The sequence below is a fragment of the Thioclava sp. SK-1 genome (assembly GCF_001705665.1).
Lineage (GTDB): Bacteria > Pseudomonadota > Alphaproteobacteria > Rhodobacterales > Rhodobacteraceae > Thioclava.
In genome coordinates, this window is record NZ_MDHA01000089.1 from 1 (window position 1) to 57,016 (window position 57,016).

The window sequence follows — 57,016 nt, forward strand, 5'->3', positions numbered from 1 at the left end:
AACATGCAGGATCTGGAAATGGCGACGCTCGGCTGGGTCGATTGGTTTAATCACCGGCGCTTGCTCGGCCCTATCGGAAACATACCGCCAGCAGAGGCTGAACAGAACTTCTATGCACAGCGCGACGTGCTCGATATGGTCGCGTGAAATGAAGCTATAGGTCTCCGGTAAACCTGCGGCGATTCACATATCCAGTCTCCTTCAAAGCGAGCATTGCTCACAGAAAACCGGAACGGAAGTGTTGCACGTCCAAGCCGGGCGCGCTACGAAATGGTGCGCCCTTCGTCGAGATGCCAGAGGCGTTCCGTCAATTGCAGGGGCCGATGCTGCGCAAGCCCGGCGGCGATCGCAAGATGGTGGAGATTCTGTCCTTGGTTTTGCATCACGACGAACAGGCCGTTCTGTGCGCTGTGGAAATGGCTCTGGAGGCGGGCGTGCCGACCAAGACCCATGTGCTGAACCTGCTCCACAGGCTGGTGGATGGCACGCCGACTGACCAGCCCGATGTGACGCCGCCTTCGAGCCTCGTCCTGAAGAAGGAGCCGGAGGCCAACGTCGCACGCTATGACGGACTGCGGGGAGGCACACGCCATGCGTCATGATCCCGCCGGGGGCGCAATTGTCATCATGCTACGCAGCCTTAAGATGCCAGGCATGGCGCAGGCAGTGCATGACCTCATGGAACAGGGACCGCCTGCATTTGACGCGACAATCCCGATCCTGTCGCAACTGCTCGAGGCTGAAATGGCCGAATGCGAGGTGCGCTCCATCTCCTATCACATGTAGGCCGCGCGCTTCCCGGCCTACAAGGACCTGTCCGGCTTCGACTTTGCCACCAGCGCGGTCAACGAAGCCCTCGTGCGCCAACTGCATCGGTGCGGGTTCATGGACCCGGCCGAGACCGTGGTCCTGCTCGGCGGACTCGGAACTGGGAAAAGCCATGTTGTGACTGCATTGGGCGTTCAGGGCATTGAGCATCATCGCAAGCGGGTGCGCTTCTTCTCGACCGTCGAACTGGTGAATGCGCTGGAACAAGAAAAGAGCTAGGGAAAGGCTGGAAAGATCGCCGAGGCGCTGGTGAAGACCGAATTGGTGATCCTGGACGAGCTCGGCTACCTGCCGTTCAGCGCCTCGGGCGGTGCGCTGCTGTTCCATTCTCTCAGCAAACTATGCGAGCGCACCAGTGTGGTCATTACCACCAATCTGAGCTTCAGCGAGTGGGCCAGCGTTTTTGGCGACGCCAAGATGACCACTGCCCTCCTCGATCGGCTCACCCACCGCTGCCACATCCTCGAGACCGGAAACGACAGCTACCGCTTCAAAGCCAGCTCCGAGACAGCGAAAAAGAAACGGAAGGATACAGCGCCATTGACCACGTCATGAACCAGAAGACATAACAAACGGGCGGATCAGTTCTCGGTGACAATGCTGGGTCAGTTCTGAGCGGCATCAAACCCCGACAGGGTCAATAATGACGTCGCCCGCGATATTCAAATTAGTTTGAGGTGGCTTTCCAGGCCTAAGATCAATGCATCTCCCTAAGTATATGAAATTTATTGAATAATCAATGATTTGACGAAGACGGCCGGCAAGATTCGGCGCGTAAAGCGCCCAAATACGACCATTGTGCTATTGCTCTGCATGTGCTTCCTCTGCACCAATCATGAAATTGAAACACCTTAGGAGGGACGATCATGGCTTGGGCAAAACCAGTTTTGCGTGAAATCGACTGTGGTATGGAAATCAATATGTATGGCCCGGATTCGGGCGATGAAGGCGGCGTGTTGTTCTAAGACGCCGATCCGCGCGGAGGCAGATATATGACGATCAACGCGCGTATACTGGGGGCGGCGGCCGGTGGTGGCCTCCCCCAATGGAACTGTGGCTGTCGCAACTGTATCGCAGCACGGGCGGGCACTCTTCCGGCGCAATCTCAAAGCTCGGTCGCGGTAAGCGGGAATGGGCGTGATTGGGCAATTTTGAATGCATCACCAGATATTCGCGACCAGATGGCAGCGGCCCCGCAGTTGCATCCCACAGGCCTGCGTGACTTGCCGCTGCGCGCGGTTGTGGTGACCAATGGCGATATTGATCACGTCGCTGGCCTGTTGGTGCTGCGTGAAAGTCAGCCCTTTACGCTGTTTGCCACGGCGGAAATTCACGATGTCCTGGCCGCCAATCCGATCTTTGACGCCCTGCGCCCTGACTGTGTTGCGCGCGCACGGATCACATTGGACCAACCGTTTGAATTGGTTCCCGACCTGATGGCGACATTGTTTGCCGTACCGGGGAAAGTTCCGCTGTATCTGGAAGGTGAGACAGTTAAGACCGATCTGGTGGGCGAGCAGACGGTGGGTGTGGAGCTGCGCACTGCCACATCGCGCGCCTATTACATCCCGGGCTGCGCACATGTGCCCGCAGATCTGGCGCAGCGATTGCGCGGTGCGGATCTGGTGATGTTTGACGGCACGTTGTGGTCTGATGACGAGATGATCCGCGAAGGACTTAGCCAAAAAACGGGGCAACGTATGGGACATATCTCGATCTCGGGGGAGGGCGGCAGTATGAAGGCGCTCCAGGATCTGGATATTACCCAAAAAGTTTTCGTGCATATGAACAATTCCAACCCTGTTCTGGACCCGGCGTCAAACCAAACGCGCGCGGCCAATGAATGTGGCTGGGTGATCGGGCGCGACGGAATGGAGATTTCGACATGACGCAATCACGCGATGCGTTTGAGGCACGGCTGCGCCAAATCGGGGCAGAGCGCTATCACGACAAACATCCGTTTCATGATATGCTGCACAGTGGCAAATGCACCCCTGATCAGGTGCGCGCCTGGGTGCTGAACCGATATTACTATCAACACACAATTCCGATGAAAGACGCGGCATTCATGAGCCGCGTTGAAGAGCCAAGCCTGCGCCGCGCGTGGCGCTCTCGGATCGAAGATCACGATGGGCATGGCGAAAATGAAGGAGGGATTGAACGCTGGCTGCGTTTGGCGGATGCCGTAGGTCTTGACCGTGATTATGTCGCATCGCGCCGTGGCGTCTTGCCGGCGACCAAATTTGCCTGTGATGCCTATACACGTTTCGTGCGCGACAAGACGCTGTTGGAGGCTGTCGCCTCCTCCCTCACCGAACTTTTTGCGCCCAAGATCCATGCGAACCGGATTGAGGGCCTGTTGGCGCATTATGATTTTGCCGATGATCGCGCGTTGTCCTATTTTAAACGCCGGCTGGCAGAGGCACCAAAGGATGTGGCCTTTGGGCTGGCCTGGGTATTGGATTACGCCGACACGCAAGAGAAACAAGATGCGGCGGCGGCGGCATTGGAATTCAAGACCGATGTGCTTTGGGCGCAGCTTGATGCGCTGTATTGCGCCTATGTCGCGCCGGCGCGCATACCGCCGGGCGGCTGGTTGCCCGGAACCTACATGCGGGCGGTGGCGGCATGATTGCCGCAGGCGCAGTGCCGAAAATTCCGCGTGGCGTGCGCTTGCATTGGGATCATATCCGCGATCGCTGGGTGTTGTTGGTTCCCGAAAAGACCATCGCGTTGGATCAAATTGGCCATGCGATTATATCGAAAATCGACAATCATGCCGATTTTGCCACATTGGTCGCCCGGTTGGCGACAAAATATGACGCGCCTGACAGCCAGATTGCACCCGATGTTTCAGGCTTTATTGAAACGCTCGCGGCGCGGCGTATTTTGGAGGTCCTATGAAAATCCCGCCGCCGATGGCGATGTTGGCCGAGCTGACGCACCGTTGCCCATTGTCCTGCCCATACTGTTCTAACCCGCTGGAATTAGAGCAAAGATCGCGTGAATTGTCGACGCGAGACTGGGTTCGCGTGTTTCAAGAGGCCGCGCAAATGGGTGTTTTGCAACTGCATCTGTCGGGTGGGGAACCTGCAAGTCGGCGCGATTTGGTGCAGCTGGTACAGGCGGCGCAACAAGCGGGGCTGTATACCAATCTTATCACCTCTGGGATCGGATTGACCAAGGCACGGCTAGAAGAGCTGGATCGCGCAGGGCTGGACCATGTGCAACTGTCACTTCAGGGGACCGATGCGCAGATGGCTGACAGGATCGGTGGCTATAAAGGTGGGTTTGACCGCAAGATGGAAGTGGCGGGTTGGATTGGGCAGATTGGCTTTCCGCTGACATTGAATTGTGTGCTGCACCGCGAAAATCTGCATCAATTGCCTCGTGCGTTAGATATGGCGCAAGAGATGGGCGCGCGCCGCATCGAGGTCGCGATTGTGCAGTTTTACGGCTGGGCAATGAAGAACCGGGATGCGCTGATGCCCACCCGTGAGCAGGCGCGCGAGGCCGAAGTGATTGTCGCCAAAGCGCGTGAGGTGCTGAAAGGCCAGCTGATGATTGATTTTGTCCCGGCCGATTACCACGATGATTACCCAAAGCGCTGCATGAGCGGCTGGGGCTCGGTTGGGTTGAATGTCACGCCAGAGGGCACGGTTTTGCCGTGTCATGCGGCGCAAACGATCAAACATCTTGAATTTTGGTCGGTCAAAGATCGCGCTTTGTCGGAAGTTTGGTATGACAGCCCTGCGTTCAATGCTTATCGCGGCGATGCGTGGATGAAAGAGCCGTGCCGCTCGTGCGAGCGCAAGCATATCGATCTGGGCGGGTGCCGCTGCCAGGCTTTGGCGATTTCAGGGGATCCTGCGGCGGCCGATCCGGTATGTATCAAATCGGCCGATCATGTGAAGATGATGCAACTGGCCCAAGGGACGCCGGGTGCGGCCCCTGCGCCGTTGCAGTATCGGGCACAACCGGGGAAATCGCCCGTCCGAAGCGACGGATGATTGTTACAATTCCAGCGGCGAATTTTCATCCGCGATCAACGCGGTCAATAGCCCGCGCCGCGTGTTTTCAGTGTGCACGCTGATCGCTTCTCGCGCTGCGGCAGGATCGCGCGCGCGCAGGGCGGTGACAATGCGCGTGTGGTCCTCATGGGTTTCGGGTGTGACATCGCGGATCGTTGCGCCCATGTGGAAAAGCCGCGTGCATTCCTCTAGGTAGCCGCTGATCAGCGTGTGCAGGCGTGGCACCCGTGCGCCCTGTGCAATGGCAGCGTGAAACCGGTTGTTCGCTGCGACAAATTCCAACACAGGTAAGGTACGATCCTGACCATAGGTTTTTTTCGCCAGCGCCTCTAGCGTTTCAAGCTCTTCATCTGTCATCCGCAAAGCGGCGAGTTCAGCTGCCACGGATTCTAATGCTTTGCGCACGGTGAAAATATCGGTGATATCCTTCACGGTGACAGGGGTGATGCGATACCCACGCCGTGGAAAGGCCTCAACCAGACCTTCCAACGTTAGTCGCGCCAAGGCCTCACGTACGGGTGTTTTACTCATGGACAAGCGTGCGGCCAGCTCTTGTTCCCCGATATCGGTGCCGGGGCGCAAGGTGCAGGTGATGATGTCTTCTCGCAATTGCGCATAGGCCTGATCGGTCAGCGACACGGCCTTTGCGCCCCGCTCGGCGGTGGCTTTTGATGTCCGTGTCAATCTGGCTCTCCCATATGCATATGTACGGCGGCTGCGATCCGCTTTAACGCCTGCTCCAACAGCTTAGGCGTGCAACCATAATTGAGCCGTGCCCAGCCTTCCAGCCCCGACCCGAATTCCGTGCCGCCACTTAGGGCGACACGCGCATGGGTCAGGAAAAATTCGGCAGCGGGGCAAGGCAGCCTTAACGCCGAGAAATCAATCCACGCCAGGAACCCGGCCTGTGGCAGCACCAGTCTGGCCCCCGGCACCAGCACCGCAAGGCGTCGGGCCAAGAGATCACGATTGGCCTGTAGAGTGATGCGTATGGTGTCACGCCATTCGGTGCACAGATCATAGGCAGCGCACATACCCGTCAGCCCCAGAATATTCACACTGTCGACCATACCGTGTCTCGCAGCTTCAAACCGGGCTCGCAGCCCGGCATCGGGCACAATGGCAAAAGCGGTCTTCAGCCCCGGCACATTCCATGTTTTCGATGCCGCCATCAACGTGACAGAGCGCGCCGCGATTTGGCTCGACAGCGATGCAATAGGGATATGTTTCCGCCCGTCCAACACCATGCCGCAATGGATTTCATCGGAAATCACCACCATATTGTGACGCAGACACAGCTCGGCACGGTTTTCCAGCTCGGACCGGGTATAGACCCGCCCTGTCGGGTTTTGCGGATTACACAGCAGCAACGCGTCGCTGTCTTTTGCGGCGCGTTCCATAGCATTGGTGTCGCTGATCCAATGATCGCCTCCTGCCTGGACCTGCCAGACACCATGCTGCCTTAGGCCCCAGTGGGACGGGGCTGCACGCAGTGGCGCATATACTGGTAGTTCTTGCATTACCGCACCATCGTGGGGGGTGAATGCCGATAGCGCCATGTTAAAGCCCGGCTCCACGCCGGGCAAAAACACCAGCCACTCTGGATCAATGGTCCAGCCGAAATCGCGCGCCATCGCCCGGACCAAAACATCGCGCTGTTGCGGCGTTGCCCGGCCATAGCCCAGCACCCCATGATCCAGCCGCGCACGGATGGAGTGCGTGATTTGCGGATCGGCGGCGAAATCCATATCTGCAACCCAAAGCGGCAAGACGTCACTGTCATATCGGCGCCATTTGTTGCTATCGCTGCCCTGACGATCGGGTGCAAACAGCGTTGTCATTATAGCCCCCGGATCATGCCGCCATCTACGCGCACCATAGAGCCGGTGACATAGGCCGATTGCTCGGCGCATAGGAAGGTAACGACTGCGCCAAATTCCTCGGGTGTGCCATAGCGGCCGACGGGGATGGTTTTGCGGCTGGCCTCTTGCACGGCATCCAGCGAAGCACCAGATTTATCGGCCTTGTTTCCGTCCAGCTGCGCCAGGCGGTCGGTTGCGATCCGACCTGGTAGCACCATATTCACCGTAACCCCATGTGGCGCGACCTCTTGTGCCAGTGTTTTCGACCAGCCGGCAATGGCCCCGCGTACCCCGTTTGATAACGCAAGATTGGGAATGGGCTGCACGATGCCCGATGACCCGATGGTCACAATCCGGCCCCAGCCTTTGGCAATCATACCGGACAAAGCGGCATCGGTAATCGCAAAGATCGGATTGGCCATGGTGGCAAAGGCGGCCTGCCATGCGGCGGAAGGTTGGTCTTTGGCCGGGCCAGAGGCAGGGCCGCCGCAATTGTTGATCAAGATATCGACCGGATTTTCAGCCAGCCGTTGAATCAATGCAGCAACGCTATCGGCATCGGCCAGATCCAGCGCAAGCCCTTGCATTCCATCTGCAGGGGCTGTGCCCGACCGTGAGGCTGCGATGACATGCGCACCTTCCGCTGCCAATAATGTCGCGCTTGCCGCGCCAAGCCCCCGGCTTGCGCCCAATACCAAAGCGGTTTTACCCTGTAATCCCAGATCCATCAGTTCAATTCCTTCAATCGTTTATTTTGCCGAGCCAGCAGGCGCTCAACCTCGACAATTGCTTCAGGGGCCAGTCCTGTGCCCGGTGCGCGCAAGGCGTCGCAGGCAATGGCACCGCGCTTGGCCAGCACATATTTGCGCACGGCCAATCCGGCGCCGGGCTGTTGTTCATACCGGACCAGGGGCAGATAGGCGTCAAAGATATCCTGGGCCCGGTCCATTTCGCCGGCCCTAGCCAGTCGCACGACATCTGCTAACATCTCGGGAAAGCCGAAACCGGTCATCGCGCCGTCTGCACCGCGCGCCATTTCCTCGGGCAAGAACACCCCTCCATTTCCGCATAAGATTGAGATATGGCGCCGACCCTTTGCCTCGGCTTGGCGTAATGTGGTGATTTTCGGCAAACCCGGCCAATCCTCATGCTTAAGCATGACAACCTGTGGCACGTCGTCAATGATCTGGCCCAACACCTGATCCGAGATATGCACACCCGTGGCCAGCGGAAAATCTTGCAGCACAATTGGCACGCCCGCCCCCAGCGTTTCGGCGGTCTGTGCGAAATATCGGTGGATCTGGGGATCAGTTTTCAGGTTGCCCGGCGTGGTCACCATACATCCCGCAGCGCCTATATCCATGACAGCCGCGCCCAGTTCACCGATCGCAGCGAGGCCCGGCGCAGACACACCTACAACGACCGGCTTTGTCCCGGCGCGCTTTATCACATGGCGCGCCACGGCACGGCTTTCGGCCTGTGTCAGTTTGGGGGCTTCGCCCATCATACCAAGGATAGTCAGCCCATCGGCGCCATTTTCAAAATAGAAATCCACCACTCGGTCTAGACTGTCGAAATCGATTGCGCCAGTTTCGGTGAACGGGGTGACGGAGATGACATAGACACCTTTGGCATCTGTGGTTAGAAGGGTCATTGATCGTGTCCTTGATCGAAAAGCCGCCCTGGCAGACGGCAGAGGATGTTCGCGATGTTCGCGATGTTGGCGTAATTGCTATGTGAAGCGAAAGTGGCTGGGCGTATCATCGTGGCCCCGCATCGTGGCATTTGGGAAGTAGTGCAGATCCAGCGTTGTGATGGCCACAGCCACTGCGGCCTGAACCGGGTCGATCACGGGTAAGCCCAAAGCCTGCTGTAAGGCATCGCGGTGACGCCCCATACCCGCGCAGCCCAAAATGACTGTATCGGCCCCGTCTTGGTCGCGCAGTAAAGCAGCTGTCGCGAGCAATGTTGGCAGGCTTTCGGGCCTATTGCCCTGTGCGACGGTCATACCGATAGCGCGATCGCCGACAAGGCGCGGCAGCAGGTCCAGCCTATGCAGCCGTGCAGCATGGCGCGCAACGGACGAGGGCCCTAAGGAGAGCACACCAAAACGCCGTCCCAGTTGCAGCGCTGTGTAATAGGCAGCTTCGGCAATGCCGATCACCGGACGATTTGGCAACGTCATGCGGGTTTGATCGACGCCTGGGTCAGAAAAACAGGCCACAACCACCGCGTCTGCTTCGCTGGTGTGGATGGCATGAGTGACCATGGGGGCGACCTGTGCAACATCGACGTCAGTTTCGATGCCAACAGGTGCGCCTGGCAGATCCGCGCAGTGGATCTTGTGCCTGGTCAGGCTGCGCTGCTGCTCAAGGGAGGCCGCGATAGACTTTGTGATCGTGTCAGATCTGTTGGGATTTAGAACAAGGATACGGAGCATGCGGGTCTTTCAGGTCGAAACAATCGGTCTGCCACACGATAAGCCGTGCGGAGTCATGGCCCTTGCATTACAAAATGGTCGGGCGCCACCTGCGCATAACTGCGCGCGGGGGGATGAAAATGCGGTGCTTTGATCGGGCTTATAAGCTGGGTCGTTTCGCTGCGTCGGCGGATTAGGCGACGGGCGGGGTCCGGTTCGGGTACAGCCGCCAACAACCGCCGGGTATAGCTGTGTTGGGGGTTGGAAAAGATGCGTTCACGAGGGCCAATTTCGACAATCTCACCGGAAAGCATAACAGCAACCCGGTGGCTGATCCGCTCAACCACCGCCATATCATGGCTGATGAATAAATAAGACAGTCCCAAATCCGCCTGCAATTGCATCAACAAATTCACCACTTGCGCTTTGATCGTCACATCCAAGGCCGACACGCTTTCATCAGCCACAATCAGCCGCGGCTTCAGCCCCAGTGCGCGCGCGATCGAGATACGCTGCCGCTGACCGCCGGAAAATTCATGCGGCCAACGGCGCGCCATATCCGGGCCCAGCCCAACGCGGTCTAGCAGGCGTGCGACCTCTTCATGCGCCTGGTGCGGGCGGATCAGCCTATGGGCGATCATCGGCTCTGCAATGGCGGGACCGATCCGCATTCGTGGGTTCAACGATGAATAGGGATCTTGAAAGATCATTTGCATCGCGCGGCGTTGATGGGTCAGCGCGGCCTTGGACGCAGCGCGTAAATCCTGACCGTCAAAGAAAATCTCGCCGGATATTGGCTCAGTCAGGCGTAAAACCGAACGCCCGGTGGTGGATTTGCCGCAGCCCGACTCCCCCACCAGCGCCAGCGTCTCACCGGGATGCAGATCAAATGAAACATTTTGCACGGCATGCACGCGGGCGTGGATCCGGTTGAACACACCGCTGCGAAGGTCAAACCGCGTCGTCAGGCCGCGAACCCGCAACAGCGGTGCGGCGTCATGTTGCACCGTGTCATGGATGGGTGCGGGGGGTGATGATGGCGCCTCTTGATATGGACGGGGCAGGGGGCTAGCGTGCAAATCGCCCAGACGGGGCGCCGCAGCGAGCAGGCGGCGAGTGTAATCGGTACGGGGGGTCGCAAAAATCTGCTCGGTCGGCCCGTCCTCTAACAATTTGGCGCGATACATCACCACCGTGCGTTCCGCGATTTCGGCGACCACGCCCATATCATGGGTGATGAACAAAACACCCATGCCGTCTTCATCTTGCAGCTCTTTGATCAGCTCCAAAATTTGGGCCTGGATTGTGACATCCAGGGCCGTCGTTGGCTCGTCTGCAATCAGCAGGCGCGGGGCACAGGCCAATGCCGTGGCAATCATGACCCGCTGCAACATACCGCCCGACATTTCATGTGGGTATTCGCATGCGCGGCGTGCGGCGGCAGGGATGCGTACCCGGTCCATCAACTGCACGGCTTGTGTCATCGCCGCGCGGCGCGATAGTCCGCGATGGCGGATCAATGGCTCTGCTATCTGGCGCCCGACACTTAACACTGGGTTCAGCGATGTCATTGGCTCTTGGAAGATCATGGCAATATCATTGCCGCGAATGCGTTCCATTTGGCGGTCGGGCAGGGCCAAAAGATCCCTCCCATCAAATCGGATGATGCCGCTGGCCCGTGCTAGCCCCTCTGGCAGCAACCCCATGATCGACAATGCTGTGATGCTTTTGCCTGATCCAGATTCCCCCACAACAGCCAAAGTCTGACCCGCTTGCACATCGAAGCTGACATCATCAACCACACTGCGCCAGCCTTCGGGCGTGCGGAATTGTGTCGATAGGTTTGAGATGGATAAAAGCGACATGCCGTTTTCCGTTGCAAAGTTATGCAAGGATTTACACTCGATCCATTCTATGGTGTCAAACTATAATATATATTGTGATATATCTATAATCTGACAGAAGCGGAAGACATATATGCCCAAGCTGGACCCACAGACCCGTCGACAGGTGCTTGTCACATCTTATGAGCTGCATGAGATGCTGAATGGACCGAAGCCACCGGTCGTGATCGCAATTCAATCAGTCAATCCCTACACGGGAGTATCATCGCGCACGGGGGCGTGGATACCCGGCGCGGTTGAGGCGGAGGCCTATACGGATTTTGCGGCCCCATCGGCTCCTGAAAGGGGGCAGCGCCCACTGCCGCCCATCGCCCGATTGCAAGCCGCCGCGCGGCGTTGGGGAATCACCCCTGCGCGCACCGTCGTTCTGTATGACGCGGATCGGTTGATGACTGCGGCGCGGGCTTGGTGGGTGCTGCGTTGGGCCGGAATTGCGGATGTCAGAGTACTGGATGGCGGTTTGTCTGCGTGGAAGAATGCGGGGTTTGAAACGTCTCAATGTGTTGGCAAAAAACGTGAAACTGATATCATATTGACGCCCGGACACATGCCTGAATTGGATGCGTCAGCCGCGCTGGACATAGCTACGCGTGGGGTGTTGCTGGATGCGCGTATCCGGCCCAATTATATTGGCGGCGCGCAGGCGGGCGGTGATCCTCAGCGGGGCCATATCCCTGGGGCTATCAGCGCGCCTGCGCCCGATAATTTCACTGATGAGGGGCCGCTGACCACATCGCAAACTTTGGCGGAAATGTATCGTGGCTTGGGTGTAACAGGGGCGCAGTCAGTCGGTGTTTATTGCGGTGCGGGAATGTCGGCGGCTGTCACAGTGTTGGCGTTGGCCGCGATAGGGGTCGACGCTGCGCTGTATCCCGGATCGTGGTCGCAATATATCCATGACCCCAGCAACCCGGTGAGCCGTGGTCCCTTCCCGTAATTTGCGCTGCGCCCGTTGTGCGCCTATTTTTTGTGCGCGGCCTACGCGGGGGTTATTTTTTGCCGTTTTGATATAGATATAACGCCAATAAATATTACCACTGATATATCAATAAATACATATTTATAAAAATAACGCGATTCAGGCGCACATATTTGGGCGGTGGCCCATCCAACAGCGGAGCAAGAAGATGAAATTGACACGTAGATTATTCGGCGCCCTGTGTGCCGCGGCGTTGTCTTTGGGGGTCAGTCCGATAGGCGTTCCTATGGCCTTTGGGCAGGAAGCCTCGACATTGGTGATCGCGGTGCCCGCCGACGCGGCCGGGTTAGAACCCGGCATTAACAAGGCCGAACCGATTGGGTCTGAGGTGATCTTGAATGTCTTCGACACGTTGGTCGCATGGGAATCCCCTGATTTTAAACGGTTGGAGGGGCGTTTGGCCAAAGATTGGAGCATCTCTGACGATGGGCGAACCTTTAGTTTTGCGTTGCGCGATGATGTCACCTTCCATGACGGCACGCCGTTCAATTCCGATGCGGTAAAATTTTCGATTAACCGCACCGTGGCCATGAACCCTTATGTCGAGGCGACATTAGGTCTGGTGAAGGACATCGAAACACCTTCGCCGACGCAGGTCATCTTTACCTTGTCACGCCCTTATCCTGCGTTTTTGTCGATCCTTGCACAGCCGCAATCGGCCATTGTCAGCCCAACAGCCGTAGAAAAATACGGTGATGATTTTGCTAATCATCCGGTGGGCACGGGTCCGTTTAAATTTCGGGCCTATCAGCCAGATACACGGATCGTCCTGGATGCGAACTCAGAGTATTTTCGCGGTGCGCCACAGTTGCACCGGCTGATCTATACGGTGATTCCAGAGGCCTCGACCCGGCGGTTGGAGCTGGAAAACGGCGGTGTGGATATTATCCAGCAGGCTGGCCAGTTATCCGCCGTTCCCTCAGAGGAAATGGCGGCATTCGTCGATAACGCAGATATTCAAATTCTGGAAAGCCCGTCGCAGATCATTCGACAGCTGGAGTTCAACAACTCGCTTCGCGATGGTCCGTTTGCAGATCCGCGGGTGCGCCGTGCAATTGCAATGGCGATTGATTATGATGGGCTGTTAGATGGTGTTTTTGAAGGCACTGCGGAACGGGTTTATGGACCGCTGACCTCTAACAGTTGGGCGTTTGATCCGGCCGTACAGGATCTTGCGCCGAAATATGACCCCGCAGCTGCACGCGCGTTGCTTCAAGAGGCCAGCGTTGATCCAGCGGCGCTGACAGTCAAATTGTACAGTTTCCAAGGTGCGCTGTGGGGTGCGGTTGCCACGTTTGTTCAGGCCAATCTAGCCGATATTGGCGTGCATGTTGATATCGCCCAGACCGAGTTCCCTTCTTATCGCGCGTTGCATGTGGCCGGTGAATGGGAGATGGCGCTTGACGGGCGGCAGCCGTGGTACAATGACCCAGATGCACATATCACCATCGGTTATTTGTCGTCGCTGAAAGACAGTGCAATGACATTCCGGATGCCCAAAAATGACGGGCTGGATGCCAAGATCCTTGCCGCGCAAGGGGAGGCTGACATGGAAACCCGCAAAGCAATGTATTCAGAGATCCAACAAGAGATCGTGGCACAAGTGCCAGCGGCTTATCTGTTCAGTCCAAAACTGATTGTATTCGCCCGTGCGAATATTGATGGTCTGGTCGTCAACAGCGCGCCACCATTAAATGAATATTGGGGCGTGTCGAAGAACTGACTCTTCGCAGCGCATCGGATGTAATGCGCTATTTTGTTAACGGCATCGGCCCTGATCATTATGGCCGATGCAAACAACTTTGACCGGACCAACCGATGTTAGCCTTCTTTGTGCGGCGTTTTCTGTCGCTTCTTCCCACGCTTGCGCTTGTGCTGGTGATCGTGTTTTCCTTGGTCCGGCTGATCCCAGGTGATCCCGCCGTCACCCTATTGGGGCCCGGCGCTACAGATAATCAGATTGCGGCATTGCGCCTGCAGCTGAATTTGGACGCGCCCGCCGTAATGCAGTTTTGGCATTATGTCATTGGGCTTGTGCATGGTGATCTGGGCGTATCGTTGAAATCCGGCCAGCCCGTCCTGAACGAAATTATGCTACGCTTGCCGGCCACTTTGGAAATTGCCGTTGCAGCCGTGTTGGCCGCGATTGTGATTGGCACACCCATCGGGGTTCTATCTGCGACGCGGCCCAATTCGGGCTTTGATCACAGCATTCGGATTTTGTCCCTGACCGGGGTGTCAATGCCGGCTTTTTTGTTGGCGCTGGTCTTGCAGTTGATCTTTGCAACGTGGCTTGGGTGGCTGCCGGTATCGGGGCGAATGTCCAGCTATGTGTTTGTCGATCATGTTACGGGGTTTGCGGTGATCGACGCGTGGCTTTCAGGGGAACCTGGCGCAGTCAGAAGCGCCTTGCTGCATATGGTTTTACCCGTGACGGTTCTGGCCGCATTTCTGGCCGCCACGTTGGGCCGCTTCGTACGGGCCACAATGTTAGAGACGCTGGCCGAAGATTACGTGCGCACAGCGAGGGCAAAGGGCCTGACTCGGCGAGAGGTGGTGTATCGCCATGCGCTGCGCACTTCTTTGTTGCCCGCTATTACTGTGGTCGGTCTGAAATTCGCGGAAATGCTTGGCGGGGCCATTCTGACCGAAACAATCTTTTCCTGGCCCGGGATCGGGAGGTTCATGTTCGAGGCCATTCGCAACCGCGATTACCCGGTGATCCAAGGGGCGACATTGGTGTTCGCACTGTTGTTCATGCTGACCTCATTAATGGTCGATTTGATGTATGCGCTTTTGGACCCGAGGGTCCGCCGCAAGATGAACTAAGACGGGCTGTCACGATGAAAGATCTGATCCATTTTTTGCGCCGAAATACATTGGCGACGGTTGGGGCCGGGCTGCTTGCGGTGCTGCTTGTTGCAGTCATTGTCGGGCCGATGTTCGTGCAATCTCCCACTGCGATTGATATAGGAAATAAGCTTTTGCCGCCTGGCCCGGGGCATTGGTTAGGCACTGATGGGTTCGGGCGTGATATGTTGTCGCGGATTATTCACGGTGGGCGCTATACGCTAGCCATAGGAATTCTTGTTGTGGGGATTGCCTTTGCCGTCGGGGTCTTCTTTGGGCTGATCGCCGGGGTGGCTGGCGGGATTGTGGATACGATCATTATGCGCATCGTGGATGCGATGCTGTCATTTCCCGCTTTGGTTTTGGCCATCGCGTTGGCGGCCGCTTTTGGTCCCAGTTTGGAAAATGCAATGATTGCGGTGGCCATCACAATGGCGCCCCAATTCGCCCGGGTGGCGCGGTCACAGGCTTTGTCGGTTTCATCTCGGCTTTATGTTGATGCGGCACAGGCGCTGGGGTTGGGGCAGGGTCGTATTTTGATCCACTATATATTGGTGAATGCCATTGGTCCGCTGCTGGTGCAGGCGTCGCTGAACGTAGGCAGTGCGATTTTGCAAACCGCCAGCCTGGGGTTTTTGGGTTTGGGCGCACAGCCACCAATGGCAGAGTGGGGGGCCGATGTGTCGGCCAATCTCTCGCTCGCGCGGTCCAGCCCATGGACGGCGCTTGGCCCGGGCTTTGCTATATTGCTTGCGGTGTTGTCCTTCAATCTGATTGGTGATGCCCTTGCCGATTGGTTCAACCCCCGCCGCCGGAGCCAGATTGGATGACCCTGCCTGCCATACCCTCCATCGCCTTGGAAAAAGTTGATTTCTTGCCCCCTGATCGGGTGACGGACGATTGCAGCATTTTGACCCTGAAGTCACTGGTGTTAGAGCCGATGCTGCGTTGGCAAGATGGCGTAATTCACCGTGCATTATTCACCACTTGGCAGTTGGATGAGACCGGCTGCGTGTGGACGCTGGGCCTGCCTGCCGACAAGCACTTTCACGATGGCACGCCGGTTTTGGCCGAACATGCCGCCGCATTCATTCATCGCATTTTGGACGCGCGCGACATGTTTGGAATGCCGTGGTCTTATGCGCGTTATCTTGCCGAGGCGCAGATCACCGCCGATGGGCGCGTGTTACGCATCATCACATCGACCCCCTTTCCCGACCTGCCTGAGATCTTGTCAGAGTTTTATCTGCCGCGCATGGATGGTGCGGGACGTCCTGTGATCGGTACCGGGCCATGGCGCGTGCAAGATTTGCGTAGCGGTGATTTCGTCGTGCTGCTGCACCAGGACGGGCGTCAGATGCGCTTTGTTGCGATGGCCAATCCCGAAGATCGGCTTGCCGCGCTGATCACGCATCAGGTGCAGGCCGCCACCCATCTAGAGCGGTTGCATATCGCGCGACGGTCACTGGACGGGTTTGAATGGAGCGAATGCGTCAGCACCCTATCGGTGATGGCCTATTTAAATGGGCGTGAAGGCGCCTTTACGCATCCCGCCGCGCGGTTGGCGGCCAATCTGGCAATCGATCGCGCGGCGTTGGTCAACACCGTCATGGGCGGCTTGGCGGTGCCATCGCGCGGTATTGTCAGCCCGTGGCATTTTGGTGCCCAGCAGGCTTTATTGCCGCCGCTGCGCTATGACCCGGGTGCTGCGTGCGATCTGCTGGTACAGTCAGATGCGCCACGCAAAGTGGTGCTGCGCACCCCGACCTATATGCCTGAACGTGCGCCACAATGTGCCGATTTCATCGCGCAGGCGTGGAACGCCGTTGGCTTCGATACCCGGGTCGAATGCGCCCAAGATCGGCCGCAATATGCCCGTGACATTGGCGAAAAGCGTATGGGTGACGCTGCGATTTTTGACAGCTCCCCCCATAGCACCTTCCGGGTGCTGGACGATAAAATCTCGGGCGTTAGCCGTGCGGTATGGTGGCAAGGGGTGACCAATCCCAGCGTGGATGCCGGGTTTGATGCCGCACGCCACATCACCGACACGGCCGCACGCGCCGCCGCCTATGGTGGTGTGTTGCGGCAATTGCACCATGCCCCGCCTTGGGCCTACCTGTTCCATCCGGTGCTGTGTTTGGCCTATGTGCCCGGCATGCACCCCCTTCGCCTGGATCACAAAGGGATTTTGCAAATTGCCTGACCGGCCTCCCACGCCCGACCGTATCAATGAGTTGAAAAGGAAACGATCATGCTGAAAGACTGCGCGATCACGTTCTATTATTATGAGGACATCCACGCCGTAGCCCCGTTTTACGAAGATGTTCTGGGCTTTGAATTGGTTCTGGATCAGGGGCTTGCACGCATCTACCGGATCGCTGGCGCGGCCTATTTCGGAATTGTGGATGGGACAAAAGGCCATCTGAAACATCAACCACACAGTGCGACGCTTTTGACAGTGGTGTCTCAGGATGTGGCGGGCTGGCATGAACGGATGGTTCAGGCGGGTGTTTCGGGGCTGTCGGATATTTTGCGCGGCACTTATTGTGAACATTTCTTTTTTGAAGATCCGGCAGGTTACGCAATTGAAATTCAGCGGTTTCACGCTCCAGATGTGGCTGCGTTGTTCGAATGATACGTTTGCCGGTTCTGCCTCGTCTTGTGGATTTCACCCATGAAGACCGCGCCGCCAAAGGGTTGCGCGTGTTTTGTGATGACACGGCTGCGCCACAGGTCGCGGTGCAGTTTACCGCCTTTGAAATGGTGTCGATGCATCGCGCACAATTGCTGCATGCGCCGCGCGGGGGGGGAAAAACCACATTGGCGTGCAGCCTTCACGCCGCGCTGTCGCAACCTGCGCCTGCCGCAGATGTTTTGACTGCCCCGGTGATCCGCAACCCGCAGGGTACGACATTGCCTCAGATATGGGACTGCGGCGCGATGCAGGTGCAGCTGGGCCAGCCAGGCCAGGGGATGGCAGCTTTGGCCGCAGCCACAGCACGCGCTGGCGCTGTTTTGTTGATCTTGGATGGGATGGAGCAAGAGCCTGACCCAAGCGCGCTGGTGGAACAGGCGATGGCGTGGATAGCCGACACCCCGGGCGCGCGCCTTTTGGCCCTTTGCGAAAGCGGCGCATTAGAAAGCATTCGACTGCACCGTGATCTGCGAAGCCACGCACTTTTGCCATTGTTGAAGGCGCAGCGCTGCGCGGCTCTGGCGGCCCTGGGCCTGTCCGATCCGGTGACCGACCTGTGGGTGTCACCCGGTCTGTGGGCGCTGTCGGTGGCGCAGGGGCGGGCGCTGGACCTGAGAACGGCGGCGGCGGTGTCGGTTGATGCCGCGTGGCTGCAAGAGGCCCGCGATAGCTTGGCCTTGGAGCGGATGTTGCCCCAGCAGATAATCGAGCATGTGAAATGCGACCCGGTCCGTTGGTCTGGCGCCTTGCGCCTAGCCGCCCAACGCCACCGGGGGGAAGCGCCCTTGGCCACGGCTTTGGCCCAATCTGGTTGTGCTGTGGCACTATTGGCGGCAGCGGATATGATTGACCTGGCGGATGATGCGGATGCAGCGGCGATGATTGCTCGACTGATCGCCCAGGCGATTGAAGGTGGCGGGCTGGCTGTGGGGATGCGCCGTCGTGCAGGGGCCGCATTGGCCCGGCTGGGCGATCCAAGGGCTTTGGATCAGATGGTGGATATTGCGGCGGGTATCTATCAAATGGGGGGTGATGTGCACCCCAACTCCGCCCCGGGCCATCAGGTGACATTGCCCGCCTTTCGCATCGGAATGTATCCTGTCACCTGCGGGGCCTATGCGAAGTTTGTGCGTGCCACCGGGCGCACCTGGCTTTCATCGCAGGGGCAACAGCCTTCTCGCGCCAGTCATCCGGCAACTGATCTGACATGGCATGATGCGCAGGCCTATTGCGCGTGGCTTGCGCATGAGTGGCGCGCACTAGGGCGCCTGCCCGCTGGTGGGACCCTTCGGCTGCCGACAGAGCGGGAATGGGAGGCGGCTGCGCGCGGCCCTGCCGGGCGCTGTTATCCGTGGGGCGAGACATGGCACGACGGCCATGCCAATGATGAAGAAACCGGTTTTAATGATATTTGTACCGTTGGCTTGTTCCCCGAAGGTGCAGCGGCCTCTGGTTGTCTTGATATGGCCGGTCAGGTTTGGGAATGGTGCACGACATTGTGGGGCGATCACATGACCACCCCCTCGTTTCACTACCCTTGGGCCCCAGATGGGCGTGAAAGGTTGGACGCCCCTGCCCAGATTAGGCGCGTGCTGCGCGGCGGATGTTTTTCATCGGGCCGTGCCAAAGCCAATGGCATTTATCGCGGCAGCCTAGAGCCAATGGGATTCTGGCGCGGCAATGGGTTTCGGATTGTCATGGCGTAGGCGTCCATCTTTGCGCGGAACCTAAGGATTGATAATTTCATGTATATATATCATGCGGATAAGCAGAAATTTTTGCGGGTCAAATAAAAAGCTAGTAATATAGCTTTTTATGTTTTAATTTTCCTGAGAGGAGGTCGACCATCGCGTTCATCGATGTCGGTCAAGACCCGGGAGAGGAGCCCCGCCAATGTATATAAGACTTGTAAAGGCGCTGCCGATGCTTGCGGTGGCAGGTTTTGTCATGTCGACGGCTGCGAAGGCCCAAGATGCCGTCAAGCTGCCACGTTCGATGATTTGGAGCGCATATGATGTCGGCTCTGGCGGGTATACCGAAGCGTCGGCAATCGCCAATGCAATACAGGGGCAGTTTGAAACGCGGATCCGCGTATTGCCCTCTGGCACGTCTATCGGGCGTTTGTTGCCGCTGCGCGAAAAGCGGGCTGAATTTGGCTTCTTGTCGAATGAACTCTTCTTTGCCAGTGAAGGCATTTACGAATTTGCCTCGTCGGATTGGGGTCCGCAAGATGTGCGGGTGATGCTGGGCCGTCCGGCGTCTGTGGGGATTGTTGCCGCAGGCGACCTGAACGCCGACACGGTAGAGGATTTGAAGGGAAAGCGCGTTGGGTTTGTGCGGGGCAACCCATCGTTGAATATTAAAACAGATGCTTATCTGGCCTTTGGTGGATTGACCCGCGAGGATGTTGAACAGGTTTGGTTTGGCAGCTATGGCGCGCTGAAAGATGCGATTATCTCAAATCAGCTTGATGCGATGGGGATGGTTCCTACCTCTTCTTTTGCGCGTGAAATTGAGGCCAGCGCGCGTGGCCTGACCTGGTTGAACTTCCCGCCAGAAAACACCCAGGGCTGGGAAAATGCGACGGATGTGATCAGCTTTGCACAGCCACATCAACAGACCACCGGCGCGGGAATTTCTGCCGATAATCCGGTTTGGTTATTGGGGTACCGCTATCCGATGTTGGCGACCTATGCGACCACAGACGAAGAGGCTGTCTACAACCTGGTCAAGGCGGTCGATCAAAGCTTTGGTGGGTTCAAAGACGCCACCGCCGAGGCCGCGAATTGGGCCGTTGAAGGATCCATTGTGCCGCCTGCTGACGCGCCTTTCCATCCGGGTGCAATCCGTTATGCCAAGGAAATGGGCTATTGGACTGAAGATGCGCAGGCGTGGCAGGACGCCCGTCTCGCCCGGCTTGAAAAGGTGAAAACGCAATGGGCGCAGGCCGAAGCAGCCTATACCGGTAGCGATGATGGCTGGCCCGCGTTTTGGACGCAATGGCGCAATGATCACCTGAAAGACTGATACCGCCGTGTGCGAAACGGACAGATGCGGCAGGGCCGGATCTGTCTCTGCCATCCCTTTAAATGTCTGAGCGAGGTCCGCAATGAGCGATCCGCAGTCCCTACCCATGTCTGACATTCCCGCCCCGCGGGCGCTTCCCACGATTGGGATGTGCCACCCGCCGACGCGCACTGTGGTCTTAATCCTTGGGCTGGTTGCCCTGCTGCTGAATGTTGACAGGCTGTTCAACACCCAGATGTTCATCGGTTATGTGATGCTGGACACATCCTATTTCTATCTGTTGACGGGGATTTTCCTCGCGGTCGCATTTCAGGTCTATCCGCTGTCTTGGGACCGGTTCGGAGTTGGGGGACGCATCGCAGATGCCTTGCTATCGGTCTTGGCGCTGGCCTGTGCGGGATATTTCGCATGGAATGGTGAACGGATTTTGATGGAGGGGTGGGATCTGGTCGCGCCTGTACAGGCGCAGGTTATCGCCGGGCTGTTTTGCGTGTTGGTGTTAGAGGCATTGCGACGCACCGGCGGCTTGGTGCTGCTAGGAATTTGCGGTTTTTTCTTTCTATTCCCAATGTTCGCAGAACAGATGCCCGGATTTCTGTGGGGCCCTTCGACAGATTTGCCGGGACTGGTGATGATGCATGCGCTGGGGTCCGAAAGCATTATCGGTGTTCCAATGCGAGTGGTTGCCGGACTATTGATCGGGTTTCTCTTGTTCGGTTCTGCGCTGGTTGTGACAGGGGGCGGAGCCTTTTTCATGGCTTTTGCAGAGGCTTTATTGGGCCGTACCCGCGGCGGCCCATCCAAAGTGGCGATCTTGTCATCGGGCTTTTTTGGATCGCTTTCAGGGTCGGTGATTTCCAACATCGTTACCACAGGTCAAATGACCATCCCGACGATGAAAAAAGTGGGTTACCCGGCACGCTATGCTGCGGCGATTGAGGCCTGCGCCTCAACCGGGGGTGCACTTATGCCGCCAGTGATGGGCGCGGTGGCCTTTATCATGGCCGAGAACCTGAATGTTCCATACTCTACCGTGATGATCGCGGCGATTGTGCCTGCCGCGTTGTTTTACCTTGCGCTGTTGTTGCAAACGGATTGCTACGCGGCGCGGCGCAGCCTGAAGGGGCAGCGGCCAGAGGATTTGCCGAAGCTGGGCGCGACGGTAAAGGGTGGCTGGCATTTCCTTTTGGCGCTGGTGGTGTTGGTTTATCTTATTGTCGCGCGCGGAATCGAGGCGCAGGCCCCATTCTGGGCCACACTTGTGTTGTTGATCACCAGCGCGGTGAATGGCTGGGTCAGTGGTAAAAATAAGCTGACATTTTCGCGGCTTGTCGATCTGTTGGAAGATGCGATTCGCAATATTGCCAATATCGTAGGCATTCTGGCCGGGGTGGGGCTGATCGTTGGGGCGCTTAGCTATACCGGCGTTGGCGGTGCATTCTCCCGCGAGCTGTTGCAATTTGCTGGTGATAACGTGTTCTTGCTGCTGCTGTTTGGCGCGTTGACCTCTTTTGTGCTGGGCATGGGGATGACTGTCAGCGCCTGCTATATCTTCCTTGCGATTGTCTTGGGGCCGGCCATGTCCGGCGCGGGGTTAAACCCAATCGCGGGACATTTGTTCATCCTGTACTGGGGCATGCTAAGCTATATCACGCCGCCTGTGGCCTTGGCCGCCTTTGCGGCCGCGGTAATTGCGAAAACCGATGGGATGCGCACAGGGGTGCTGGCGATGCGGCTTGGGGCGGTCAATTTTGTCTTGCCCTTTATATTTGCGCTGAATCCGACCCTGGTATTGCAAGGGACGCCGATGGCCATTTTGCATGATGTGGGCAGCGCGGTCTTCGCGGTGTGGTTCATGGCCGCTGCCAGCGAAGGTTGGCTGCATTTTGTTGGCCGACTTACCGCTCCCGCACGGGTCCTGCTGGGTGTGGCTGCGGTCACTTTGGTGATCCCGGGATATCTGTCCGATGGTATGGGATTGGCGCTTTTGGCAGCGGCGGTCTTGGTCAACCGCCTACAGGCTGCAGCAGACGATCGCCATGCCGCAACCGCCGCTGCCACAGCAAAAGACCCTGAAGGAGCGGCACAATGAACACCCATAGCGCACCATCACATGGAACTGTTCACCTGCATATTGAAGACGGTATCGCCGTCCTTACGATCGACAACCCACCTGTCAACGCCGGCTCTCATGCCATTCGCCAAGGGGTGATTGAGGCATTGAACCACTGCGTCCAGATACGTGGCGCGATCTTGATCGGCGCAGGGCGCAGCTTTATCGCCGGGTCGGATTTGCGCGAATTTGGCGCACCACTGATGTGGCCCGAACTGCCCGATGTAATCGCCGCCTGCGAGGCCGCGCCCTTTCCGATCATCGCGGCAATCCACGGTGTCGCCCTTGGCGGTGGGTTGGAACTGGCCTTGGGCTGTGATTACCGAATTGCGACGCGGGATGCGGCATTGGGCCTGCCCGAAGTGTCGTTGGGCATGGTTCCGGGCGCAGGTGGCACACAGCGGTTGCCACGGCTGATTGGGCGCGCCGCAGCCATTGATATGATCTGCGGGTCTGTGCGGATCTCGGGCGAGGATGCGCAGGCCATCGGCCTTGTTGATCACCTGGCACAGGGTGATGTCCTGGCGGCGGCGCGGGCGTTCCTTTCGCAGCCTAAGGCCAAACGGATAGTGGCCGATTTGGCGGTTCCACCAACGGGGGAGGCCACGTTGGACGCCAGTGTCTCGAAGGCAATGAAGAAGGGGCGCGGCCGTCCAAATGTAGCCGAAGCGATCCGCCTTGTGATGGCCGCCGCCGAACCTGATTTTGCGGTCGCTTTGGCCGATGAACGTGCGGTGTTTCAGCGGCTGCGCCTGTCCGATGATGCCATCGCACTGCGCCATCTTTTCTTCTCAGAACGTCGCGCGGGCACCGTGGACGGGCTGACTGCCGCGCCGCGTCCGATCGGTGCGATCGGTGTAGTCGGGGGCGGCACGATGGGGCAGGGGATCGCGCGGGCCTGTTTGGCGGCGGGCCTGCCTGTGACGTTGCTGGAGCGCGACCCAGACGCCTTGCAGCGCAGTCTTGCGGCGATTGACGCCACATTGCAGGATAAATGTTATCGTGGGCGGCTATCACCAGCAGGTATGGTGCAGCAATTGCGCGCGCTGACGGGGACGGTGCAGATGGCGGATCTTGGCGCGTGTGATCTGGTGATCGAAGCGGTCTTTGAAGAGATGTCCGTGAAAGTGCCGCTGTTGACCCAATTGGACGCATTGCTGCCCGCACAGGCGGTGATTGGAACCAATACATCCTATCTTGATATCGATGTGATGCTGGCTGATTTGCCGGGGCGGTCGCGTGTACTGGGCCTACATTTTTTTAGCCCGGCAGATGTGATGCGGCTATTAGAAATCGTGCGGGCCAAGGCCACGTCAGATGATGTGCTGGCCACGGGGCTGCGGCTGGCAAAATACCTGTCCAAACAGCCTGTGGTGGCGCGGGTTTCAGAGGGCTTCATCGGCAATCGGATTTATGCAGCCTACCGGCGCCGAGCAGAGCTGTTGGTGCTTGAGGGTGCCGCACCGCAGGATGTCGACGCAGCAATGGTGGCCTTTGGCTTTGCCATGGGGCCATTCGCCGTGGCTGATATGAGCGGGCTGGATATTGCATGGGCCATGCGCAAACGCCAGGCGACGACACGTGATCCCGATACGCGGTATGTCACCATTCCAGATGATCTGTGCGAGGCGGGGCGTTTGGGCCGCAAAACCCGTGCTGGATGGTATGATTACCCGGCACAAACCCCGGTTCCATCTGTGCAGGTCGACGGCATTATCCACCGTGCACGCAAGGCGACGCATGTTGTGCCGCAGGTCTTTGACGCCACTACGATGCAGCGACAATTGTTGATCGCGATGGTCAATGAAGCAGCCTGCCTCTTGGCCGAAAATGTGGCGCAGCGCCCGTCCGATGTTGATGTGGCGATAGCCAATGGCTACGGCTTTCCGCGTTGGAAGGGCGGGCCGCTGTGGTGGGCCGCACAGCAAACTGACGCGGATATCACCGCCGACCTGACAGCGTTGAAATGCGCTATCGGACATGGGTACATCCCCGGCCCCGTCTTTGAAACTCTGTCGAAGATGCGGACATAACAAATGCACAGACCAGATTTGCCTTCCCACATCGCCCGCGCTGCCCTGCCATCCTGCACCAGTGGCGCGGCAAATCCTGCCCCCTTTGGCGCAAGGCAGGGCGCGTGCCCGCCCCGCGCCTTTGCCTGACGACAGAAAGGACCTCATATGGGTATCGAACTCAGCTTCACCGGCAAGGTTGCCGAGATCACCATCGATGTTGCACCGGTAAATGCCATTACATTGGCGCAATACGGCGAAATCGGCGCGGCATTCGATGCTGCTGACAGCTGGCAAGGCATTAATTGCATCGTGTTTACCGGCGCTGGCACACGCGCCTTTTGCGCCGGGCTGAACCTGAAGGAGTTTCTGACCGCCACCGTAGCCGAGGATCCCGCCCGTGCCCGGATTGTGCGCCGCTGCTTTAAGTCGATCCGGGAGTGCGCCTTACCCACAATTGCGGCGGTGAATGGCCCGGCCTTGGGGGCGGGCAGTGTCTTGGCGTCGGTTTGTGATATCCGCCTTGCGTCGACCAACGCGACATTTGGCACGCCAGAAATCAACGTAGGCCGATGTGGTGGGGCCGCACATATGGGACGGCATCTGCCCCCGGGCATGGTGCGGAAGATGTTCTTTACTGGAGAGCCGATTGACGCGGCCGAGGCCTATCGTTTGGGCTTCGTGCAAGAGGTTCACGCCCCCGACGCATTGATGGGTGCTGCCCGTAATTTGGCGGCGAAAATCGCGGATAAATCTCCGCTGGGTTTGCGGATCGGCAAGCAGTCGTTGAATCAGATTGAGTTTCTGCCGGTCGATGAGGGGTATCAAATCGAGCAGCAATTTAGCACGGCTTTGATGAATACGGAAGATGCGCGCGAAGCCACGGCGGCTGTGGTGGAAAAACGTATGCCCGTATGGAAGGGGCGTTGATGACCCGTGTGGCGCTGAATGATACTGTGCTCAATATCCAAATTGATCATTGTCACGACACTGCGCCCTGGTTGGTGTGCAGCAACTCTTTGGTTACAGATCTAACGATTTGGGATGGGATGATCGGCTCGGTCTCTGGCTGGAATGTCCTGCGCTATGACCAGCGCGGGCATGGCGGATCAGACCTTCCGCAAGGGGCGCTTGGCTGGGATCTGCTTGTGCAGGATCTGCTTGCGGTGATGGACCATGCGCAGATCCCGCGGGCCGTTTGCGTCGGGCTGTCGATGGGCGTGCCTACGGCACTTGGTGCCTATGATATCGCACCGAAGCGGTTTTCCGGCTTGGTCTTGCTGAATGGGATGGCAAAATCGGCGCCCAATGCGGCCACGGCTTGGGGGGAACGCATTGCGCTGGCCCGGGCGCATGGCATGGCGCATTATGGCGACATAACCGCCACGCGCTGGCTGACCGATGACAGGCATCACCACAGGTTGCGCGACATGATCGCCGCCACGCCGCTGGAGGGGTTCGGCGCCTGTGCCACAGCCCTGATGCGCTATGATTACACCGATGTGTTGTCCAAAATAACTTGCCCCAGCTTGTTGATGGCAGGGCTGTGTGATGGCGGTTTGCCTGACACGATGCGCGCAATGGCAAAGCGCGTCGGCGCTGACTTTCACGGCATTGATCAGGCTGGCCATGTTCCGTGTTTTGAACAAGTCGCGCCTGTCAGTGCTGCCCTGAACCAATTTTTGGCACCGCTGAAAAAGGGAACGTTATGAAGTTGCATTGGTCCCCCCGCTCACCATTCGTGCGCAAGGTGATGATTACTTTGCATGAGCTGGGTCGCGTCGACGAAGTGACGCTTATGCGCAATACCGTCGCCAGCCACCTGCCGCCAAACCCCGCCGTTTTGGCCGATAATCCCTTGGGCAAAATCCCGGCCCTTGTGACCGACACGACAGTGCTTTTTGACAGCAGGGTGATATGCGCCTTTCTAAACCGTGACGGGGCTCTGCCCGACAGTATCGACGCACAGCGATGGCAGGCGCTAGCGGATGGGGGCACCGATATTTTGCTGGCGTGGCGCACTGAATTGGCGCGCCCCCAAGGGCAGTGGACGGCGATCACCGATAGTTACGGCGCGAAGCTTCGCGCTGTTCTATCGGTGTTGAACGCCGAGGCCGACCGCTTGCATGCCACGCCGTTCGGCCCGGGTCATGTCGCGATTATTTGCTTTCTTGGGCAGCTGGATTTCCGCTGGGGCGATAGCGCGTGGCGCGATCACTTCCCACAGCTTGCGGCGCTGGATTCAGTTTGGGCCATTCGTGCTTCGGTGCGTGCCACGGCAATTGTCAATGATAATGACGATGGCAATGATTTGACCGCCGGCGAGCTGCGTTTTGAAAAGGAGACACCATGACAGGACCGCTTTCTCATGTTCGGGTGCTGGATCTGAGCCGTATTATGGCGGGGCCTTGGTCGGGACAAATTCTTGCGGATCTTGGGGCCGAGGTGATCAAGGTCGAACGCGCAGGTGTTGGTGATGATACCCGCCGATGGGGCCCTCCGTTCATGGCAGATCGTGATGGTAATCCCACCACGGAGTCGGGCTATTTCCTATCGGTCAATCGCGGTAAAAAATCAATTGAGGTGGATATCGCCACGGCTGACGGGCAAGAGGTGATCCGCGCGTTGGCCCGTGATAGTGACATCGTGCTGGAGAATTTTAAGGTTGGCACATTGGCGCGATATGGCCTGGATGAGGCGGCGCTGCGGGGGGTCAATCCGGGGTTGATCTATTGCTCGATCACGGGTTTTGGCCAAGATGGCCCAATGGCCCAGGACGTCGCCTATGATTTCATGATCCAGGCTATGGGCGGGCTGTTGTCGGTGACCGGTGTGCCCGATGGCGCCCCCGGCGCAGGACCACAAAAAGTTGGCGTGCCGGTGATTGATATTATGACGGGCATGTATGCCACCGTTGCCGTTCTGGCCGCGCTGGCACGGCGGTCGCAGACCGGACGTGGTGATTATATCGACCTGTCCATGCTGGATGTCGCAACCGCGATGTTGGCCAATCAGGCGATGAACCATCTTGTGTCGGGGCAGACGCCCACCCGTAAGGGCAACAAACACCCCAATATCCAGCCGCAAGATATTTTTCCGGTGCGCGACGGTTATATCGTGATTGCGGTTGGAAATGATGAACAATTTGCGCGGTTCGCTGCGGCTCTGGGGCATCCTGAATGGGTGCAAGACCCCCGCTTTGCCACAAATGCTGCGAGGGTAGAGCATCTGGAGCTGCTCCATCCGATGATCTGTGATGCGTTGAAACAGCGCGATTTGGCGCAATGGCGCGCCGAACTGGTCGCCGTCAAGGTGCCCTGCGCGCCGATCAATACCGTGCCCGGCGTTTTGGCCGAACCGCAGATCCAACACCGGCAGATGTTGCGTCATTTGCCGCATCCGCTGGCAGGCACCGTGCCGCAAATTGTGTCGCCGATGCGCTTTGCCGACGCATCGCTGACCTTCGACACCGCGCCGCCCCTATTGGGGCAGCACACGCAAGACATCCTTGATCGGATCGCAGCAAATGCCATGAAGGAATGACAACTATGGGACGCATCAGCTTTCCGGCGCCAGAGACGATGTCACCGGCGCAAAAAGCGGTCTTTGATGAGATCGTTTCAGGGCCGCGCGGCGTGCTTGTCGGGCCGCTGCGCGCGGCTCTGCACAATCCGGTTTTGGCAGATCGTTGGCAACAGTTGGGTCGTGTGTTACGGTTTGAAACCACCTTGCCAACGCCTTTGAACGAGCTGGCAATCCTGATCACCGCGCGGCGTTGGAACAGCCTGCTGGAATGGGCCATCCATGAACGTGACGGGTTGAATGCCGGACTTGATCGCGGCTGGATTGACGCCTTGCGTATGGGCCGCGTGCCGGAATTTGGCCTGGATGCCGCCGCCGCCGAGATTTATGATTTTGCCTGCCAATTGTTGATGCGTGGCACCCCTGAACAGCACTTTTATGATCGGGTCAGCGCCCGCTGGGGCGAAGTTGGCGTGGTCGAATTGACGGCGGTCATCGGCTATTATTCAATGGTCGCCATGACATTGAATGCGCATGAAATCCCTGTGCCAGAAGGGGTCCGGGCAGAGCTTCCAATTCAGCCGGGTGTTTTGTTTGATTTACCGCCACGGGCTTGATGGGGGCAGGGCGGGGGTTTTGCGCCTTTCGGTGTAATTGATATAAAGCTATCATATCATACCAGCCGCGGGAAAATACGCGGAACATGAAGGAGCACCCCATGCCAAAATCCAGCTCGTCTGAGCTGCTCGAAAAGAGCAATGTCGCGCGTTATATTCAACTGGCATCGCTGTTTCGTGGCCGAATAGAGCGCGGCGATTGGGTGCTGGGGGCGCGTATTCCTACGGTAGAGCAGCTGTCGAAAGAATTCGGCGTTGCCGGGATGACGATCCGTCAGGCGTTGGACCAAATCGAAAAAGAAGGGCTGATTGAACGCTTCCGCGCCAAGGGGACATTCGTGCGGGCCAAGCCCGAACGAGACCTGTGGTGCGAAGTTCAGACGGATTGGAACGGCCTATTGATGTCGCGCGCGGATGCGCAGATTTCCGTATTGTCCGACACTGCCGCGGTGCATCTGGCGCAGGCCGATTTTGATCACGGCATCGTCGCGCCCAGCTACCGCCATTTACGCCGTTTGCATCAGCGACAAAATACGCCGTTTCTTGTTGCCGATGTCTATGTGGATGACCGAATTAAGTCACTGATTCCAGAGAAAAACTACACGACGACCACGGCAATGCGGTTGGTTTCGGAATTGCCCGGTGTCACGGTTGCCGATGCTCGGCAGATCTTGTCAGTCGCCTCTGCCGATGTGGAAACCGCGCAATTGCTGCAAGTGTCCATGAATGATCCCGTTGTTCTGGTGCAGCGTTTGGCGATTGATCAACACGGTGCGCTGATCCTTGTTGCAAATGGAATTTACCGTGGTGATAAAGTGCGGATTGATATGAAATTGCTGACCTGATCATTATATAAGTTACAAAGATAGCTTATTGATTTAATATCTTTCTCAGAGGATGATCTGGGAGGAGAATCATGAACATATTGCTATCTGCTATGCTTCTTGGCAGTGCGCTGGCGACTGCGGCCCATGCAAATGAGGCTTCATGCCCAAAGATGATAGAACAGTCGCATGGAGATCTGCAGATAAACGAGGCTGCATGGGTGCGTCCAGGTCTGGATGCAGATGCCAAACAAGACTTGCCCGCCTATTGCAAAGTTACCGGGGTGATTGGTCAACGTCGCGGGGCCAATGGGGTAACATTCGGCGATCAGTTTGAACTGCGACTGCCAGAAAAATGGAACGGCAGGTTCTATTTTCAGGGAGGTGGCGGTCTAGACGGGCGTGTGCGCCCGGCCTATGGGATGTCTCAACCCAGTGGGGAGCCTGCGGCCGTCACCGAAGGCTATGCGGTGATTTCAACCGATGGCGGGCATGAGGATACCGACAGCTCATTCGGGTTGGACGCGCAGGCACGCATTGCCTGGGGGTATCAGGCGATCGAAACTGTAGCGCAGGCTGGCAAGACGTTGATCACGGCCTATTACGGTGCGCCGCCTCGTTACAGCTATTTGATTGGCTGCTCGAACGGGGGCCGACAAGGGATGATGGCTAGTCAGCGTTTTCCTGACCTGTTCAATGGGATTGTCGCCGGCGCGCCTGTGTTTCGCTTGTCACGCAGCCATGTCGATACTGCATGGGGGCTGCAAAAGCTGACAAATATCGCGCCGAAAACCAAAGCGGGTGACCCTATTCTATCACAGGCGTTTTCCGATGCCGATCTGACGTTACTGGCCAAAGACATCGTATTGCAATGCGACGCCATTGACGGTTTGGCGGATGGGTTGGTTCTGGATCCGGCAGGATGCAACTATGATCCGTCGGGGCTGGTTTGTGATGGCTCAAACGATGCGTGTTTAAGTGCGCAGCAGGTTGCGACGTTGCAAGACCTTCACCAAGGCTCGCATAATAGTGCGGGAACTCGGTTTTATGTGAACTGGTCCTATGATCCGGCCATCGCGGACAAGGGCTGGCGGGAATGGCGGCTTGGCACGTCACAAACTGCGAAGCCCAATGCAATTAAGGCGGGGCTGTCCAATAACGGTATTAAATACGTCTTCCTGACACCGCCGGACCCGGAGTTTGATATCATTCATTTCGATTTTGACACCGATCCGCAGCGGATGCAGGCCTCGGCTGAATTTGCCGATGCGACATCGACAGACCTTGCGGCGTTCCGCGATGCGGGGGGCAAGATTTTACTATATCACGGCACCGGGGACGCGGCGATTTCATCCAATGATACCGCCCGATATATGGCAGAGCTTGCCAATGATATGGGGGATGTAACGGATTTTGCACGGTATTTCCCTGCGCCGGGCATGGGGCATTGCCGGGGCGGCGTTGGCGCCGATGCGTTTGATGTGCTGCAAACAATTGTGGCTTGGGTGGAAGACGGGGTCGCGCCCGATCGGCTGACGGCATCGGGTGTGGCGATCGGGGATCGCACCCGTCCGCTGTGCCCATGGCCAACGATTGCCCGCTACGATGGATCTGGCCCGGTGGATAAGGCCGAAAGCTTTGTCTGCGAATAAGGTGCTGCCGCCTATTGCCAAGGCCCACGCGCGCCCTGGCGGCCCATAAATAGGAGGGCGCAATGTATTACGACCCCAGAACCCAAGACCACGGCCTGCCCCATAATCCATGGACGGCGCTGATCGCCCCACGTCCCATCGGCTGGGTCTCGACGCGCAGCGCCACCGGCGTTGCAAATCTTGCACCCTATAGCTTTTTCAACGCGGCGGCGACCCACCCGCCTTTTGTGATGTTGTCATCGACACCGCGTAAAGACAGCCTAACCAATATTGAACAGACCGGCGTGTTCGCGATCAATATCGTCAGCGCGGATTTGGCACAGGCCATGAGCCGATCTTCGGCTGCTGTTAATGCGGAATGCGATGAATTTCGCCTTGCCGGGGTGCAGGCCCGCGCCTGCCGCAGCATTGACGCTCCATGTGTTGCCCAAAGCCCGGTCGTGATCGAATGCGTTTTAAACCGTGTCGTCACGCTTGTGCCCAACAGCGGCCTGCCATGTCAGACCCACATTACCTTTGGTGAGGTCACAGGGATCGAGATTGCAGACCATGTCATCAGGGACGGGAGGGTGCGCACCGATCTGATCCAACCAGTGTCAAGGCTGGGCTATCTGGATTACGCGATCACAAAAGACACGTTTGAAATTCTGCGTCCCGGAGGCTGAGGATCCTCCGTCCTGACGGCCCTCAGGGTCAGGATTATGCCGTGGGCCAAAGCCGGGCATACGGATGCAGCACAGCTGAGGACGATCGGAGGAGACCAATATGAAGATGACGATTGTGGCGATGGGCCTTGCTCTCGCGATTGCTACCCCATGTCTGGGGCGTGCAGATGTGGTAGAGAAAACCGTGATGAATGGCGATGCGCAGGTGGGCTATTCCCTGCGCGGAGAGGGGCCGTTGATCGTGGTGATCGCCTCGACGGGGCGCAGCGCTGCGGAATTTGCTCCGATGGCGGATCAGCTGGTCAAACGTGGCTTTCGCGTGGCCCTGCCGGAGCCGCGCGGCATAGGTCAAAGCACCGGACAAATGGAGGGTGTGTCCTTCCACGATTTTGGGGATGATTTTGCCGCCGTGATTGAACAGGAAGGCGGTGAAGCAATCGTCGCAGGCCATGCCTATGGGCAGTGGATTGCAAAGACAGTGGCCACAGATCACCCGCAGATGGTGTCAGGGCTGGCATTGATTGCAGGTGGTGCGAAATCATGGCCCAGTGAACTGTCAGACGCGATCACAATGATCAACGATCCGGCGTCAACACCTGAACAAAGGATGCAGGGGCTGACATTGGCGTTTTTTACCGATGAGGACACGGCCAAGCCGTGGTTGGAGGGCTGGCATCAGGATGTGACCGTCAGCCAACGCGCGGCGCGCAAATTGACATCGCGCGAAGAGTATTGGGCAGGGGGCACCGCGCCCATTCTTGATTTGCAAGCCGGGTCAGATCCTTTCCGCCCCAAATCATCACGCCTGGAGGTGCAAGAAGAATTTGGCGACCGGGTCACCGTCACGGTGATCGACGGGGCAAGCCACGCGCTTCCGGCAGCGAAGCCTGTTGAAACCGCCGATGCGCTGGCCGATTGGGCGGATGCCCTGCTTGGCCGCTAATCGCGGAACGGCGTTGACGCGTACATTTCACGCGCCATAAAACGCCTTCTGCCGCAAGGGGGGGCTACATCCAGCAGCCCCCCAATTCAAGACGGCAGATAAAGACGGTCTGCGGTTTCTTGCCGCTGAACTGGAGAAACCCACCACCTGTGAAACTTTGCCTTGAGTCTGTGGGCGTTCCGCGCGACAAACGTCTTATAAATTTCAAATGTGACTGTTTTCATGCCTGATTTCTTTAGTCAATCTGCCCGTATGGGGCGTTTCTCAACCGTTCTTGGGGCCGATATACTGGTTCTTCAGCGTTTCGACGGTGTCGACCATTTAAACGCGTTATTTGATTATCAGGTAGACTGCCTTGCGGCGCAATCGGACATTGATTTTGACGCGCTGATTGGCACCCATGCGACGGTCACGCTGATCACCCATGACGGCGGTGAACAAGCGTTCGACGGCATCGTGACCGAGGCGCGCTGGCTGGGGGCGGGGGATAACGGCCACCGCTATCGTTTGCGATTACAGCCATGGTTCTTCCTGTGCAGCCTGCGCCGGAACCAACGTATTTTTCATAATAAAACCGTTGTGGATATCCTGACCGAGCTGCTGGGCACCTATGGCGACGCTGGCGCCTTGGTCTCCAACCTGTCCAATGACTATCCGGTGTTGGAATATACGGTCCAGTATCGCGAATCCGATATGGATTTCGCCTGCCGGATGATGGAACGACACGGAATCTCCTATCACTTCCAACATCTTGATGGCGCGCATGAAATGGTGCTGACCGATATGGTCGAAACCCATCCTACGATTGGCGCGCGACCGTTTTACCCGGATGTCGGCCACCATCAGGAGGACATTGAACATTTTTGGGATTGGCATCCGGCCCGACGCATCACCACAGGCGCAATTCGCCTGACCGATTACAATTTTAAAACCCCCACCGCCGCGATGGAGACAGATCGCACCGGTGACGCCGGCTATGCCCATGGTCACATCGAGAGCTTCGACTGGCCCGGCGATTATCTGGATCAGGGCCGGGGCCGGGTTGTCGCACAGTTGCGTAATGATGGCGAACGTGGGCAAGATCGCCGCTATGAGGCACTTGGCGATATTATCGCGCTACGCGGGGGGATGCGCGTGTATCTGACCGGCGACGATGTGCCTGGCACGCAATCGGAATACCTGTGCCTTTCTGCGACACATTCTTATACGTCGGACAATTACGGGTCGGGCGGGTCGTCCAATGATGGCACCGCCTATACGGGCCGCTATATCTTGCTGCCTGCCACCGCCCCGATGGTGCCAGATCTGAAAACACCGCGCAGTGATGTGAAAGGCCCGCAAACCGCAGTTGTCGTCGGCGATGGAGAGATCGATTGCGACGAATACGGCCGGATTTTGGTGCAGTTCCATTGGGATCTGGACGCCGCAATTTCGATGCGCTGCCGGGTGTCGCAAAACTGGGCGGGCAATGGCTGGGGCGGTATGGTGATCCCGCGCATCGGGATGGAGGTCGTTGTTGAATTCCTTGATGGCGACCCAGACAAACCCTTGGTGACCGGCTGCGTCTATAATGGCAAGAACGCGGTCCCTTACGATTTGCCGGCCAATAAAACTGTATCGACCTTTAAATCGGACACGCATCAAGGCAGCGGTTATAACGAATTCCGGTTTGAAGATGAACGGGGCCGCGAAGAGGTCTTTATGCATGCGCAAAAGGACCACAATACAATCATCGAAAATGACGAAAGCCATTCAATTGGTCATGATCGGTCGAAAAGCGTTGGCAATGATCAATCGGAAGCCGTTGGGCATGATAAAACGATTACGATCGGCAATGATCATCGTGAAACGATCGGCAATGACATGTATTATAATGTCGGACGCAATCAGCAAGAAGCCTATGGTAAGGATCATATCCACCGCGTCGGCAATATCTTCAAACAATCGGTGTTTGCGGATCACCTGTATGAAACGGGCCGAAATTTTCAAGGTGAGGTTGCGGGGAAATATACGCTGGATGTGGGGTCGTCGATCACCAATAACACTGGCAAACATACGTTGATGGCCTTTGAGAAATTCCAAATCAAAGGGCCGGGTGGCAAGATTACCATCGATGGGTCGGGCATCACCCTTGAGGCGGCCAAAATCAACCTGAAAGGTGCGGTTTCGATGGGCGGCTCTGGGTCGGCGCAGGTGCCGACATTGCAAATGGCCGCGAAAGAGGGGCTGCCGCTTTGTGAAGAATGTGCCGCCGCGAAAGAAGGCAGCTAATGGCGCAAATCGCTCGGGTTGGTGATACACATGTTTGCCCGATAAAGGGGCATGGCAGCAATGTGATCGTGTCAGGTGGCAGTGCAATTGTCGATGGTCGCCCGGTGGCACGGGTGGGTGACACCTGTGCATGTGGTTGCACAATCGTGTCAGGATCCTCACAATCCACATGTGATGGACGGCCCGTCGCAATTATCGGGTCAAAAACATCTGGTGGCGGCTCTATTGTTTCGGGATCGCCGCAGCATTCCACAATGTAACGGCCCGGCGAAACCTGCCGTCTGCACAGCAGATTACAGGGCATGCACCCTGTTGGCCTGACCATTTGGCCAAGTTGAACATTGCTTAAATATCAGGCAACCACGCGATAAATCTATGCATGGCACCTCTGCCCCTGTTTCACGGGCGGATCGTGCTTGCGCTTATTCGCCGCAATACGATTGACACAAATCGAAGCGGCAAAAAGCTGACGCGCACTACCAGAGGGACACTGGACATATGAGCTATTTAAAAGCAATCGGCCTACGGAATTTCGGCGCGGCTCTTGCGCTTGGGACATGCCTGTCAGGCGGCGCGATGGCGCAGGACTATGTGGCCAAGATCGGCCATCTGGAAAGCACGGCGCAAAGCCGCCATGTGACGTTGGAAAAGGTCGCGCAACTGGTGAAGGAGCGCACCGATGGGGAGGTTGAGTTTCAGATCTTCCCACAAGGTCAGATGGGCGATCAGCGTCAAATGAATGAGGGCGTGCAGCTGGGCACACTGGAGGCCACTGTGGCACCGGCTGCGTTTTTGGGCGGGTTCAATCCGGTAATTTCGATCCTGGATATCCCCTATTTGCTGCCCGATAATGCCGATCAGGCGCAGGCGCTGCGTGATGGGCCGTTTGGTCAGGCGCTGCTGGACAGCTTTACCGATAAGGGCATGGTGGCGATTACCCTGTGGCCCAATGGCCGGAAGCAGTTTACCTCGAACGAAGCCATCGACAGTATAGCCGCCTTCAAGGATCAGAAATTCCGCGTGATGGATAGCGCGATCTTGCTTGAGCAGTTCAATGCGCTGGGGGCCTCGGCTATCGCGCTGCCCTTTGGTGAGCTGTATACATCGCTGCAAACCGGTGTTGTGGATGGCGAAGAAAACCCGCTGGATACCATCAAGAACATGAAATTCTACGAGGTCCAGAAGAACCTTGTCGTTTCCGATCATGGCGCGATGGAAGATGTCGTGTTGTTCAACCCGATGTGGTGGGACAGCCTGCCGCAGGCATACCGTGATGTGATCACGCAGGCCTTCCATGAGGCGATCCCCGATCTTCGCGCGCATAAAGCCGCAGCGGTGGAGGCCGCGCTGACAGACATCAAGGCCGCAGGCACCAATGTCCGTGTGGCGGGCCCCGAAGAACGCGCCGAGCTGCGCGCGATCACCTTTGGTCCCACATCGCAGGCCTATGTGAAGAAAGCTGGCGATGCAGGCCAGAAGATGCTTGCGATCTATGAGGACGCCTATAGCAAGCTGGGCAACTGATCGCGGCACGCGGTTTCTGGTAGTTCAGGCCCCTGCGCGTATTGTGCGGGGGCCATTTTAGGATAAGTGCATGGCATTTCTTTCCCTGCTGCGACGCATTGAACGATGCGTATTGGTCTGCCTGTTTTTGCTGATGGTGGCGTTGTTTTTCGGCAGTGTGATCACGCGCGAAATTGGCGGGACATTCGCCAGCCGTTTCGCATGGATCGAAGAAGCCGTGCGCCTTTTGAACCTGTTTTTGGTGTTTCTGGCGCTGGGATTGGCGTTAGAGCGCGGCAAACATGTCGGCATCACCAATCTGCGTGACACATTGCCCGCGCCGCTGCGACGCGCCGTGCTGGGGCTGATTGATCTGGCCGGGCTTGCCATGTCGCTGTATCTGGCATGGCTGAGCGTTGAGCTGGTGCAATTCGTGTTGAAATCAGGCCAACGCTCCCCGACCTTGTCAATCCCGATGGGGGTAATCTATGTCGCTCCGGTGATCGGGTTCGTGCTGTTGGGCCTGCGCTATGGGCTTAGCCTGTTCGGGCTGATCGACCGCTTTGCCAAGACGGAGGACGCCACATGATCATTGCCCTAATTTTCGCGCTGGCGGTTATGTTGCTGCTGGGCGGGTTTGAGATGCTGCTTGTGCTGGGCTTGCCGACATTGGCCTATAAGCAGGCGTTTTGGCCTAATCTGCCCGATGCGGCAGTGGTGCAAAAGCTGCTTGGTGGGATAAATCATACAACGCTTCTGGCCATTCCGTTCTTCATTCTGGCCGCCAATCTGATGGCATCGGGGCAGATTGCAAAACACCTGATCGCGGTGGTGCAGGCGTTCTTGGGCCATACGCGCGGCGGCATGGGCCATGTAACGGTGGGCGGGTCGATGGCCTTTGGCGCGGTTTCGGGTTCGGCGCCGGCGACGGTGGCGGCCATGGGCCGGATGGTCTATCCCGAAATGCGCGCGGCGGGGTATTCCGACCGTTTCAGCCTGGGGCTGCTGGTGTCCAGCGCAGAAACTGCGTTGCTGATCCCGCCCTCGATCACCTTTATCATCTATGGCTGGATGACCGGCACTTCGATTGCGCAGCTATTTGCGGGCGGTCTGGCGGTGGGGCTGGTCCTGGGTCTGGCCTTCGCCATAATGGTGCAAATTCAGGCGACACGTGACGCCGTCACCGCCGCCCCGCGCGCGGATTGGGGCGAAAGGCTGCGGGTGGTATGGGATGCGAAATGGGCGCTGGGGATGCCCGTAATCATTTTGGGCGGTATCTATTCCGGGATCATCACCCCGACCGAGGCTGCAGCCGTCAGCGTGGTCTATGCCATAGTTGTTGAATGCCTTATTTCGCGCAGTTTGACCTGGGCCGATCTGTTTGCCATCACCGAGCGCAGCGCAATTAACACCGCGATCATCTTTGTGCTGCTGGCGATGGGGGGGCTGATCTCATTCTTTGTGACATTGGCACAGGTGCCTGCGGGCATTTTATCGCTGCTGGACAGTATTGATGCGGGGATGATTACATTCCTGCTGGTGGTGAACCTGTGCTTTTTCATCGCAGGCATGTTTATCGACCCCAACTCCGCGCTTTTGGTGCTGGTGCCGCCCTTCTTCCCGGTGGCGCAATCATTGGGCATCGACCCGGTACATTTCGGGATGATTGTAACGATGAATATCTCATTGGGGATGATCACACCGCCCTTTGGGTTGGATATCTTTGTGGCCTCGTCCACGCTTGGCAAACCGGTAGAGGATATCATCGCCGGGGTTTGGCCATTTGTGGTGGTCAATATCATCGTTCTGGCGCTGATCACCTATGTCCCGCAGATTTCATTATTTGTTCCGCATCTGATCTATGGCAGTTAGGTTCAGTCGCGCTTAGGTCACGCCCGCGCGCATCAGGACGGCGATTGCACTGTCGAAATGTGCTGTCATTTCGGCTTCGGCTCTTGCGCTGTCTTGCATCATGATGGCCGTGGCAATACGCCCGTGCAGATCGATATTTTCACGCCGATTGTGATCGTTGGCTCGCGCGCGCCAGCCAATATCCCATGTTTGGCGCGTGATCACCTCATAGCTGCTGACCAATAGCGCATATAGCGCATTGCCCGATGCCTGCGCGATCAACGTGTGAAAGGCGATGTCATAGTCCATGATTTTTTGATGATCGTGTTCCAAAGCCTCATACATCTGGTCGATCAGCTCCAGCAACCGGCGCGCTTGATCATCAGATCTGCGCAGGGCGGCAAGTCCGGCTGTACGCAATTCCAGGGTGCGGCGCACATCAATAACCTGCTGCAAGGATTGCTGCCCGGTATAGACCGTGTGGTCCAGCAGGATGGACATCGGCCCGGCGTTAGGGGCTGCGACGCGGGCGCGTCGGCCATTGCCGATTTGCAAAACACCCAATGCTGACAGTGCGCGCATGGCTTCACGGGCAACGGTGCGCGACACGGCCAACCGGGTAGCCAGGGCTTGCTCGCTGGGCAAAGGATCCCCTACGCGTAGGTTTTCAGCCCGTATAATTCCCAAAAGATCATCAATGACACGGTCCACGAGACCGGTTTCTTTCGCTTCCATCCCCTACCTTTCATACAGGTTTTGATTATTTGTCCAACAAAGTGGATATTTTTGGTTGACCGAATCTTACCATAATGTCTACCGTGGTGTCATGGGAAAGTTCTGCTGATCGCTGATTGGCGGGCAAAGTGGGTTAGGCACAGCAGCTTTTGGGCCAGCTGTGGGAGGAATGTCATGAAAATCACCGCCATTCGCACTTATCGTGCGGAGGAATTTGCCAATGTGCTTTGGGTCCATGTGGAAACAGATGCCGGGATTACTGGGCTTGGTGAAACCTTTTATGGGGCAGAGGCTTGTGAAGCCCATATCCACAACACGCTTGCGGTGCGTCTGTTGGGTCAAAACCCGCTGAATATTGAGCTTTTGCACCGTGAGATGGTCAGCTTGCCAAATGCGCAAGCGTCAACCGGGGTGGAATATCGCGCAGCATCGGCCATTGATATCGCCCTGTGGGATTTGTTCGGTAAGGTCACTGGCCAGCCCGTCCATACACTGTTGGGGGGGCAGTGCTGGGATAAAGTGCGGGTTTATAATACCTGCGCAGGCACGCGCTATGTGCGTACGAATAAGATCAAGCCAGTCGACACGTGGAATTTGGGCGATGCGCAAACCTCGCCCTATGAAGACCTTGATGCTTTTATGAACCGCGCCGATGAGCTGGCCGAAAACCTGCTGGAAAACGGCATTTCGGCCATGAAAATCTGGCCATTTGATCCGGCGGGCATTGAAAACCGCGGGATGTTTATCAGCGCCGAGCAGATGAAGACAGCGTTGAAACCATTTGAGCTGATCCGTAAGGCGGTTGGCGACAAGATGGAAATCATGCTGGAGATGCATTCGCTGTGGAACCTGCCCACGGCGATGGAAATCGCCCGCGCTGTCGAACCCTATGCGCCGCGTTGGTATGAAGATCCGATCCGCATGAACAATGCGCAGGCTCTGGCGGAATTTGCGCGCAATACAAATGTTTGGACCTGCGCGTCCGAGACATTGGGATCGCGCTTTGCCTATAAAGACTATCTGGACCGGGATGCGGCGCATGTGGTCATGGCCGATCTGTGCTGGACTGGCGGGCTGACCGAGGGCCGTAAAATTGCGGCTCTGGCGGATCTGCATCACCGGCCTTTTGCGCCCCATGATTGCATTGGCCCGGTTGGGTTTGCCGCAGCGATCCACATGTCCTTTAGCCAGCCTAATACTTTGATTCAGGAATCCGTTCGCGCGTTTTACAACGGCTGGTATCGCGAATTGGTGACCGAAGTGCCGCGTATCGAAGGTGGTTATGTCTATCCAATGGAAGGGCCGGGCCTGGGCACCGAGCTGGTGCCGCAATTCTTTGAACGGTCCGATCTGTCCACCCGTCTTTCGGAGGCCAACTGATGAGCATGAAACTTTTTGATTTGACCGGCCGCACTGCGTTGATCACCGGATCGTCACGCGGACTTGGACGGGCGATGGCCGAGGGGCTTGCCGGTTGTGGCGCGCGTGTCATTTTGAACGGCACCAATGCCGCGCGGCTGGACAGCGCGGTGGCTGAGATGACAGCCGCCGGATATCAGGCCCTAAGCGCCGCATTCGATGTGACCGATGAAACCGCGATCCGTGCCGCCTTTGAACAATTCGATGCGGACGGGATCGAGGTCGACATTTTGGTCAATAACGCCGGTATTCAATTTCGTAAGCCGATGCTGGAATTGGACACGGCGGATTGGCAACGGGTGATTGATGTAAACCTGACATCAGCCTTCGTAATTGGACGAGAAGCGGCAAAACGTATGGCCACACGCGGCCGGGGGAAGGTCATCAATATCGGATCGCTGACCTCTGATTTGGCGCGGGCCACCGTGGCGCCCTATACCGTGGCCAAGGGCGGTATCAAAATGCTGACCAAGGCAATGGCGGCTGAGTGGGGCGAATTGGGGATCCAATCCAACGCTATCGGGCCGGGCTATATGCTGACTGACATGAACGAAGCGCTGGTCAATGATCCGAAGTTCGATGCCTGGGTCAAAGGCCGCACGCCCATGCGCCGCTGGGGCGCACCAGAAGAGCTGGCGGGCCTGGCGATCTTTCTTGCGGCGGATGCGTCCAACTATGTGTCGGGTCAGTTGATCTTTGCCGATGGCGGCATGGCCTCGGTGCTGTGATGGAAGCGCTGGTCATTCATGCGCCGCATGATTTGCGGCTGGATCACATTGCAGATGCGCCAGCGCCGGGTCCGGGACACGTGCGGGTGGCTGTCAGCCATGGCGGGATTTGCGGCTCGGATTTGCATTATTTCCAGCATGGTGGCTTCGGCACGGTGCGCCTGCGCGAACCAATGGCACTGGGTCATGAGGTCTCTGCCATCGTTACGGACATTGGCGCGGAAGTGGATGGGCTGTTGCCGGGCGACCGTGTGGCGGTGAACCCGTCGCAGCCTTGTGGCACATGCCGCTACTGTCTGGCGGGGCAGGCCAATCAATGCTTGGATATGCGGTTCAATGGGTCTGCGATGCGGTTCCCGCATGAACAGGGTCTGTTCCGCGCCGCGCTCACGCTGCCTGCTGCGCGGGTGGTGCGGCTGTCGCCCGATGCCGATTTGGCCTTGGCCGCTATGGCAGAGCCTTTGGCGGTGTGTTTGCATGCCGTGCGCGGGGCAGGGGCGCTGACCGGCGCACGGGTTTTGGTGTCTGGCTGTGGCCCGATTGGGTGCCTGACCGTGGCCGCCGCCCGTCACGCAGGCGCTGCGCAGATCATCGCCACTGATATTTCGGCCAGTGCTTTGAAAATGGCCGCGCAGATGGGGGCCGATCAGCTGATTGATCTGTCACAAGATCCGCAAGGCCTGCAGCCGCTGACCGACAACAAAGGGCAAATTGATGTGGCCTTTGAATGTTCCGGCGCACCGCAGGCCTTTGCAGGCGTCGCACAGGTTGTGCGGGCGGGCGGGCAATTGATCACCGTTGGGTTGGGCCCGGATGTGGCCCTGCCGCTGACACAGATCGTAACCCGTGAACTGCGTATTCAGGGCAGCTTCCGTTTCGATGCGGAATTCGCCACCGCAGCCCGGTTGATTGATCAGGGCCGGATTAATCCACGCCCATTGCTGACCCGCGTTTTGCCAGCGTCCCAAGCCACCGAAGCCTTTGAACTGGCCGCCGACAAGACACGCGCAATGAAGGTGCAAATCGCCTTTGACGCGCTTTGATTTTCGACATCATCTAACGGGAGGAAAAGATGAAACGAACCACATTGATGACAGGGGCCGCCCTGGCCGCGCTTTGCCTGACAACCGCCGCGCAGGCGCAGGAATATTCGCTGCGCTTTCAGTCCTCGGACCCGGCGGGCAACCCGAATTTCATCTTTCAACAAGGCTGGGCCGAAAGCGTTTCTGAGATGACCGATGGTCGTGTGGCGATTGAACTTTTGCCAGTTGGCTCGATCGTGGATTACAAAGAAACGCCTGATGCGATTGCTGCAGGTCTGTTGGACGGGCATATCACCGATACATCCTATTTTGCGGGTCGTGACCCGGCCTTTGGACTGATCGCCAATCCCGTTGGTGCCTGGAGCGATCCAGAGCAGATGATTGATTTCGTCGAAAATGGTGGTGGTGCCGAGCTGATGAATGAGCTGATCAACCCCTACGGGTTGGAGTTTATCGGCGTGTCCACACCGGGGCTGGAAGCCTTTGTGTCCAAAGTTCCGCTGGAAGGCGTCGATGACCTGCAAGGGGTCAAGATCCGTTCCCCCGAGGGGTTGATTGCGAATGTCTTTGCGGCGGCTGGCGCCAACCCGGTCAATCTGCCCGCGTCAGAGGTTTATACTTCATTGGATAAAGGTGTGATTGATGCCGCCGATTATTCGGTGTTTTCGGTCAATCAAGAAACCGGAATGAATGAGATCGCGATGCACCCGGTCTATCCGGGGTTCCACTCGCTGCCGCTTGTCGAAGTGTCGATGAATAAGCAAAAATGGGATGGGCTGCCCGAAGATATCCAGACGCAGATCAAAGCGGCCGTGAAGCAATTCCAGCAAACGCAGGTCAACACGCTGAAAGAGCGCGATCTGGCGGCGGTAGAGGCGGCGAAGTCCGAAGGCATCACTGTGCATGATTGGTCGGCCGAAGATCGTGCCAAATTCCGCACAATTGCACAGGCCGAATGGGCCAAGGTCGCCGAAGGGTCGCCGATGGCACAAAAGGTATTTGACGCATTGAACGTCTATCTGACGGACAATGGGCTGATGGGCCAATAACCCGACGGCGTGTTTACCCAATGGTCCCGGCGCAGATATGCGCCGGGGCTCTCTGTGTTTTGTCCTTGGGGGAGGAAGCCCATGACCACTCCACAATCACCGCATGAGGCACCCGTGCATGAGGCCGGTGTTGACACTGTTGCGCCGCGCTATCATGAGGTTTTGCCCGAAGCCGGTTGGCTGGGCCGCCGGATTGAAAACGGTGCCATGCTGTTTGCCTTTGGCATTGTTGCCGCTGCCATCATGCTGTTGATGGAGGTGTTTTTGCGCTATGTGCTGAACGCCCCAACCATCTGGGCGCATGAAACCAGCACCTTTTTATGTGCATTGGCCTTCTTATATGGCGGGCTGTTTTGCGTCGCCCGCGATAAGCATATTCGCGTTGTGATGCTGTATGAAGCGCTTCCGGACAAGGGCCGCAGGATCATGGATATGGTGATCTCGGTCGCTTCCACATTGGCCTGCGCGATCTTTGCCTATGCGGCATGGATGGTGGTCACGCGCGCAGTCTGGTCGCCAATGGGCGCGATCCGGCTGGAACGTTCGGGAAGCGCGTGGAATCCGCCGCTGCCTGCGTTTTTGAAAGTGTTTCTATTCGTAATGCTTTTGGTGATGTGTGCCCAATTTGCGTGGATTCTGATCGGTCAAATCCAGCGTTTTCGTAGAAAGGACAGCTGATGCAGGCGCTTTTTGATATTACGGCGCTTGGCATTGGCCCAGCGACCGCGATTATGTTCGGCCTTATGGTGGTTTTGCTGTTGTCGGGGATGCCATTGGCATTCGTGACATTGTTGGTCGCGTTGGTCTTTGCGCTGGGGTTTTATGGCCCGATGTCGGTGACAATCATCACCAGCCGCATTTATACATTTGTGAACAGCTTCATCTTTGTCTCTGTGCCGATGTTCGTGCTGATGGCCGCGATGCTGGACCGATCGGGCGTCGCGCGCGATTTGTTTGACGCGCTGAAGCTGATTGGTGGCCGCATTCGTGGCGGCGTTGCTGTCCAGACGATCTTTGTCTCGGTGATCTTGGCAGCGATGTCGGGGATCATCGGTGGTGAAATTGTGCTGTTGGGTCTGATCGCCTTGCCGCAGATGTTGCGTCAGGGATATGACAGATCATTGGCGATTGGCGTGGTCTGTGCAGGTGGGTCACTGGGCGCGATGATCCCACCGTCCATCGTGTTGATCATGTATGGCCTGACCGCGAATGTGTCGATCGGGGATCTGTTCACTGCGGCCTTCGTGCCCGGGCTTGTGCTTGCCAGCCTTTATGTCACCTATGTTTTGGTTTCATCTTACTTTCGGCCAGGAATGGCGCCCCCACCTGTACATGAACATATTCCCACATCTGAAAAGCTGCGCCTGTTAAAGGGGCTGTTCCTGCCGCTGCTTGTGGTGACGTTCGTGCTTGGTTCGATCTATGCCGGGATTGCATCTGTCACCGAGGCCTCTGCCGTGGGCGTGGCCGGTGTGGCGCTGTCCGCGCTGATCCGGGGGGAATTCAACTGGCAATTCCTGAAGGGCAGCGCGATGCAGACGCTGGCCACATGCGGGATGATCGTGTGGATCGGCATCGGTGCCACGGCCTTGGTGGGTGTGTACAACCTAATGGGTGGCATTCACTTCGTCGGTGGGTTGATCACCGGGATTTCGGACAAGCCGATTGTGATTGTTTTGGTGATGATGGCGATCTTGTTCGTTCTGGGCGCGTTCCTGGATTGGGTGGGGATCGCGCTGCTGACCATGCCGATTTTCGTGCCGATCATCAAACAACTGGGGCTGGACCCGGTGTGGTTTGGGGTGCTGTTTTGCATGAATATGCAAATGAGTTTCCTGTCACCGCCCTTCGGGCCTGCGGCATTCTATCTGAAATCGGTGGCACCGTCGGATATTTCGCTGGGCGATATTTTCCGGTCTTTGCTTCCGTTTATCGCTTTGCAGGCGATTGCCCTGGCGTTGATGCTGTTCTTCCCCGGAATGGCCGTCTACTGATCCCTTCGGGGCCAGCCTGATCTGGCCCCGATCTACTCCTTTGCCGATACGAAAGGCTGCCATGCCCCGCAAGACCATGACCCCCGACCAATTGCGGTCACGCCAGTGGTTTGACAATCCCGATGATCCAGAGATGACCGCACTGTATCTGGAGCGTTATTTGAACTACGGGCTGACACGTGCGGAATTGCAAGGTGGCAAGCCAATCATCGGTATCGCGCAAACAGGCAGCGATTTGTCACCGTGCAACCGCCATCATATTGAACTGGCCAGCCGCCTGCGCGATGGGATCATTGCCGCAGGGGGCGTGCCGTTTGAAATTCCGGTGCACCCTATTCAGGAAACGGGTCGCAGGCCCACGGCCAATCTGGACCGCAATCTGGCCTATATGGGCCTGGTTGAGCTGCTGCACGGCTATCCGCTGGACGGCGTGGTGCTGACCATCGGCTGTGACAAGACGACCCCTGCATTGCTGATGGCGGCTGCCGCGGTCAATCTTCCGGCCATCGCCTTTTCAGTGGGGCCGATGCTGAATGGCTGGTTCAAGGGCGAGCGTGCCGGATCGGGCAGTGTCGTCTGGCAGGCTCGCAAGATGCTGGCCGCGGGTGAGATCGACAATGATGGGTTCTTTGATCTGGTTGCGTCCTCCGCCCCATCCGTTGGGTTTTGCAATACGATGGGCACGGCCTCAACCATGAATTCCTTGGCCGAGGTTTTGGGCATGCAGTTGCCCGGCTCTGCCGCCATTCCAGCCCCCTATCGCGAACGCGGGCAGATGGCACGGGCGACCGGCGAACGGATTGTTGAAATGGTATGGGAAGACCTGCGTCCCAGTGATATTCTAACCCGTCCGGCGTTTGAAAACGCAATTGCGGCCTGTTCCGCCCTTGGCGGGTCGACCAATGCCCCGATCCATATCAATGCGATCGCCCGTCATGCAGGGGTGACGCTGAACAATGACGATTGGGACCGTTTGGGCCGCAATGTGCCGCTGATTGTCAATTTGCAACCTGCCGGTATTTATCTTGGCGAAGATTTCCACCGTGCAGGCGGGGTGCCTGCCGTGCTGGGAGAAATGCATGCTGCAGGCCATTTGCCCCACCCCCAAGCAGCCACCGTGGCAGGCACGCCCCTGCTGCAAACGGCGATACGGTCGGATGCGCCAGATGTGATCCGCTCATTTGACATGCCGGTCAATATGGCGGGCGGTTTTGTTAATCTGCGCGGCAATCTGTTTGACAGCGCAATTATGAAATTATCTGTGATTTCAGAGGCATTCAGAACGCGCTACCTATCTGATCCCGATGATCCTGATGCGTTTGAAGGCACCGCCTATGTCTTTGACGGGCCAGAGGATTATCATCACCGGATCGATGATCCCGCGTTGAACATTCCCGCCGATGCGATTTTGATCATGCGCGGGGCAGGGCCGCTGGGCTATCCCGGCGCAGCCGAGGTGGTGAACATGCGCCCGCCCAATTACCTGATCCGCCAGGGCACGCGCGAATTGCCTTGTATTGGCGATGGGCGTCAATCGGGGACATCGGGCTCTCCGTCAATCTTGAATGCGTCGCCCGAAGCGGCGGCAGGTGGCAACCTGGCGTTGGTGCAAGATGGCGATCGGATCCGGGTTGATCTGAAGGCCGGGCGTGTGGATCTGTTGCTGGCGCCGGACCAATTGGCGGAACGCCGTGCGGCATTGGAGGCCGCAGGCGGCTATGCGATCCCCGCGCCACAGACCCCATGGCAAGAGATTTTTCGCGAACGCACAGGCCAGCTGTGTGATGGGATGGTGCTACAAGGGGCCGATGGCTACAGCGACATCGCCCGGAAATCTGTGCCGCGCAACAATCACTAAGATTGGCGCGAACGTCGGGCACGGACGGTCACTGACATAGATCCGCCCGTGCCAGGCTACCGCACGGCGGGTCAGGGTTTGTAAAGGGCCATCATACGGTCGGTGCCTGATTTTGCCGGCATTGTGCCACGATCCAGCGCGAAAAATTGTTCATTGCCTTGGTGGACACACGATCAGAGCGCCAGGCAAGATAATATCGGCCGGCAAATACAGTTGTTGCAAATGGCTGAACCAGTTGCCCCTGTGAGATATGTCGGTCAAACATCACCACAGGCAATAGCGCCACACCCGCACCCGCAGCAGCCAGTTCAGCCAAAGCCAATGAGCTGTCAAAAATCGCACCTTTGATCGGCGGGCAGGGCGTTTGCGCAGCCCCGAACCATCCCGGCCATTCTGCACTGCGATAGCTGCGCAGCAGGGGCATATGTTGTAAATCCGCCGGGTCGCGCAACCGTGCGGCCATGGCAGCCGCGCATAACGGCGCAAGCGGCGCTTCCAGCAGCGGGATCATTTCATGATTGGTCCAGCCACCGATGCCGAAACGGATCGCCATATCCAATCCTTCGCGCAAAATCTCGACGCGGTTGTTATGGGTGGAAATTCGCAAGTCAATCTCGGGATGGGCGGCATGAAAAGCGTCTAATCGCGGCATCAGCCAGCCAAGGGCGAATGTAGTGTTCACCCCAATCGACAGGATCTCAATGTCGCGACGGCGGTCAAGACGGTCCAGCACCCGTGCGATTGCGTCGAACCCATGTTCCAAAACCGGAAATAACAGCCGTCCTTCGTCGGTTGGGATTACGCCCTGCGGGCTGCGCAAAAACAAGGTTACGCCCAGGCTGTCTTCAAGCCGCGCGATTTGATGGCTCACGGCGGCTTGTGTCACGCGCAGCTCAGCCGCGGCTTTGGTAAAACTGCCTTGTCGCATGATGACTTCAAAAACGCGCAGTGCGTTCAGTGGAAGGTCGGGGCGATCCATCGCATTACCTCAGCTAATGACGAATGATAATATTTGTCGTTTGCGGCCGCTGGGCAAGAGCGAATATTGAACCCGGGCAGCGCTGCTTCAGACCTCTCCATCGGCTTTCGACATCACAAAGCCCCATAAGGACTTTCACATGATACCTTCTTTTGCTGTTAGGCCGCGCGCTGTGGCAGGGCTGCTGTTTGGCCTGTTTGCCGCCACGACGGAATTGGTCGCGCAGCCCCTGACCGACACACAGATAGCCGATCTTGCGCGCGACAGCTTTGCGCCGGTGATCGCGGAATATGACATTCCGGGACTGGTGGTGGGCATCACATTGCACGGTCAATCGTATTTCTACGCAACCGGGGTGGCCGTGCGTGATGGCCGCGTCCCCGCGTCGCCTGACACGATATTTGAGCTGGGCTCGATCAGTAAGATATTCACTGCGACGCTCGCGGCATTGGTGGACAGCACAGGGGGAATTGATTTGAATGCCCCCGTGTCGACCCGTGTGCCAGCCCTGAAAGGCTCTGTTTTTGACTCGATCCGGCTTGTGGATCTGGCAACGCATGTGACCGGAGGGTTGCCGCTGCAAGTCCCTGTTGATGTGCATGATGTGCCAGAGCTTGTCGAATGGATGGCCGATTGGACACAGCCCCGACCCGGGATGCGCAGCTACTCAAATGTCAGCATTGGTTTGTTGGGCCATATTACCGCCCAGGCGATGGGCCTGCCCTATGCCCAGGCCGTGCAGGATGTACTATTCCCCGCGATGGGCCTACGCAGCACATTCGTCAACGTGCCTGTCCCTGCGATGGATCGCTATGCCTATGGGTATGATCGCAAAACAGACGCGCCGATCCGCGTGAACCCAGGTGTATTGGCGGATGAGGCCTATGGCGTGAAATCCACTGCGCGCGACATGGTGCGCCTGCTTGATCTGGAACTGGGTCAAAAACAGGCCGCGCCCGATCTGATGGCCGCGTTGGAACGCACCCGCGAAGGCCGCGCACAAACCGCCTATTACACGCAAGATATGATCTGGGAGCAATATCCGTGGCCGGTTGATCTGGCGGTGATGGAAGCGGGCAATGGGTATGACTTTATCTTATCTCCTCAGCCTGCGGCCAAGATAGCGCCCCCTTTGCCAGTGCAAGACAATGTCATCTTGAACAAGACCGGCGCGACGAATGGGTTTGGTGGGTATGTCGCACTTATCCCCGCTGAGGATCTGGGGATCGTTGTGCTGGCCAACCGCAATTATCCGAATGAAGCACGGATACGGGCAACATATAGCCTGATCCAGTCTCTACTTACGGCCCAAAAGCGTTAAAAAGTCATCCATCGGGTCGGGGGGGCGACGCGGCATCCCGGCCTGTAACATCGGCTATATTCCGGCATGTTTTTTGAATTTTGTGCACGGCCGGTGTCGGGGGGCTGCTGACCAGCCAAAAGGCGCGACTGCGCCGACACTTCAACGGGTGATTATGTGGTCACATCGTATATTCACCTTTGCATATTCCCCCGGACGCCGTTTTGCCTGTTGCGGTGCACGCTTGGCATATGGTCCGCACCGCAGCATAGTTCAGCGGATGCACGTTTCAGAAGAATTACTCGTGGTTTTCGACACAGATTGTGTGATGTGTTCGGCATGGGTATATTTTATCTTGCGCCACGAACGCGCGCCAACGGCAAAATTCATTTCAGCTTGGTCCGAGGACGGCTTGGCCCTTGCTGCGCGTCATATGCTCGCGCCTGAAGACCTAGACACAACCTATCTGGTGGTCGTGAAGGGACAGCCCTTACTCAAGTCTGACGCCACCATTGCCATATTGAATACGCTGAATGCGCCGTGGTGTTGGGCAGCTGCACTTCGGTTCATACCGAAACCGGTGCGGGACTGGTGCTACGACCGCATGGCCAATAATCGATATCGGTGGTTCGCGCGTCAAGAACAGTGCTTTTTACCGCCGCAAGGACAAGAAACCCGGTTCATTCAAGGGCGCACCCGCACAGCGGTTTCTTCAGATCATAGGTAAGGTCACTGCGCGTATCACAGTGATTGTGGGCTGTCTTACGCGGCTGATGACAGCAGGTTGCGCAGGGCTTGTGGCTACGACGACAGCGCAAAACGTCAGGCCTGAATACAGTGCTGTCTAAGGGAACCATTCTTGCGTGGGTTAAGCGAAGATTGGGCGACACCTTATTGTGCCGCCACATGTTTCGGGCGGCGAAACCGCTTGGTCGTAGCATGTTCACCGACGCGTCATCAGGTATTCAGCCAGACATATTCAGAGAAGGCATAGCCGTTCAACCCGCCTAACGGGTTGGGGGCCAAACCGCCAAGCTTGTCCGTATACGCGTCAATATTGCTCATATAGGCGGGGATAATTGTGCCTGCCTTTTTCGCGACCATCTCTTGCAGGTCCCAATAAATATCGGTGCGCTTGGTTTCATCGGTCAGGCCGCGCGCCTCTTTCAGCAGCCTGTCAAATGACGTTGAAAGATAGCGGCTCTCATTCCACGGGGCGTCGGATGTATATAGCAACGAGAACAGGATATCGGGCGTCGGGCGCGGGTTGATATGACCGAAATGTATCGGCGCCTTCAGCCAGTAATTCGACCAATATCCGTCGGCGGGCACCTGATCAATTTTGATATTCATCCCGATTTGCGCGCCCGCCTGTTGGATTACGGTTGCCATATCGACCGATGATGCCGCGGCTTCAGACGCAACAATTGGTACTTCAACACCTAAAAGCCCCGCTTTCTTAAATGCGGCCCTGGCACGTTCGGGGTCGAATTCTACAGGCGCCAGTTCGGTGTTATAATATCTGCTGGCTGCGGAAATCGGTTGGTCATTCCCTATTTCGGCAAAACCGCGCAGCACCGATTTTTGAATTGCTTCGCGATTGATAAGATATTTCATCCCCTCAATGAAACCCGCCTTTGTGCCCGGATCAAGATCCATGCGGATGTTGAGATCGGTGTAGTTCCCAGCGGTGGTGGTCAGTGTCGAGATGCCCGCCCGACCTTCTAATGAGCGCATGGCCCGCGGATTGATCTTGGCCGCAATATGGATATCGCCCGACAATAGCGCATTTAGCCGTGCTGTGGTGTCGGCAATCGCGAAAAATTCGACACTGTCGAGATAGGGCCCATCGGGTTTGAAATAATTTTCGTTCCGCTCACCGACCGATCGCACGCCGGGCTCAAACACTGTGCAGGTAAAGGGCCCGGTGCCATTGGCCGTCGTGAAATCGGTGGTGCCATCAGCGATGATCGCGAAATGATGTAACCCCAGGATCGTGGGCAAATCCGCATTTGGTTCGGACAGCACGATTTTTACCGTAAGAGGTCCGGTGGCCGTAATATCGATCATTTGTTTAGCGATGGCATTGACCTTAGAGCCCACCTCGGGGTCCAGATGGCGCTGCAGCGAATAGACGACATCGGCAGAGCCAAAGCTTTTGCCGTCATGAAAATACACGCCGGAGCGCAGCGTGATATACCATGTTTGCGCGTCATTCGTCTTGATGGTTTTTGCCAATTCCATCTGTGGTGTGCCGGTCTCATTTATGAAAGTCAGCCGGCTATAGAAGGTGCAGGCACGGACGTAATCGGTGGTATTCGAACCTTTGGCAGGATCAAGTGTATCGGCAGTTGATGCAGACCAGCCTGCTGCTTTCAAATGCCCGCCGCGCGTTGGGGTTGCGGCCACTGATCGACCGGCAGCGCCCAAAAGCGTGCCACCTGCGGCCAGCCCGACCCCGCCTGTCATAAGCATTCGCAAAAGATCGCGCCGCGATGCGCCGTGACGCAGTGCGTTTTGTAAACTGCGATCATCTTGCCCAGTCCAATCCCGTGGTAAGTCGCGTGTCATTCCTATCTCCCTGTAAGGATATATGGTGTTGGTCGAGGCGATCTGCCGCCGCCTTCAACCGGTCGGAGGCTGTCAAAACCCAAGCCGATCAAGGGTTTCATAGCCCGCTGTAATGGCCCGCACCCCGATGGCGCGCAGCGCAAAAAACGGCATTTTTGGTAAGGTGTCTCGCGCGACAAGCCCCAGATTGACGGGCGCGCCCACTAGCCCCAGCGCCACACAATGTCCGACATATCCCGACATCGCGACACCCGCGCCATTGAAGCCTGCGACAAAATGCTGGCGCTGGCTCAGCATGCCTGCCATTGGCAGAGCATCGAAGGTCAGCGCCACATGACCTGACCAACGATGACTGATTTTATGGGTCTTCAGCTGTGGGAAGATCGCGACCATGGCGCGTTCCAGTCGCGCGAATGCACCAGCCGCATCAACAGCGCCCAAAGCGCCGCGCCCCCCGAATATTAGCCGGTCCCCCTCGCGCCGGAACCAGCGCATCATCCGCCGCGTCTCGGTATAGCTACGCGCCTGTCCGCAGATCTCTTGGGCAAGTGACGCGGGAAGGGGAGCGGTCGCCACCATAGCCGAGCGGAAAGGCACGACCGCGCGGCGAAGCCCGGCGGTGGCATGGGTGATTGCGCTATAGGCATCGGTGGCATAGATCACATGATCGGCGCGGATTTCGCCATTCGGCACAGTTGCACAGATATGACCGGTCTTTTCGACCACCTGTAACACCGGGCTATCAGTATAGATCTTGACACCCAACCGTGCTGCGGCCCGCGCCAATCCATATAGATAGTCAAGCGGTCGGATTGTCCCACCTTGGGGGGTGAAAAGCGCGCCACAAAAACGGGTGCTGCCGGTTTCGGCATGGGTCTGATTGCGGTCTAGCAAGGTCAACCCCGTCACGCCAAGCTGGGATTTTTGCCAATCTGCATCGGCGGCCAGCGCATCAAATGCACGGGCATTGTGGGCGCAGCTCAGTGTGCCATTGCGTTGATACTGTGCTGCAATCCCATAGCGCGAAAGACTGTCTTCCAGGTGAGTCACCGACGCGGCAGCAATATCATGCATCACCCTGGCCGCTTCGATACCGTGGTTTTGGGTCAGCGCGCTGTAAGATATGCGAAATTTCGCATTTACGACGCCACCATTACGACCCGAACCACCGGTGCCGATCGGCCCGGCCTCTGCCACAATGACGCGGCGCCCGTTCTGCGCCAGGGTCAGCGCGGCATGCAGCCCCGCATATCCGCCTCCGACCACCAGAACCTCGGCATGATCTGCCGCGGGTGCGGATAAGAACGCAGGCGGAACGCCGGCCAAATCCTCCCAAAGTGATGGCGCTTTGTGAGGGACTGCGATGGTGCGTGGCACGCTCACTTATGAAAGGCGGCCTGGACCGCGTCGGCCAGATCTGCAAGCGAATGCAGATGCAGATCAGGCACAGTATATTCTGCCGGGTCGGGCGAGCCGCCATAGCCCTCTTGGTTATATCGGCGCTGAATCCAGCAAGTGGTGTAGCCAAGTGCCTTCGCGACACCGATATCGTGATGCTGGCTTTGCGCCACATGCAAGATCTCATCTTGATTGATCCCAAGGGCAGACGCGCGCCCACGGCTGTAATCAAACACGCGCGGGTTGGGTTTGGGCACGCCCGCATCATCACAGGTCACAGCGTCATGGAACGGCAGACCCAAGGTCCAATGATAGGCGCTGAAAGCGGTGCGGTCGGAATTGGTCATTGCACATAGGCGGTAATATTTGCGCAGACGTCCCAGCGCCTGTGGAGCATCTGCAAAGGCAGGCAGCTGCAGCAGGCGCAGTTGGAACAGATCGGCATTGTGGTTGGCTGTCTCCAGCCCAAGGACCGTTGAAATATGTCGATATACATCACCAAACGCCTCGCTTGTGCGGCCATGATAGATATCGCGCGCCTCCACATAGGGCTTGAAAATTGCGTCATCGCTTAGATCAGCCGCCGCTGGGCCACCCAGTTCACGGATGGCATCAAGGACGCCTTTTTCAAAGTCGATACAGGTGCCAACCACATCAAAGGTCAACAGTTTGAAACGGGTAAGATCCATCACAGGCCTCTATTGGGGTATGTGTTGATCTTAGGCTGATCCGTATATGACGTTATTTCAATTGAAAGAAGCTGATGCTTGCCATAACCTCAAATCATGGAAAGCCTTCGCCGAAAATTGCCATCCACCAGCAGTCTTTTTATCTTTGAGGCGGCTGCACGGCACCAAAACTTCTCTCGGGCTGCGGATGAACTGAATGTGACCCAACCCGCGATCAGCCGCGCTGTTCATGCGTTTGAGGAATATCTGGGGCAATCACTGTTTACCCGTTCGCGCAACGGAGCCAGCCTTACCCCACAGGGGGAGCGGCTGGCGCAGGTCGTCGGACGGGCATTTCGCGATATTTCGGTCGAACTCGATAGCCTGACACGCCTGCGTGATACAGATCGGGTAGTGACACTTTCGGTTTCAACCGCATTTGTGGCCCATTGGTTGATGCCGCGCATTTCAGGTTTTCGCGCCGCGTTTCCGCAGCTTGAATTGCGCTTTCAGCTTATCGCCGGGCCGGTTTCAGGACCGATTGATGGGGTCGATCTGGCGATGCGCTATTATGAACACCCGCCCGAAGATGCGCGGGTTTTGTTACGCGAAGGCTGTATTGATATTTGCGCAACCTCGATTTTGGACGCAGCGCGAATGGGGCAGGCACCGCGCGTCTATCTGGAGGGCATCGCCGATACGGCACACAGGGATGACGGTCATGCAGAAGCGGCAAGCAGCCACAGCCTTTCTTTCGCCGATTACTCTATCGTCGTGCAGGCTGCGCTATCGGGGCAGGGCGTGGCGACAGGCTGGATTAACATCGTGGCCCATTGGCTGCAAAACGGGTTGCTATTGCCCGTCTGCGCAGCCCCTGTGACACTGACCGAACGGTTTTGCTGTTTGCAAGTCACCCAGTCGGCACCACAAGCCAAGGCGGTGGCCGACTGGATCGCGGTAGAAATGCACAAGGATCTGGAAGCAATCGGGCGCAAATATCCCCACCTTTCGATTGAACATATGGGCGTTGCACCACAGGCCTAAAGGCCTGTGCCGCACAATCTAAAGCGGTTTGCACTGAAATACCGACTTGGGACGCGCGCCCAAGATTGCATCAGAGGCATCTACCAAGCGGCAGTGTCATCAAATCTGCAATGTGTTCTGCCCAGCAAAGATGCGCGGTTTGATGCGAAAACGGCCCAATCGTGCGATTCACCTAAGGGTTATCGCTTTGGGCTGCGCATTGCGGGGCGGTTCGTGCTAGGGGTGATCCATATGCAGGTTGCAGTTTGGGGGTGTCCCGGCTGGATGGTGGTTTGGGGATTATAATGAGCAATTTGAACGAAGCGGGGAAGCGGCTGCTGGCTGATATGGCGCAGCGTCACGGATTTTCAGAAGATGCCGTGCGTCATATGATGGATGCCGTGGGCCGCGGACAGACCACACAGGCGCAATTCAGCCATCCCGAATTTGGCGGTATGGGGCAGTGGTCAATGGGCGGGATGACCATGATCGGCGATATGTTCAACAACGGGCTTAAATCGCGCGTTGACAGCCTTTGCGCCGATATTTCGGGCCATATGTCCCACAGCACGTTATATGAACCGGTGGCAGCACAGCAAATGTCCGGAAACTTTTCTTATATGTCCAGCCAATCTGGCAGTGCCTGGCCGGCCGAATTGGGCGCGCCATCATCGCAAGGTGCGCAAAACGACATGCGATATGCCTATTTCCCGCAGACCCGACGCTTGGCGATTTCTGACGGTGGAGTGGTGACGATTTATGACATCGGGTCACATGAGATCTATGGGTTTGGACAGGCCCAAAGCGGGTCACAATCCCTGACATTCAACAGCCAGAATGGCGTGGTATGGGTGGCTGACCTGCCAATTGTCAGCGCCGAATCGTCGATTGGTGCGGATAAACCTGCCGTTGAGCCTGTCGCAAACACCACGATCGAGCCATCTTCACCAGCACCAGCACCAGCACCAGCACCAGCACCAGCACCAGCACCAGCACCAGAGGCACCGCTGCATATTGCACAATCCGGCTCTGCACCGTCTCCCGCCGCCGACCTAAGCGATGAACAGGTTTTCTCGCGGATCGAACGGTTGGCTGATTTTCTGGAACGCGGCATTCTGACGCCAGAAGAATTTTCGCAAAAAAAGGCAGAGCTGCTTAGCCGTTTATAAACCATGCCCGTCCTGCCAACTTGACATTTCGCCATGTGACGCCAATATATTCGTCATGTGGCGAGTATGAGGAGGGCAGATATGACAGCGTTAGAAATGTATGGCAATCCGATTGGCTTGCCGGGGTCCGAAGCCGGGCGGATTGGTTTGCTGCTGGGCCTGAAAGAAGCGTCATCAATGAATGATATCGGCTTGGCCAATCACATCGCCAAGGGGCTGCGTGTGGCCTCGGCCGAGGCGCTTGGATCTGTCTTGGGGCGCGCATCGGTTGTGGGGCCACTGATCCCGGAGGCGACCTTCCGGCGGGCTAAAACCAGCCGCAAAGCCTTGTCGCGGGAAATGAGCGAGCGGCTTTATGAGGTCAGCCGCGTGTTGGATGTCGCAGGCCGTATCTATCACGGTGACGGTGCCGCAATTTCACGGTTTTTAAATACGCCGCACAACCTGTTGGACGGGCGCACACCGATGGAGATGGCGCGCTCCAGCTCCGCCGGGGCGGAGGCGGTGATAA

At 57.4% G+C, this 57,016-nt stretch carries 52 protein-coding genes and 3 pseudogenes (1 of these 55 cut by a window edge); 44 read left to right on the forward strand and 11 right to left on the reverse strand.

The genetic code is table 11. The features are described 5' to 3' along the window. The 8 genes and pseudogenes from BFP70_RS19010 to pqqE form a co-directional block, all read left to right on the forward strand. Nucleotides 1-147 (forward strand): annotated as a pseudogene (locus BFP70_RS19010) (IS3 family transposase); the annotation flags it as partial. A gap of 104 nt (nucleotides 148-251) precedes the next feature. Beyond that, nucleotides 252-602: pseudogene (locus tag BFP70_RS19015) on the forward strand (IS21 family transposase); the annotation flags it as partial. Beyond that, nucleotides 592-1,383, forward strand: a pseudogene (gene istB / locus BFP70_RS19020) (IS21-like element helper ATPase IstB). The pseudogenes BFP70_RS19015 and istB, both read left to right, overlap by 11 nt. Nucleotides 1,384-1,694: 311 nt before the next feature. Next, nucleotides 1,695-1,793 (forward strand): pyrroloquinoline quinone precursor peptide PqqA, encoded by a 99-nt coding sequence (gene pqqA / locus BFP70_RS19025; protein WP_066013526.1) that lies wholly within the window; start codon nucleotides 1,695-1,697, stop codon nucleotides 1,791-1,793. 27 nt (nucleotides 1,794-1,820) lie between these two features. Next, complete coding sequence (gene pqqB, locus BFP70_RS19030; RefSeq protein WP_066013528.1) at nucleotides 1,821-2,717, forward strand: pyrroloquinoline quinone biosynthesis protein PqqB; 897 nt, start codon at nucleotides 1,821-1,823, stop codon at nucleotides 2,715-2,717. Continuing rightward, the gene (pqqC, locus tag BFP70_RS19035) at nucleotides 2,714-3,460 is read left to right on the forward strand and encodes a pyrroloquinoline-quinone synthase PqqC (RefSeq protein ID WP_066013531.1); all 747 of its coding nucleotides are present in this window, start codon (nucleotides 2,714-2,716) and stop codon (nucleotides 3,458-3,460) included. The genes pqqB and pqqC overlap by 4 nt, the downstream gene beginning before the upstream one ends. Continuing rightward, entirely contained in the window at nucleotides 3,457-3,732 is a 276-nt protein-coding gene (gene pqqD, locus BFP70_RS19040) for a pyrroloquinoline quinone biosynthesis peptide chaperone PqqD (protein WP_066013535.1), read from the forward strand. The genes pqqC and pqqD overlap by 4 nt, the downstream gene beginning before the upstream one ends. Next, nucleotides 3,729-4,838: a pyrroloquinoline quinone biosynthesis protein PqqE gene (gene pqqE / locus BFP70_RS19045; protein WP_066013540.1), complete on the forward strand. Its 1,110-nt coding sequence runs from the start codon at nucleotides 3,729-3,731 to the stop codon at nucleotides 4,836-4,838. The genes pqqD and pqqE overlap by 4 nt, the downstream gene beginning before the upstream one ends. Before the next feature lie 3 nt (nucleotides 4,839-4,841). Here pqqE and BFP70_RS19050 read toward each other — a convergent pair whose 3' ends face one another. From BFP70_RS19050 to BFP70_RS19075, 6 genes are all read right to left on the reverse strand, one after another. Beyond that, nucleotides 4,842-5,543: a GntR family transcriptional regulator gene (locus BFP70_RS19050; RefSeq protein WP_066013542.1), complete on the reverse strand. Its 702-nt coding sequence runs from the start codon at nucleotides 5,541-5,543 to the stop codon at nucleotides 4,842-4,844. Continuing rightward, nucleotides 5,540-6,700 (reverse strand): MalY/PatB family protein, encoded by a 1,161-nt coding sequence (locus tag BFP70_RS19055; RefSeq protein ID WP_066013544.1) that lies wholly within the window; start codon nucleotides 6,698-6,700, stop codon nucleotides 5,540-5,542. The genes BFP70_RS19050 and BFP70_RS19055 overlap by 4 nt, the downstream gene beginning before the upstream one ends. Continuing rightward, the gene (locus BFP70_RS19060; RefSeq protein WP_066013545.1) at nucleotides 6,700-7,449 is read right to left on the reverse strand and encodes an SDR family oxidoreductase; all 750 of its coding nucleotides are present in this window, start codon (nucleotides 7,447-7,449) and stop codon (nucleotides 6,700-6,702) included. Before BFP70_RS19060 ends, BFP70_RS19055 begins: the two co-directional genes overlap by 1 nt. Further along, nucleotides 7,449-8,375, reverse strand: coding sequence for a dihydrodipicolinate synthase family protein (locus BFP70_RS19065; protein ID WP_066013547.1), 927 nt, complete (start codon nucleotides 8,373-8,375; stop codon nucleotides 7,449-7,451). The genes BFP70_RS19060 and BFP70_RS19065 overlap by 1 nt, the downstream gene beginning before the upstream one ends. 78 nt (nucleotides 8,376-8,453) lie before the next feature. Further along, nucleotides 8,454-9,161, reverse strand: a complete 708-nt coding sequence (locus BFP70_RS19070; protein WP_066013549.1) for an aspartate/glutamate racemase family protein — start codon at nucleotides 9,159-9,161, stop codon at nucleotides 8,454-8,456. Between the two features lie 53 nt (nucleotides 9,162-9,214). Beyond that, complete coding sequence (locus BFP70_RS19075) at nucleotides 9,215-11,005, reverse strand: ABC transporter ATP-binding protein (RefSeq protein WP_066013552.1); 1,791 nt, start codon at nucleotides 11,003-11,005, stop codon at nucleotides 9,215-9,217. Nucleotides 11,006-11,117: 112 nt separating this feature from the next. On the opposite strand from BFP70_RS19075, the gene BFP70_RS19080 reads away from it, so the two are divergent. The 24 genes from BFP70_RS19080 to BFP70_RS19195 all read left to right on the forward strand — a co-directional run bounded on the left by BFP70_RS19080 (nucleotide 11,118) and on the right by BFP70_RS19195 (nucleotide 38,592). Then, a complete protein-coding gene (locus BFP70_RS19080; RefSeq protein WP_066013554.1) occupies nucleotides 11,118-11,981 on the forward strand; it encodes a sulfurtransferase in 864 nt (287 codons plus the stop codon). Nucleotides 11,982-12,171: 190 nt separating this feature from the next. Continuing rightward, nucleotides 12,172-13,746 carry an ABC transporter substrate-binding protein gene (locus BFP70_RS19085; RefSeq protein ID WP_066013557.1) on the forward strand — a complete coding sequence of 525 codons (1,575 nt, stop codon included), beginning with the start codon at nucleotides 12,172-12,174 and terminating at the stop codon, nucleotides 13,744-13,746. 95 nt (nucleotides 13,747-13,841) lie between these two features. After that, nucleotides 13,842-14,852, forward strand: a complete 1,011-nt coding sequence (locus BFP70_RS19090) for an ABC transporter permease (RefSeq protein WP_066013559.1) — start codon at nucleotides 13,842-13,844, stop codon at nucleotides 14,850-14,852. Between the two features lie 14 nt (nucleotides 14,853-14,866). Continuing rightward, on the forward strand, nucleotides 14,867-15,703 hold the full coding sequence (locus tag BFP70_RS19095) for an ABC transporter permease (RefSeq protein WP_066013561.1): 837 nt from the start codon (nucleotides 14,867-14,869) through the stop codon (nucleotides 15,701-15,703). Next, entirely contained in the window at nucleotides 15,700-17,079 is a 1,380-nt protein-coding gene (locus BFP70_RS19100) for an ABC transporter substrate-binding protein (protein WP_066013563.1), read from the forward strand. The genes BFP70_RS19095 and BFP70_RS19100 overlap by 4 nt, the downstream gene beginning before the upstream one ends. A gap of 48 nt (nucleotides 17,080-17,127) precedes the next feature. After that, the gene (locus tag BFP70_RS19105; protein WP_066013565.1) at nucleotides 17,128-17,511 is read left to right on the forward strand and encodes a VOC family protein; all 384 of its coding nucleotides are present in this window, start codon (nucleotides 17,128-17,130) and stop codon (nucleotides 17,509-17,511) included. After that, nucleotides 17,508-19,277 (forward strand): formylglycine-generating enzyme family protein, encoded by a 1,770-nt coding sequence (locus BFP70_RS21495; RefSeq protein WP_066013567.1) that lies wholly within the window; start codon nucleotides 17,508-17,510, stop codon nucleotides 19,275-19,277. The genes BFP70_RS19105 and BFP70_RS21495 overlap by 4 nt, the downstream gene beginning before the upstream one ends. Before the next feature lie 187 nt (nucleotides 19,278-19,464). Continuing rightward, complete coding sequence (locus tag BFP70_RS19115) at nucleotides 19,465-20,598, forward strand: TAXI family TRAP transporter solute-binding subunit (protein ID WP_066013569.1); 1,134 nt, start codon at nucleotides 19,465-19,467, stop codon at nucleotides 20,596-20,598. 82 nt (nucleotides 20,599-20,680) lie between these two features. Beyond that, nucleotides 20,681-22,690: a TRAP transporter fused permease subunit gene (locus BFP70_RS19120; protein ID WP_083217620.1), complete on the forward strand. Its 2,010-nt coding sequence runs from the start codon at nucleotides 20,681-20,683 to the stop codon at nucleotides 22,688-22,690. Beyond that, nucleotides 22,687-24,744, forward strand: a complete 2,058-nt coding sequence (locus tag BFP70_RS19125) for a 3-hydroxyacyl-CoA dehydrogenase NAD-binding domain-containing protein (protein WP_066013574.1) — start codon at nucleotides 22,687-22,689, stop codon at nucleotides 24,742-24,744. The genes BFP70_RS19120 and BFP70_RS19125 overlap by 4 nt, the downstream gene beginning before the upstream one ends. A 147-nt stretch (nucleotides 24,745-24,891) precedes the next feature. Continuing rightward, complete coding sequence (locus BFP70_RS19130; protein WP_066013579.1) at nucleotides 24,892-25,653, forward strand: enoyl-CoA hydratase-related protein; 762 nt, start codon at nucleotides 24,892-24,894, stop codon at nucleotides 25,651-25,653. Continuing rightward, nucleotides 25,653-26,435 (forward strand): alpha/beta fold hydrolase, encoded by a 783-nt coding sequence (locus BFP70_RS19135; RefSeq protein WP_066013581.1) that lies wholly within the window; start codon nucleotides 25,653-25,655, stop codon nucleotides 26,433-26,435. The genes BFP70_RS19130 and BFP70_RS19135 overlap by 1 nt, the downstream gene beginning before the upstream one ends. Further along, the gene (locus tag BFP70_RS19140) at nucleotides 26,432-27,076 is read left to right on the forward strand and encodes a glutathione S-transferase family protein (RefSeq protein WP_066013583.1); all 645 of its coding nucleotides are present in this window, start codon (nucleotides 26,432-26,434) and stop codon (nucleotides 27,074-27,076) included. The genes BFP70_RS19135 and BFP70_RS19140 overlap by 4 nt, the downstream gene beginning before the upstream one ends. Further along, a complete protein-coding gene (locus tag BFP70_RS19145) occupies nucleotides 27,073-28,266 on the forward strand; it encodes a CaiB/BaiF CoA-transferase family protein (RefSeq protein WP_066013585.1) in 1,194 nt (397 codons plus the stop codon). Before BFP70_RS19140 ends, BFP70_RS19145 begins: the two co-directional genes overlap by 4 nt. Nucleotides 28,267-28,271: 5 nt before the next feature. Then, nucleotides 28,272-28,862: a carboxymuconolactone decarboxylase family protein gene (locus BFP70_RS19150; protein ID WP_066013587.1), complete on the forward strand. Its 591-nt coding sequence runs from the start codon at nucleotides 28,272-28,274 to the stop codon at nucleotides 28,860-28,862. Between the two features lie 101 nt (nucleotides 28,863-28,963). Next, entirely contained in the window at nucleotides 28,964-29,707 is a 744-nt protein-coding gene (locus tag BFP70_RS19155) for a GntR family transcriptional regulator (RefSeq protein WP_066013589.1), read from the forward strand. Between the two features lie 71 nt (nucleotides 29,708-29,778). After that, nucleotides 29,779-31,338, forward strand: coding sequence for a DUF6351 family protein (locus BFP70_RS19160; protein ID WP_066013590.1), 1,560 nt, complete (start codon nucleotides 29,779-29,781; stop codon nucleotides 31,336-31,338). Nucleotides 31,339-31,400: 62 nt separating this feature from the next. Beyond that, entirely contained in the window at nucleotides 31,401-32,003 is a 603-nt protein-coding gene (locus BFP70_RS19165; RefSeq protein ID WP_066013591.1) for a flavin reductase family protein, read from the forward strand. Between the two features lie 100 nt (nucleotides 32,004-32,103). After that, nucleotides 32,104-32,946, forward strand: a complete 843-nt coding sequence (locus tag BFP70_RS19170; RefSeq protein ID WP_066013592.1) for an alpha/beta fold hydrolase — start codon at nucleotides 32,104-32,106, stop codon at nucleotides 32,944-32,946. A gap of 222 nt (nucleotides 32,947-33,168) precedes the next feature. Next, on the forward strand, nucleotides 33,169-35,217 hold the full coding sequence (locus tag BFP70_RS19175) for a type VI secretion system Vgr family protein (RefSeq protein ID WP_066013594.1): 2,049 nt from the start codon (nucleotides 33,169-33,171) through the stop codon (nucleotides 35,215-35,217). Next, entirely contained in the window at nucleotides 35,217-35,477 is a 261-nt protein-coding gene (locus BFP70_RS21625) for a PAAR domain-containing protein (RefSeq protein WP_066013595.1), read from the forward strand. Before BFP70_RS19175 ends, BFP70_RS21625 begins: the two co-directional genes overlap by 1 nt. A gap of 238 nt (nucleotides 35,478-35,715) precedes the next feature. Further along, nucleotides 35,716-36,741 carry a TRAP transporter substrate-binding protein gene (locus BFP70_RS19185; protein ID WP_066013600.1) on the forward strand — a complete coding sequence of 342 codons (1,026 nt, stop codon included), beginning with the start codon at nucleotides 35,716-35,718 and terminating at the stop codon, nucleotides 36,739-36,741. A 70-nt stretch (nucleotides 36,742-36,811) separates the two neighbouring features. Continuing rightward, entirely contained in the window at nucleotides 36,812-37,309 is a 498-nt protein-coding gene (locus BFP70_RS19190; RefSeq protein WP_066013601.1) for a TRAP transporter small permease, read from the forward strand. Further along, nucleotides 37,306-38,592, forward strand: a complete 1,287-nt coding sequence (locus BFP70_RS19195) for a TRAP transporter large permease (protein WP_066013602.1) — start codon at nucleotides 37,306-37,308, stop codon at nucleotides 38,590-38,592. The genes BFP70_RS19190 and BFP70_RS19195 overlap by 4 nt, the downstream gene beginning before the upstream one ends. A gap of 12 nt (nucleotides 38,593-38,604) precedes the next feature. Here the strand turns inward: BFP70_RS19195 and BFP70_RS19200 are convergent, their stop codons facing one another. Beyond that, entirely contained in the window at nucleotides 38,605-39,306 is a 702-nt protein-coding gene (locus BFP70_RS19200; protein ID WP_066013604.1) for a FadR/GntR family transcriptional regulator, read from the reverse strand. Between the two features lie 174 nt (nucleotides 39,307-39,480). On the opposite strand from BFP70_RS19200, the gene BFP70_RS19205 reads away from it, so the two are divergent. From BFP70_RS19205 to BFP70_RS19235, 7 genes are all read left to right on the forward strand, one after another. Continuing rightward, nucleotides 39,481-40,686: a mandelate racemase/muconate lactonizing enzyme family protein gene (locus BFP70_RS19205; RefSeq protein WP_066013605.1), complete on the forward strand. Its 1,206-nt coding sequence runs from the start codon at nucleotides 39,481-39,483 to the stop codon at nucleotides 40,684-40,686. Next, entirely contained in the window at nucleotides 40,686-41,453 is a 768-nt protein-coding gene (locus BFP70_RS19210; RefSeq protein ID WP_066013606.1) for an SDR family oxidoreductase, read from the forward strand. The genes BFP70_RS19205 and BFP70_RS19210 overlap by 1 nt, the downstream gene beginning before the upstream one ends. Next, complete coding sequence (locus tag BFP70_RS19215) at nucleotides 41,453-42,496, forward strand: L-idonate 5-dehydrogenase (RefSeq protein ID WP_066013608.1); 1,044 nt, start codon at nucleotides 41,453-41,455, stop codon at nucleotides 42,494-42,496. Before BFP70_RS19210 ends, BFP70_RS19215 begins: the two co-directional genes overlap by 1 nt. A 29-nt stretch (nucleotides 42,497-42,525) precedes the next feature. After that, nucleotides 42,526-43,545, forward strand: a complete 1,020-nt coding sequence (locus tag BFP70_RS19220) for a TRAP transporter substrate-binding protein (RefSeq protein ID WP_066013610.1) — start codon at nucleotides 42,526-42,528, stop codon at nucleotides 43,543-43,545. Nucleotides 43,546-43,626: 81 nt separating this feature from the next. Further along, a complete protein-coding gene (locus BFP70_RS19225) occupies nucleotides 43,627-44,223 on the forward strand; it encodes a TRAP transporter small permease subunit (protein ID WP_066013613.1) in 597 nt (198 codons plus the stop codon). Beyond that, nucleotides 44,223-45,539, forward strand: coding sequence for a TRAP transporter large permease subunit (locus tag BFP70_RS19230; RefSeq protein ID WP_066013616.1), 1,317 nt, complete (start codon nucleotides 44,223-44,225; stop codon nucleotides 45,537-45,539). The genes BFP70_RS19225 and BFP70_RS19230 overlap by 1 nt, the downstream gene beginning before the upstream one ends. Nucleotides 45,540-45,600: 61 nt before the next feature. Next, nucleotides 45,601-47,397 (forward strand): IlvD/Edd family dehydratase, encoded by a 1,797-nt coding sequence (locus tag BFP70_RS19235; protein ID WP_066013617.1) that lies wholly within the window; start codon nucleotides 45,601-45,603, stop codon nucleotides 47,395-47,397. Nucleotides 47,398-47,488: 91 nt separating this feature from the next. Here BFP70_RS19235 and BFP70_RS19240 read toward each other — a convergent pair whose 3' ends face one another. Next, nucleotides 47,489-48,376 (reverse strand): LysR family transcriptional regulator, encoded by an 888-nt coding sequence (locus tag BFP70_RS19240; RefSeq protein WP_066013618.1) that lies wholly within the window; start codon nucleotides 48,374-48,376, stop codon nucleotides 47,489-47,491. A 139-nt stretch (nucleotides 48,377-48,515) separates the two neighbouring features. Here BFP70_RS19240 and ampC point away from each other — a divergent pair, with 139 nt between their 5' ends. Beyond that, the gene (gene ampC, locus BFP70_RS19245; protein WP_083217622.1) at nucleotides 48,516-49,697 is read left to right on the forward strand and encodes a class C beta-lactamase; all 1,182 of its coding nucleotides are present in this window, start codon (nucleotides 48,516-48,518) and stop codon (nucleotides 49,695-49,697) included. Between the two features lie 259 nt (nucleotides 49,698-49,956). Continuing rightward, nucleotides 49,957-50,403, forward strand: coding sequence for a thiol-disulfide oxidoreductase DCC family protein (locus tag BFP70_RS21630; protein WP_066013726.1), 447 nt, complete (start codon nucleotides 49,957-49,959; stop codon nucleotides 50,401-50,403). A 230-nt stretch (nucleotides 50,404-50,633) separates the two neighbouring features. Here BFP70_RS21630 and BFP70_RS19255 read toward each other — a convergent pair whose 3' ends face one another. The 3 genes from BFP70_RS19255 to BFP70_RS19265 all read right to left on the reverse strand — a co-directional run bounded on the left by BFP70_RS19255 (nucleotide 50,634) and on the right by BFP70_RS19265 (nucleotide 54,334). Then, nucleotides 50,634-52,247 (reverse strand): ABC transporter substrate-binding protein, encoded by a 1,614-nt coding sequence (locus BFP70_RS19255; RefSeq protein WP_066013619.1) that lies wholly within the window; start codon nucleotides 52,245-52,247, stop codon nucleotides 50,634-50,636. A gap of 72 nt (nucleotides 52,248-52,319) precedes the next feature. Next, nucleotides 52,320-53,630 carry an FAD-binding oxidoreductase gene (locus tag BFP70_RS19260; protein WP_141693279.1) on the reverse strand — a complete coding sequence of 437 codons (1,311 nt, stop codon included), beginning with the start codon at nucleotides 53,628-53,630 and terminating at the stop codon, nucleotides 52,320-52,322. Continuing rightward, the gene (locus tag BFP70_RS19265; RefSeq protein ID WP_066013621.1) at nucleotides 53,627-54,334 is read right to left on the reverse strand and encodes an HAD-IA family hydrolase; all 708 of its coding nucleotides are present in this window, start codon (nucleotides 54,332-54,334) and stop codon (nucleotides 53,627-53,629) included. Before BFP70_RS19265 ends, BFP70_RS19260 begins: the two co-directional genes overlap by 4 nt. Before the next feature lie 96 nt (nucleotides 54,335-54,430). Between BFP70_RS19265 and BFP70_RS19270 the strand changes: the two genes are divergently transcribed. The 3 genes from BFP70_RS19270 to BFP70_RS19285 form a co-directional block, all read left to right on the forward strand. Then, a complete protein-coding gene (locus BFP70_RS19270; protein WP_066013623.1) occupies nucleotides 54,431-55,357 on the forward strand; it encodes a LysR family transcriptional regulator in 927 nt (308 codons plus the stop codon). Between the two features lie 284 nt (nucleotides 55,358-55,641). Then, complete coding sequence (locus BFP70_RS19280; RefSeq protein ID WP_066013627.1) at nucleotides 55,642-56,505, forward strand: SHOCT domain-containing protein; 864 nt, start codon at nucleotides 55,642-55,644, stop codon at nucleotides 56,503-56,505. Nucleotides 56,506-56,586: 81 nt separating this feature from the next. Further along, nucleotides 56,587-57,016, forward strand: the 5' portion of a protein-coding gene (locus BFP70_RS19285; RefSeq protein WP_176715608.1) for an antitoxin Xre/MbcA/ParS toxin-binding domain-containing protein. It continues 38 nt past the right edge of the window; the window shows 430 of its 468 coding nt (coding positions 1-430); it begins with the start codon at nucleotides 56,587-56,589; the stop codon falls past the right edge of the window.

What these genes read in the sequence shown, in the direction of transcription:
- BFP70_RS19265 (WP_066013621.1), bottom strand. Translation starts at nt 54,334, where the DNA reads ATGGATCTTACCCGTTTCAAACTGTTGACCTTTGATGTGGTTGGCACC.
- BFP70_RS19165 (WP_066013591.1), top strand. Translation starts at nt 31,401, where the DNA reads ATGTATTACGACCCCAGAACCCAAGACCACGGCCTGCCCCATAATCCA.
- BFP70_RS19055 (WP_066013544.1), bottom strand. Translation starts at nt 6,700, where the DNA reads ATGACAACGCTGTTTGCACCCGATCGTCAGGGCAGCGATAGCAACAAA.
- BFP70_RS19060 (WP_066013545.1), bottom strand. Translation starts at nt 7,449, where the DNA reads ATGGATCTGGGATTACAGGGTAAAACCGCTTTGGTATTGGGCGCAAGC.
- BFP70_RS19170 (WP_066013592.1), top strand. Translation starts at nt 32,104, where the DNA reads ATGAAGATGACGATTGTGGCGATGGGCCTTGCTCTCGCGATTGCTACC.
- BFP70_RS19080 (WP_066013554.1), top strand. Translation starts at nt 11,118, where the DNA reads ATGCCCAAGCTGGACCCACAGACCCGTCGACAGGTGCTTGTCACATCT.
- BFP70_RS19135 (WP_066013581.1), top strand. Translation starts at nt 25,653, where the DNA reads ATGACCCGTGTGGCGCTGAATGATACTGTGCTCAATATCCAAATTGAT.
- BFP70_RS19205 (WP_066013605.1), top strand. Translation starts at nt 39,481, where the DNA reads ATGAAAATCACCGCCATTCGCACTTATCGTGCGGAGGAATTTGCCAAT.
- BFP70_RS19235 (WP_066013617.1), top strand. Translation starts at nt 45,601, where the DNA reads ATGCCCCGCAAGACCATGACCCCCGACCAATTGCGGTCACGCCAGTGG.
- BFP70_RS19230 (WP_066013616.1), top strand. Translation starts at nt 44,223, where the DNA reads ATGCAGGCGCTTTTTGATATTACGGCGCTTGGCATTGGCCCAGCGACC.
- pqqC (WP_066013531.1), top strand. Translation starts at nt 2,714, where the DNA reads ATGACGCAATCACGCGATGCGTTTGAGGCACGGCTGCGCCAAATCGGG.
- BFP70_RS19140 (WP_066013583.1), top strand. Translation starts at nt 26,432, where the DNA reads ATGAAGTTGCATTGGTCCCCCCGCTCACCATTCGTGCGCAAGGTGATG.
- BFP70_RS19150 (WP_066013587.1), top strand. Translation starts at nt 28,272, where the DNA reads ATGGGACGCATCAGCTTTCCGGCGCCAGAGACGATGTCACCGGCGCAA.
- BFP70_RS19240 (WP_066013618.1), bottom strand. Translation starts at nt 48,376, where the DNA reads ATGGATCGCCCCGACCTTCCACTGAACGCACTGCGCGTTTTTGAAGTC.
- BFP70_RS19255 (WP_066013619.1), bottom strand. Translation starts at nt 52,247, where the DNA reads ATGACACGCGACTTACCACGGGATTGGACTGGGCAAGATGATCGCAGT.
- BFP70_RS19160 (WP_066013590.1), top strand. Translation starts at nt 29,779, where the DNA reads ATGAACATATTGCTATCTGCTATGCTTCTTGGCAGTGCGCTGGCGACT.
- BFP70_RS19280 (WP_066013627.1), top strand. Translation starts at nt 55,642, where the DNA reads ATGAGCAATTTGAACGAAGCGGGGAAGCGGCTGCTGGCTGATATGGCG.
- BFP70_RS19155 (WP_066013589.1), top strand. Translation starts at nt 28,964, where the DNA reads ATGCCAAAATCCAGCTCGTCTGAGCTGCTCGAAAAGAGCAATGTCGCG.
- BFP70_RS19120 (WP_083217620.1), top strand. Translation starts at nt 20,681, where the DNA reads ATGAGCGATCCGCAGTCCCTACCCATGTCTGACATTCCCGCCCCGCGG.
- BFP70_RS19125 (WP_066013574.1), top strand. Translation starts at nt 22,687, where the DNA reads ATGAACACCCATAGCGCACCATCACATGGAACTGTTCACCTGCATATT.
- pqqA (WP_066013526.1), top strand. Translation starts at nt 1,695, where the DNA reads ATGGCTTGGGCAAAACCAGTTTTGCGTGAAATCGACTGTGGTATGGAA.
- BFP70_RS19185 (WP_066013600.1), top strand. Translation starts at nt 35,716, where the DNA reads ATGAGCTATTTAAAAGCAATCGGCCTACGGAATTTCGGCGCGGCTCTT.
- BFP70_RS19095 (WP_066013561.1), top strand. Translation starts at nt 14,867, where the DNA reads ATGAAAGATCTGATCCATTTTTTGCGCCGAAATACATTGGCGACGGTT.
- BFP70_RS19070 (WP_066013549.1), bottom strand. Translation starts at nt 9,161, where the DNA reads ATGCTCCGTATCCTTGTTCTAAATCCCAACAGATCTGACACGATCACA.
- pqqD (WP_066013535.1), top strand. Translation starts at nt 3,457, where the DNA reads ATGATTGCCGCAGGCGCAGTGCCGAAAATTCCGCGTGGCGTGCGCTTG.
- BFP70_RS19175 (WP_066013594.1), top strand. Translation starts at nt 33,169, where the DNA reads ATGCCTGATTTCTTTAGTCAATCTGCCCGTATGGGGCGTTTCTCAACC.
- BFP70_RS19190 (WP_066013601.1), top strand. Translation starts at nt 36,812, where the DNA reads ATGGCATTTCTTTCCCTGCTGCGACGCATTGAACGATGCGTATTGGTC.
- BFP70_RS19195 (WP_066013602.1), top strand. Translation starts at nt 37,306, where the DNA reads ATGATCATTGCCCTAATTTTCGCGCTGGCGGTTATGTTGCTGCTGGGC.
- BFP70_RS19220 (WP_066013610.1), top strand. Translation starts at nt 42,526, where the DNA reads ATGAAACGAACCACATTGATGACAGGGGCCGCCCTGGCCGCGCTTTGC.
- BFP70_RS19090 (WP_066013559.1), top strand. Translation starts at nt 13,842, where the DNA reads ATGTTAGCCTTCTTTGTGCGGCGTTTTCTGTCGCTTCTTCCCACGCTT.
- BFP70_RS19100 (WP_066013563.1), top strand. Translation starts at nt 15,700, where the DNA reads ATGACCCTGCCTGCCATACCCTCCATCGCCTTGGAAAAAGTTGATTTC.
- BFP70_RS19270 (WP_066013623.1), top strand. Translation starts at nt 54,431, where the DNA reads ATGGAAAGCCTTCGCCGAAAATTGCCATCCACCAGCAGTCTTTTTATC.
- BFP70_RS21625 (WP_066013595.1), top strand. Translation starts at nt 35,217, where the DNA reads ATGGCGCAAATCGCTCGGGTTGGTGATACACATGTTTGCCCGATAAAG.
- BFP70_RS19105 (WP_066013565.1), top strand. Translation starts at nt 17,128, where the DNA reads ATGCTGAAAGACTGCGCGATCACGTTCTATTATTATGAGGACATCCAC.
- BFP70_RS19225 (WP_066013613.1), top strand. Translation starts at nt 43,627, where the DNA reads ATGACCACTCCACAATCACCGCATGAGGCACCCGTGCATGAGGCCGGT.
- BFP70_RS21495 (WP_066013567.1), top strand. Translation starts at nt 17,508, where the DNA reads ATGATACGTTTGCCGGTTCTGCCTCGTCTTGTGGATTTCACCCATGAA.
- BFP70_RS19200 (WP_066013604.1), bottom strand. Translation starts at nt 39,306, where the DNA reads ATGGAAGCGAAAGAAACCGGTCTCGTGGACCGTGTCATTGATGATCTT.
- ampC (WP_083217622.1), top strand. Translation starts at nt 48,516, where the DNA reads ATGATACCTTCTTTTGCTGTTAGGCCGCGCGCTGTGGCAGGGCTGCTG.
- BFP70_RS19130 (WP_066013579.1), top strand. Translation starts at nt 24,892, where the DNA reads ATGGGTATCGAACTCAGCTTCACCGGCAAGGTTGCCGAGATCACCATC.
- BFP70_RS19065 (WP_066013547.1), bottom strand. Translation starts at nt 8,375, where the DNA reads ATGACCCTTCTAACCACAGATGCCAAAGGTGTCTATGTCATCTCCGTC.
- BFP70_RS19115 (WP_066013569.1), top strand. Translation starts at nt 19,465, where the DNA reads ATGTATATAAGACTTGTAAAGGCGCTGCCGATGCTTGCGGTGGCAGGT.
- BFP70_RS19215 (WP_066013608.1), top strand. Translation starts at nt 41,453, where the DNA reads ATGGAAGCGCTGGTCATTCATGCGCCGCATGATTTGCGGCTGGATCAC.
- BFP70_RS19210 (WP_066013606.1), top strand. Translation starts at nt 40,686, where the DNA reads ATGAGCATGAAACTTTTTGATTTGACCGGCCGCACTGCGTTGATCACC.
- BFP70_RS19075 (WP_066013552.1), bottom strand. Translation starts at nt 11,005, where the DNA reads ATGTCGCTTTTATCCATCTCAAACCTATCGACACAATTCCGCACGCCC.
- BFP70_RS21630 (WP_066013726.1), top strand. Translation starts at nt 49,957, where the DNA reads ATGCACGTTTCAGAAGAATTACTCGTGGTTTTCGACACAGATTGTGTG.
- pqqE (WP_066013540.1), top strand. Translation starts at nt 3,729, where the DNA reads ATGAAAATCCCGCCGCCGATGGCGATGTTGGCCGAGCTGACGCACCGT.
- pqqB (WP_066013528.1), top strand. Translation starts at nt 1,821, where the DNA reads ATGACGATCAACGCGCGTATACTGGGGGCGGCGGCCGGTGGTGGCCTC.
- BFP70_RS19085 (WP_066013557.1), top strand. Translation starts at nt 12,172, where the DNA reads ATGAAATTGACACGTAGATTATTCGGCGCCCTGTGTGCCGCGGCGTTG.
- BFP70_RS19145 (WP_066013585.1), top strand. Translation starts at nt 27,073, where the DNA reads ATGACAGGACCGCTTTCTCATGTTCGGGTGCTGGATCTGAGCCGTATT.